Source organism: Pseudomonas sp. ICMP 8385, from assembly GCF_002699915.1.
GTDB classification, from domain to species: Bacteria; Pseudomonadota; Gammaproteobacteria; order Pseudomonadales; family Pseudomonadaceae; genus Aquipseudomonas; species Aquipseudomonas gessardii.
The window spans coordinates 1-54,018 of the sequence record NZ_LKBY01000101.1; the positions used below are offsets into that span (position 1 = coordinate 1).

Genomic DNA, 54,018 nt, shown 5'->3' on the forward strand with positions numbered 1-54,018 from the left:
CTTCCAGGACGCTGGCGTAGTCACTTGCTTTCATTGCGGGTCCAATTGATCAGGTCTTTGAGCTGCGCCCGGCAGATTCCATACAGTTCGCCATTGCGTACCTGGTTGGTCAGGAGTTGTTCCTGGGTGACGCCTGAGTCGAGGTCGTCAGCGTTTCCGGTTCCGCTGGCAGGCGCAGGAGTTCGGCCGGAGCCGTTCGGGGTTGGCATTGCGGGATTGGGGGTAATACCGTTTGCGGCGTTCCACACGCGGACAAAGCCAGTAGTGAACACAGCAGCAGGCAGCGGCTCAATACCGTTTGCGGCGTTCCACACGCGGACAAAGCCAGTAGTGAACACAGCAGCAGGCAGCGGCTCGGGCTTCGCATCCAGGGCGCGGCGATAGAGTTTGGTAACACGGGCAATATCTCCTGTGAGTCGGTCGGTGTTTTGGCGCAGGGTTTCTTTGGTGTCCGCAAGCTGGCTAGCCAGTTGATTGTTTTTGCCTTGCTCGATGCGTAGCCGCGCCAAATCTGCATCGGCGGCGAGCTGCTTTTCCACGGCGTGTTCTTTACGCAGAACCTCGACAGCGGTTTCCCCTTCGGACTTAGCCAGGCTGTAGCCTTCGTNATCTGCATCGGCGGCGAGCTGCTTTTCCACGGCGTGTTCTTTACGCAGAACCTCGACAGCGGTTTCCCCTTCGGACTTAGCCAGGCTGTAGCCTTCGTCGTAGCCGTCCTGGCGATTCAAGTGAAAGCCGTACACCACGACACCGATCACAGCCACGTACCAGAGCAGTGGCTTGACCAGAAGCCTTCGTCGTAGCCGTCCTGGCGATTCAAGTGAAAGCCGTACACCACGACACCGATCACAGCCACGTACCAGAGCAGTGGCTTGACCAGATCAAACAGGCTTTTCATTGGCAGACCCCTTGGCCCCAGCCATCAGCGACATACAGGGCCTCCCAGCGCAGCAGGATCAGGCGCGGGTATTGGCGGTTTTCCTTGAATGCAGCGGCCGAGCGGCCGTTGTTGAACCGCTCGACGGAGTTGAACCAGGTCAGCGGATCGGCCCCTTTAGCCGATGCCAACTTGCGATCTTTGATGACCCAGCCCAAACCGCCGTTGTAGGCAGAAAGGATCAGCGCCCCTTGTTCGCAGGGGCCACGCGCCTGGATGCGGTTCGCCAGCCAACGGTCATAGCTGACCAGCGCTTGCATAGACCAAACCGGGTTATACGGTTCGACCTTGCCAAGGGCCTTGGGGAACAGCCCGGCAAGCCAGGTGGCGGTCGAGGGCATCACCTGGCCCAAGCCTTGCGCACCGACGGGCGACCTGGCGTCGAACTTCCAGCGGCTTTCCTGGTGGATCTGTGCGGCGAAGGTCGCGACCGGAGCATCCAGGCCCCATTCGGCCTGAGCGATGCGGGTCAGGTCACGGCGGTATCGCTCGGCCCGGTCTGGGATTTCGGCCTTGACCGGTGGGCTGGCGGCCAGGCCTACCAACAGGCCAATACCGGCCGCAGCTATATATAGAAGGGAACGAGAGCGCCGCATGTCAGAGCCCCAATGTCAGGCCGAGGACGCAGCCCAGCACGACCAGGGCACGGCGAATACCAGCCATGGAGCGGTCGCAAGCGGGGACTGCGTCTGGTCGTGCGTAGGGGAACAGCGCCCGGTCGAGCCAGTAGCCCAACACACAACCCAGTGTGACAAGGCCACATTTATAGAGGACAACTGGCAATTTGGTTGGGGCGATAATTGCCAGGCAGAGAAGTAAGGCGAGAGTGATCAACGCCCAGAAGGTCATGCGAGGCGTGCGGGGTTGCCGCTTCGGTGCGGTGGTTGTCATTGGGATACTCGCGGTGAGTTCATGGTGGCGCGCAGTGCGGCCAGTTGTTGAGCGGCCACAGAGGCATTGCCGCGCACGTAGGTAGGGGCTTGGTATTCGGCGAAGGTTGGCGTGATGGTTCTTACAGGGGGGCGTAACTTTTCCTGTTCGCGGACGTGTTGCTCGGTGCGGGCTTCGGCTTGTGAGATATGCGATTGCACCAACTCCCGCCAGTCGGCCGGAACCTTGGCCCATAGCACCGCACGCGCTGCATCATCACCTGCGGCTTGAATAAGCTGGGCGAACTGGCGCGGCCGTTGGGGCCGGGAGACTTTGGGGGGAGCGGAATGCATAGCGCGAACCTGCCGTTTGAATGAACGGGTGTAGGTTCGCGCACGGGGGGAGAAGTTGTAATTTCAGGGGGGTTTAAGGTTTAGCCCCGCTCGGTGGCGGGGCTTTAATTATTCAGTTGCAAGCTGTAGAGCTTCAGTCGCAGGAACCGGCAAGTATGCTGCGCCCTTACTTGACGTGTCGAAGTTGCAGATTTTCTTGCACGGGGACTTCGTTGTGAATATGCCCCCGTCGCCGATATCGTAGAGGCATGTATGCCCAGATGCGTAATAGTCACGGGGCAATGTTTGTACTGGAGACGTAAGGGTAACGGCAACTTGAACTATTTCTTTCCAGCCTAGCTGCCGCTCGTCAAAGGCTTCGGCAGGTTGCCGGGTAGCCACTAGGCTTGATACTTCAGAAGCCTTTTGGAGGCGCGCTAACGTAGGGCAAGCATCCAGCAGGATCTGAGTTGCTTGCTTCTCAACGGCGCTTTCAGCATAAGCAATATTCAATACACCAAGCCCTACTATCAGTAGTGATGCCGAGTACGCCGTTGTCCTTTTCATCAGTGAACTGTCCCTTCATCAAAGCCGAATAAGTCGGGCTCACTCTTACGGTGGAGCGCCCGTTGACGGGCAATGATGTCATAAATCGTTTGGCTCGACAGGTCGTACTTGCTGACCATATCGGCGGGTTTGATCCCACGGTCTCGCCAGTCCTGATAGATCGCCGCGTCGCGCATGGCTCGCTTTAGGATTGTGCCCCGTGGCAGATACATCACTGTACCGCCCTGGTGTTCACAGATCGAATAGACCACGCGACGGGCCAATTCAGGGGCACTGTCCGGGTTACTAAGCGCCTTGCGCAACTCGACTTCTGCAACTCTAACCATCTCGCCCAGGGTCCCCTCCCAACGTGCAAGGACGGTGGGTGACTCCATATGAGCTAGAACCTTATCAGGGTCGAGTTTATCGCTGTCGTCAGGGAACAGTTCTTCGTTCATCGCTCAGGCCTCCCATGTCGGCGGGCATCGTAGGTCAATGCCGCAACCAGTTTTTGCAGTTGTCCAGGGTCGAGCCATTCCACGCGCTCGACCTTGAACATGCGCAAGGCCATACCATCGGCATACGCCCAGGAGCGTTTCGCCTCGGCGAGAAAGGCCTTAATTTTACCCACCAGCTTCTCCCGGTCTGGCGCAGGTTTCGGCGTTTTGCGGCCATGCTTTTTAGCCGGTGCTGACGCCCAGCCCAACCGGGAGAACTCGGCTAGTACTGCGCCGGTCTGGCGTGGAGTCAGGTCTTTGGCCGAACGCACACCAGCCACACGGACCAGTAAGGCGCGGTAGGTTTCGTCATCCAGTCCCAGATCCTTTTTGGCGATATGGATTTTGCTCAGTTGCAAGTTTCGCGTGCTCATTGTCTTCCTCCTTTGATTAGGGCCTGGAACGCCGCAGGGTCACTGCGAGACAACCTGGCGACTCGGTGAATCGTTATCGTCAGCGCGTGTTCCGTCTCGTCGAATTCCCCAGCTATACGGATTTGCTCCAGCTCGTTTTTGGTGCCTTTGTAGATTTCCATCTTGAATTTGCTGGCGCCCATGGCGAGCCGCTTATCCTTGAGGCGCTTGCGCTGGGCGCGTTTACGCTCGCGAGCCAGGCGGGTTTTGCGCTGTGTGGGTGATTCGTCTGTCATGGGTGGCTGCTCATCAGTACCGGACAACCACGTCCGGCAGACCGCCCCAGCAAGTCGGGACGGTTTCGCTTAGTGCAGGGCAAGCTGTTCCTGACCGTTAACCCCATGGTTTAAGCGCACATCACCCGCTGCAAGAATGCCGTGCAGGGCGTCGGTCATCGCACGCACGCCATTGCCCTTGCTGGCGTTGCGGTCGCGACAGCCGAGCTTTTCCGTTTCTGCGTGATGCTTGAGCATGTACGCCGAAGTCGCCGGGGATGGTTCATCGTTACCGGCAAAAGCCATGACCTGCTTTCGTACCGCCGATACCCAGGCCGCACAGAACACGTCGGCGCGCTTCGTCTTGGTCGCGGTCTTGCAACGCTTCAACTGAGTGTTGATAAAGTCGCGTCGAGACTGCCGAACCTGGCGCAGCAATAGCGTCATGGTGTAGCTGGCCAACTCCGCCAGTTCGCCGATAAAACGCCACTCACCGATACCAGCCATGAACAGGACTTTGCAGGCGTAGGCTTGAGTAACGGCTCCAACCAGGTTGGCTTCCCATTGCGGCGGGGTCATCTTTGAACCACTACGGGCGGCACATTCGTAGACTTCGGATAGCTGGATATCCGATTCTTCTAAGCGATACTTTTCCATCAAGGCACGGGCCTGGCGCATGGCAGCGGCGGCTTCGTGCGGGTTGTCGCTTGCTGCCAGGCGCAGCAGTTTTTTGATCTTGTCTAAGGCTTTGCTGTGATCCATGTCTTCCTCGGCTGCTCATCAGTACCAGGCAACCACGCCTGGCAGACCGTCCCGGATAGCCGGGGCGGTTTCGCTTAGTGAAGGGTTGTCGTGGTGGGTTGCCAGCGGCAGGCAGGAATAGCCCCCAACATCTTTTCGCTGGCGACCAGATCGAAAAGTTTGTGAAAGATCCGCACTGCCTCTGTCTGGCGGTGCGTTCCCATAGGCGTAGTCGGTACACCCGTCATATCGACTGCGACCGAAGGTTTGCCGTTGTCTTCACGGCTGTCTTCTAGAGTGATGGTGATCTTGGCCATGGGACGTCCTATCGCTGAGTGTGAAAAGTGATGTGATAGTCGCGAGCGACCTGGCGCACGTATTTCTCGGTCATATGGTGTTTGCGGGCGATCCATTTGGGCGAGTTGCCCAGGACGGCGTCCGCCATAATCAACGCCGCGTGAGTGTTGTTTTCCGGTATCGGGCCACCGATCTGGGCGGGTGGCATAACCTCCTGTGTTGCGTCGGGCACAGGTGAAAACAGGTGGGCGTAGACCGGTGTCCGCTCCGGGTTGATGGTGAACGTCGCCGGGGCACTGCTCATCTTGTGGCCGACTTGCTCAATCTCGCCGCCGCGCAACAAGAACTCCGCCATTTGGCGCTCAAGATTGGCGCGCTCGATGTCGCGTTGGGGTGAGTGGATTGGCAGTGGATCGCTGCGGGTATCGTGATAGCGCTGCATGGTTAGGCCCCCAACGCTCGAAAACCGGGCTGGTTGCTCATGGCAAGCCGCTGGATGAAGTGCGCCACAGCGGTGATGCCGTCGCGCTGGCTCGCTGCCTCGGGCACACCAGGAACAAACAGAGTTTCGTTATCGACACGGGACAGACGTGCATTCACGCTGACGATGTCGCGGACTATTTTTTCTGCGCCGACAGCAAGTGCAATGGCACCCTCTGGAAGGGAGACGCCAAAGTCGATGTGGCCGGATGCAAAGCAATAGGCGGTGATGGTTTTTTTCATTTCAAACTCCCGCGATATCGAGGCTGATAGCTTCGTACTGGTCAGTATCACCAACACGCTGATACACACGGATGTAGGACTTGGAGCCAACCACCTGACAGGCGTCACCAATGGCCTGCATGGCGCTCTGCCAGCGTTCATCTGTGATTTCCATACGGCGCAACGCCAACACACGGGCCGTGCGAATGTCGCCTTTCTGGTCAGTCCGAAAGGCGTCATTCACCAGCGTGACAATTTCGGGGCGTGCCCCGGTGGTCCAGTCGCGTAGGCATTCATCAATCAATGCCCGCGCTGCCTGGAGGCGTTCGTCGAAGGCGATGCTTTCCTGGACGGCGCGCATGATCTTGTAGCGACCATCAAAACTAATCAGGCTGACATTGCCCTTCTTGCCGCCGATCTGAGCCCCGTACTGCTCGGCGCTCAACTCGACGAAGGCTTCGATATCGCCAAATGCCGCCGCTTTGAACTTCGCCAGGACATCGCTGGCGGCGCGGGCCTTTTCAACCAGTGCGAGAACCAGGGCGTCACGTTCCAGGTCGATAGGCTTGATCAGAATTTCGGGAATCAGCCGCTTTTGAGCGTCAACGCGGTAGCCTTCTGGAATGGTTTGTTGTTGTGTCATTGCAAGGTTCCTCAGTGGAGAGTCGGGCGCGACCAGTCAGCAGGACGGGCGGCGCTAATGGGTTCGCGCCATTCCAGGGTCACGCCCTGAAACTGCACGTTGTAACGAGTGCTGCCGGCCGTGCCGTGGCGTTGGTAGCCGTCGGTATGGCCGAGGTTGATCAGGCGCTGACCTGATTCGGGAGTGATCACCAGGAGATTGTTTGCAGGGTGAAACGCCTGCACGCGGATGCCATGCGCCTGCAAATTGCGGGCGGCGGCGTTAAACACCCGCAGACGGTCTGCCAGGGTCGGGGTCAGAACTTTCAATGGCGTGCGGTTAGTGGAGGCGAGCATGGGCGTTCTCCTGGTTGCAGCAGTCGGGGTTGATTGGGCAGTGTTGGCAGGCGCGCCAGTGCTGCATCGCCTGGGGGTTGTGAGTCGGTGCCGGTTTTTCGCGGTAGCTTTGGCACTGTTCAGAGGTGACGGTCTCGTCCAGGGCGACACATTCAATGCGGCCTAGGGTTTCCATCACGCGCCGCTCTACGCCCGCCGTGCTGGGGGATGCGTAGCGGTTGGATAGAATCAGGCTGACGGCCGTGCGGCTCATGCCAATGCGCTGGCTGGCTTTAGTTTTGTTGCTGGCGGCTACCTCGGCGGCAAGCAAGCGCACGAACAACGGGACTTCGTTGCCCCAGGCGGACAGGTTGACCTGGTTCATTCGGCCACCTCCAGATCAGCTTTGCGCCACACGACCTGATCCAGGTTCGGGTCATACACCTGGTCGAAGTCGCGCTGGTAGATCGGGTGCTTGGGGCCGGTGTACCGGGACGGCACTAGGCAGAAGCGGGTTTTAAAACCTGCTGTTCCGCCCCTGCGGGTCACATAGCCAGCCTTTGCCAGGCCGGACAAATACACATGCGCACCAAACTCGCTGATAGATACGCCGCTTACGCTGGCGGCGACTGAGGCCTCGGCGGCGGAGAACTCCCCAAGAATGCGCAACGCACGCCAGATGTTTTCCACACCACCTGCATGGGCCGTACGCTTTCCATGGTGGTTGATGCGCGGGGCTTCAACGCCTTCATCTTTGAGTAACGTCCATTCGGAATCGCGGCGGTCGATGTTGCGAACCTTGCTGACAATCCCAGCCTTCTCCATATCTCGGAAATAGGCCCGCACGGCTTGATCATCCAGGTTCGATTTACGCGCAACAGCGTAGGTCGTCAGTGCTTTAGGACTGGCGTTGACAGCGCGAATGGCTTCCCAAATATATTGGCGTGGGGACTTGCCGCCCACCATGACCAAATCAGCTCTGGCTCTAGGCATACCTCAAGCCCTCCGCGACGGCGCTTCGCCAGTGAACCAGCCGCGTGAGCCCCAACCGGCAAGGTCGATGCTGTCGATGGCTTGGGCTTGGGTTTCGCTGTACACCCGGTACAGGTTGACCGCGACACGACGAAGGCACCCGCCGACTTTAGTCCGCAGATCCTCTAACAGATCATCGGCAAAGCGCAGATTTGGATAGCTGGCGCGGGCCAAGGCGCGCAGGTCGTCAAGGGTGGCACGTTGTGCAGGCACCCATTCCAGCACACGGTTATGCAGGCGTTCCAACTTAGCCAGGCTGGCGGGTACACGTTCTTCACCAATCAAAACGATGGTCCCTTGGCTGGCGTTGTAGATATCGGTCAAGACGTTGGCAACAGCCTTTTCCAGCAGGTATTGCACGTCATCAATCAGCAGCGGGCGACCACTGCGAGAAAGCTGCTCGGCGATCTGGTCGACCATCTGCGACAAAGTGCGCTCAGGCTGGATACTCATTTCGCGCAAGATGGCGAGCAAGAAAGCCTTTTTGCTCCAGGTATCGCGGCACTCGACGTAATAGGCGCGGTGTTGGTTGGCGGCGAAGGCAGCGCCGACGCTTTTACCCAACCCGCTTGCGCCATACATCACGACCATGCCAGGCAGGCCTGCTGGGCGGTCGTGGGCTCGGCCGATGGCGGCGGACAAGAGGCCGACATTAGTCAGGGGAACAATCTTGGTAACACTCATAATTCGACTCCTAAAGGTCTTGGGTTAAGCGCGGGCCTGGTCGGCGAACGCGAACATTTGCTGAATGGATTTGAAGTCCGGGTGTTGCGGGTAGCGGGCTCCTCGGCCGTCGGCGATTCGCCGCTAGTGATGCGGCCATCGATCAGGAGCCAGAGGCGGTATCGGGCGGTTGGGTCGGCTGGCAATTCAAAGGCCGAGGCCTGCGGTGCAGCCAATTGAGCGAAGCGCTGGGCCTCGGCGAGTTGGTCAGGCGACAGGTCGTACTGGCTCGACTGCGAAGCAATGACGCGCATTTCCACGTCTTGCCCGGTAATGGTTTTGGCTTTTTTGACCAAGCGGGACAACTGGCCGCGCTCGCGCTTCTCGCTGGCTTTTTCCAGCATTGTTTTCGGCATGGCAGGGCTGGCGTTGCCGTCGAGCAGCGCCTCTCCGATCAGATCGCCCTCCAAGGAGTGGACCCAAACACGGCTGGCGTCACGGAAGTCATAGGCCACGCGGACCTGTTCCCCGTGAAAACCGTCCAGGTCTTTAAGGAAGTAGGTGCCGCTATTCCACTGCACCTGGCAACGGTGGACGGTGCGCTCGACCTGCGGCCGGGTCAGGCTTTCGACGATGTTGCTGTCAGCCAACAATGGTTCCCAGCCCTCGGCCTCTGCCGACTTCCAAGACTCCATTGGGCTTTGGTGGCGCTTGCGCATGGTCGCAAGGTCGCGGAACTTCGGCAGGCCGCGATGTGGGCGGCGGTTGTAGTCATCGAGTGCTTCTTGCAGGGCCGCGAAGAACACCGAAAATTCAGGCACAACTGTCGGCGCGATACCTAGGGCAAGCTGTTTACGGGACAGTTTGTGGGTCTTGGTAGCGGCCTCTTTATCCATGTCGGCGCCGATGTAACTTTCAAACGTCTTGGCGAGCCGAACCAGGATGGTTTTATGGGGGCGCTCAATTACGCCGCGAGCCTGAGAGTTGTAGGGCAGCGAGTGGGTAATAGTGCCGCCCAGGCGGTCGTTAACTTCATAAACAACGGCGTTGTCAAAGCCGCTGCCGTTGTCCACGTAAAACACCTTGTACATGCCGCAACGACTTACGCCGTCACGTAAGGTGTCCAGTGTGGCGAGGGTTGACTCGGCCAGGTTGACGGAGAAACCGACGATACGGCGGGTGCCCCAATCAATGACCATGGTGATTTCCGGGCGGAAAATCTGCCCCGTCAATGGATTGATCACTTCGGCGTCAAAGGTGTGGCCGTCAGCCACCCACACATCATTCGGCCAGAGCATGTCGGCCTGACGGCGGTTATAGGCTTTTAAGGCGTTCAGTTCGTGCGGACCCATGCGCCCATGCTCACGCGCCGACGGACTGAGTTTTTTCAGCCAGCGACGTACCGCGTGAATGCTCGGGCAAACACTGGAATTGATGTCCTGGTGCAATTGCTTGAACTGTTCATATGCGGCTTCAACGCTTGGTTTCTGCGGGCGTTGGTAGTGCTTGAGGAATGCTTGCGCCCAGGTCGGGACGCTCATGTCTTTTTGACGACGGGCCGGAGCCAGGCCGATTTCGCCGTGGGCGCGGTAGTCCGCCAGCCAACGCTTGAGGGTGCGCTCAGACAGGGTGCGGTCTTCGGTCTTGCGGTCGTTGGCGCGGATTACTCGCTCATTCAGATACGGACTGAGGTCGCCGGTTTTAGCCAACCCAACCAGAGTAAGGATGGCGCGGTTTTGGCTGACTACCTTGCTCATGCGTTCGATTTCACGCACGAACGCAAGGCGCGCAGTCATTACAGAAGACTGTGCATCGTTCAAGCGTGACGCTTTTTCTGAGTCACGCCCGGTTGTTACTATGTGTGAGTCAACTGTTGGCTCAGGTGTATTACTGACGACAGCCGCTGATATGAGCGCAGCCTGGGTTTCCTTCGGCAAGACAGCGAATGCATATTCAGTGGCCTTGCTGCCAAGACGTCGCTGTCCTTCCCAGCACTCGCGCAAGGCAAGCTTACGGATACCCTGCACCGTACCTGGCATGCTGGGCAGCCCAGCCAGCTCTTGGGGCGAGTACCAACTACGCATGGTCGTCACCGAGCATTTTTTTCAGGTCACGGACTTTTCGCGTTGCATCGTGCGCTACGCGCGATAGCCGTCCGATCTCCGCGTCCAAAGCCTCGCGTCCGTATGCAACACGACCACCGCGTAGGTGTACCTGCCAATTAGTCAGGACATGGCTTGCACAAACTTCTTCCAGCAACGCTGCTCTATATAGAGGAAGGTTGTGATCTGTACGGGCAGGACTCGACCAAGCGTCTAACATGTTCTTACTTACGTCGTCGCCAGAGAGGCGGGACATGCGAGCCGCAATCTCATAGCGGTCTAGATCAGACTCTTTGAGGACTTCGCTCACAAGCTCGCTGACCTGGGCGCCGTAGTTGCCAAGGCCTGGTATAGAGAGCACGGGCTGCGGAACAGAGAAGATGTCTAAGGTTCTGTCGTCTTTTTGGTTACGCATGTTCAGGCACTCCTTGCCGCTTTACAGTGTCCAACCGGCTGTAGTCCGGTATCCTTGCTGTAGGAACTGTTTACTTCTGCACGGCTCGGTCGCTGCCGGTGTGGAGTGCCATCAGCGTTCCAACGCTCCGGCCAAATGTCCGCAGGCTCTAGGCTCAGGACGATGGCAAGTGAGCGTTCAATGCGCGGGTATGGGGTGTTTTTGGCGTTGCGGATTGCGCGGTCGGTTACGTCTAGCTGGCGCGCAAGCTCAGCCATGGACGTGCCACGAACACGAAGTTGATATTTGATCCACTCCCATCTGCTGGCAGGGTCGGTGGGCATGACGATATCGCTCATAGTTTTGAACCATCTTCACGGGTGGTTTTTTTGGGACGTCTAACGTCCTGTTGCGGATAAACATATCTCGAAAACGGGATTCGGTAAACCGTTTTCGAGAGTTTCTATTCCCTTTTTCGGTTTCCGATCCCGAAAAATAGATTTAGAGCATAGGATTCAATGCCTTACGACGAAAAGAAACAAAAGAAACTCGCTGGAAAAGATGTTTCTTTTCCATATTCGGGATTGGAAACTCGAATTGCGGCTGTTGCCGACCTTTACGAGTCTCGAAAACAGGCTGCACTGACAGCCGATGCAGCGCTGTCCTCACTACAGCGCTGGATCGCAGGCGAAGGCATGCCTGCGTTTGACTCCGTAGCGTTGCTGGCCGCCGCTAAGGGCGTCTCTCTGGACTGGATTGCTACGGGTAAGGGGGAGATGTTTGTGGGGGCGGCCAAAAAGGAGCCCGTGGCAGACATTGAGGATGTCTATTCCCACGTACCGCTTTACGATGCCCGCTGTAGTGCGGGCCATGGCTCTTGGACCGAGGGTACTAAGGTGCTCACACACCTGGCCTTTACGACGTATTCACTGCGTAAGAAGGGCCTTGAGCCATCTAAGCTGTCAGCTATCCGTGTGGATGGTGATTCAATGGAAGGGCTGTTAAGCGATGGCGACACCGTCATGATTGATCATGGCCGCAATTCGCTTGAGGGTGAGGCGGTGTATGTGATTCGTCTTGATGACCACCTCTATGCAAAGCGCCTGCAACGGCAGTTTGACGGCTCGGTTAGCATCATCAGTCAGAACAAGGAATACCAGCCAATGGTTGTCCCCAAGGAGCGCTTGGGAGACCTGGAAATAATCGGCCGTGTGGTATGGGCTGGTGGCTGGATCTAAGCAATGTACCTATGTCAAAGAGCCCGCTAAATCTGGGCTCTATGACTAATTTCGACTGTTTACCCACTTGCATTGCTTTGGCACCGTTCTTTCTGGTTTGTAGGAGCATCCTTGCCTGCAACGTCCCGGTTTGCCTGGCTTGTCACGAGTTGTCCTGTTTTATCCAGCTTCTTCCCACCAGATCTTCCCCAGTGCCAAAGCTGCCACTAACCCACACCTGACAGCCGACCTGATCGTCGAAGCGTGCGCGTGTACCTGTGGGAGCTGGCTTGCCTGCGATGGCGCTGTATCAGTCGATAAATGTATTGGCTGATGTACCGCCATCGCAGGCAAGCCAGCTCCCACAGGGAATGCAGCTTCGCGCTCTGGCTTTGCTGTTGCTGTGGCTCTGCTTTTGATCTGGCTTTTGATCTTGATCTCAGGCGCCCCGTTAAACCACGATGGCCGCAGGCAGGTATTGCGCAGTGGGCACCCCGGCATGGATGCCGGGGTAGCCGCGACACGGCCATGGATGGCCGATCGCGGCGGGCCCACGGAGCCATGCCTGACTGCGGGCATGCCGAGCCTAGGCGAGGCACCGAGTGGTGGGGCAAGAGCCCTTTTGGTTACTTTTGGGGCTCTTTTCCAAAAGTGACCCGCCGTAAGAGCGGAACCAATAGCTGCCGTAACCGCAAAAACGGATATGTACACAAACCCAAGAAGCACCAGAGAAAAGAGTCGTGTAGAGACTCATGCCTATCGCAACCTCGCCAAAGCTCAACAGCTCCCACCTTTGATTTTTGTTGCCTGGTTAGAAGTAGTAACCGATATTCACGTTGGTGCGGTAATACCACTCGTTGCTGCCCACCGAACGGGTGTTGGTAAAACCGCTGCCATTCTCCGCGCCGCCGTAGGGGTTGGCGTTGCGCGCCCAGGTAAAGTCGACCCAGGCCATCACCGGCATCGCCAGGAACTGCGCGCCCACGGTGAACATCTGCGAGTCATCCCAGCCACTCTTGTCTTTCATCATCCGACTGTAATCGGTGTACAGCTTGACCTTCTTCAACTGCCCCAGCGTCGGCGTGTAGACGTCGTAGCCGAGGTTGACCGATGCCAGGCTGGCCTTGGACGCGATCAGGTACGCCGGGGTCAGGCCGTTGCCGCCCATCAGCACCGAGTCCTTGCTGACGCCGGTGGGGTTTTCAGGGTCGTACTCGTAGCGGATGGCCTGGCTGGTAACGGTCCACAGCCCCTTGTTGATGATGGCGTGTACGCCAGCGGCCCAATAGTCGCCATCGTCCCTGGTGGTGGCGTTGTACAGCTGGGCGGTGACCAGCGAGGCGCCGATCTCGGTCTTCCAGCCATCGCTGTTGAAGGTGCGCGCCACGCGGGCGTTGAGCTGGTTGCGTTTCTCGTTGTCCTGGCGCGACTGGATCGCGGCAATCGCATTGCCCTTCAGGTCGGCGTAGCGCCCGACCTCAGGCGAATAGCGAATGTCGCTGGGCAACATGCGCGGGAAGAAACCCAACTGCACATCCCAGTCCTGGTCCTTGTAGCTGTACTTGAGGCCGGTGCCGGCACTGGAGGCATAGCCCATGAAAAACGGCAGGTGGTAACTCCAGCCAAATTGCGGATACGGCTCCAGGCCAAAGGGCTTGAACGGTGCGCCCAGTTGCAGGTTGGAATGGGCATTGAGCCGATAGCCGACGAAGCCACGGTCGATGGAGCGCTTGCCGTCGTCCTGGAACCAATAGCCGAGATCGCTATAGAGGCTCTTGTAGGTGGCCTGCACGTCCAGGCGGAACGTGTCGAAGAGGAAGCGGCCATTGTTCTCGGTGGTGTCCCAATGCTCGTCGCGATAGTTGGTGCGCAGCGCGCCGCCGATATCCAGGCTGCTGTCGCCGGCCTCACTGCGCCAGGCAATATGCGGGAAAGGTTTATTGGCGGCGTTGGCCCGCACCGGCTCCGAAGGAACCGGCTCTACGGCAAAACTGCTGAAACTGGTAAGTATCAATCCTGCACACAAGACACGCTTCATAGAGACCTCTATACCGGGTGATCGGCAACACTCGCCCGCTTGCCATTAAAGGCAACTAAGGAGGGAGCGGGTCTTACCGGGTTTAAGTGTTAGCTATTATTGTTTTATCGGCGAAACACCGTTTAACCAGTGGATGCGCAGGAGCTGAGCAGGAAGTGTGCCAGGCGGATTATTTACTGGTATTTAATAAAAAGCCGATTAAAAACAATTGTTTATATGGGAAGCAAAGCACTTTGTATAACCCATGAAACAACCCGCAAGTGCGGTAACAAAGTTGCCCGTGATAGGTGCGAATTTATTGCACGCTGCCAATTAAACGGGCACTTGTGTGTTTTACGAAGATCGCTGTAGGAGCGAGCAAGCTCGCTCCTACATAGGATTGGGGCTAGAGGTCCAGCACCAACCGTTGGCTCTTGCAGCCCGACACACACACCATCATCGAGGTGTTCGCCGCGCGCTCGGCCTTGGTCAGCACCCCGTCGCGGTGGTCGATCTGGCCTTCCACCACCCGGGTTTCACAGGAGCCGCACACCCCCTCGCGGCAGCTGTGATCGATGTCGCAGCCGGCTTCGAGCAGTACATCCAACAGGCTCAGGCCGGGCTCCACCGACAGCGTCTTGCCGGACTTTTTCAGCTCTACGCTATAGCGGCTCTGGGCGTCTGTGCTGGGCGGCAGTTCGGCGGCGGTAAAGCGCTCGATATGCGCATGGGGATACCCCAGGCGCTCACAGGTGCCCTCGAACGCATCCAGCATCGGCGTTGGGCCGCAGCAGTAGAAGTGCGTGTCCGCAGGCTGGCCGGCGAGGTAGGCGGCGAGGTCCGGCGGTACGCCTTTTTCGTCGTTGAAGTGGTACACCACCCGCGCATCCAGGCCGTTCAAGGCCTCCACCAGCGCCGCTTCCTGGCGTGAGCGTGCGCAATAGATCAGCTCGGCGGATTTTCCCTGGGCCAGCAACTGGCGGAACATGCAGTAGATCGGGGTAATGCCGATGCCACCGGCCACCAGCACACTGTGGCTGGCGCTCAGGTCCAGCGCGAAGTTGTTGCGCGGCGCCGAGATCGATAGCGCCATGCCGACCCGCAGTTGGCTGTGCACATATTCCGAGCCGCCGCGGCTGTTGCGGTCGCGCAGGATACCCACGGTGTAGCGCCCCTGGTCGCTGGGGGAGTTGAGCAGCGAGTAACTGCGCACCAGGCCGTTGGCCAGGTGCAGGTCGATGTGCGAGCCGGCCTCGAACGGCGGGAACACGGTATCGCCCATCGGCCGGAACTCCACACTGATGATGCCTTCGGCTTCATAGCGCAGGGTGTGCACGCGGGCGTTGAGCAGGGAGGGCTTAGACATCATTCACCTCTGTGACGGTACGCAGGTCGACATCGAGCCGGGCACTGGCCTCGATCTCGACCCGTAGTTCAGGAAACACCAGCGCGCTGACGGCCACCAGGGTGGAGGTGGGCAACACGGCCTGCCCGGCGAAAAAATCCCGCCGGGCTTGGCCCACCTGGTCCTTGTCGGCGATGTCGGTGAGGTACACCGTCAGCCGGTAGATATTGCCCAGATGCCCACCGGCCGCCGTCACCAGCGCCTGGATCTTGCCCAGCACCACCAGGGTCTGGGCGTAGCAATCCAGGGTCGCCTCGCGGCTGGCGGGGTGTGCGGTCATCCCCGACATCACCACCTCGCGGCCGATCAGCAGCGCATTCGACCAACTGGCCCCGGCGGGCGCCACCACGACCGGGTTCATGGCAGTTGCTTCGCGTCGATCAGTTCAAGCTGGGCCTTGGCCGCGTTCTTCAGGTAACGGCGCATACGCACCACGCCCAGGTCGTGCTGGTAGAGGTTTTCGCGCTGGTTGGCGTCCGGTTCCATAAACTCCAGCAGCACCCGATCCTGCTCCAGCACGGCCCAGTGCCGCGCTTCCAGGCGGTTCTTGTAGAGGAAGCGCCAGGTGTCGCGCTGCCAGCCGGTCAGCGGCCGGCAACGCCAGTGGAACACCGCCGACAGCACGCGGCTGCTTGGGGTGTAGCTGCCGATAATGGTGAAGTTGCCGCCCGGGCCGCCGGTTTTCGGGTAGGGGATTTCCAGGCGCAGCCAATGGCAGCCGTTGTCCATGAATTCGGTCCAGTCGAAGTTCACCCCGCGCTGGCCTTCCTTCTCGAAGAAGAACCCGTTGTCGGTGTCGCGGGTGACGAACCTGGCGGTGGCTTCGCCTTCACTCATCGAGTGCGACATCTTGTGCAGGTAGGTGCCGTGCATCGGGTCCATGACGTTGTCGATCACGTAGCGGTAGTCGCCTTGCCACTCGGTGTAGCAGACGAAGCTGCTCCACTCCGGCGAGGTCAGTTGCTCGGGCAGCACCAGTTCCGGCGGGGTCTCCAGATGCGCGTCGGTGGCATTGAACAAAAAGATCGCACCTGCCGCTTCGCGAGTATGGAACATGCGGGTCGGGCGGCTGCCTTCGAGTTTGCAGCCGGGGCTGCCGGGCACCTTGGTCACGGTGCCGTCACAGCGCACTTCGATGCCGTGATACGGGCATTGCAGGCGATCACCCAACACCGGGCCCTGGGACAGCGGCGCACCGCGATGGGGGCAATGGTCTTCGAGGGCGTGTACGCGGCCATCGTTATCGCGCCACAGGGCGATCTTGTAGCCCAGGCGGCGTACCGATACTGGCTTTTCACCCAGCAGGTCCGAGGGTAATACCGGGAACCACAGGTCTTTGAGGCCATTGGCCAGATGGTTTTCAACAGGGTCGACGGTCACTTGCATAGTCATTGTTCTATTCCTTCTGCCGGGTCATTCGCCCAGCCGGGCCATCAGGGTTTGATAGGCATCTGCCGTCCACTCGCCGCTGGTCAGCGGGCAGGGCGGGCCGGCCAGGTTGAGGTGGGCAAGCAGCGCCGCAAGCTCGGTCACACCGTTGCCGAAGGCCCGTTCAATGGAGTCGCCCAGCAGCTCTTCAAACTGGGTATTGGGCCGTTTGCGCGCCTGATGGGGTTCGAGGAAACGTTCGGTAGTGCTCATGTCATTGGCCTCCGTTGCGTACCCGTTCGCGGATGGTTTCGCGCACCGGGATAAAGTCGTATGTCGGGAAAACTTCAGTGCTGAACACGCCCCACGCCGAGCGCTCAAGCTCCACGTTAAGGGCCGGCAGCAGGCTCGGCGGCAAGCGCAGGGTGACGATCTGGCCCAGGCCCATGGCCACGGTCCAGCTCACCAGTTCCACGCCTTGGGGTGGAAAACGCTCCCACCACTCGTGCTGCTTCATATGGCGCTGAATGTCTTCCAGGTTCTTCGATTGGTCGTGCTTGAGCAGCACCGTCACCAGCAAGGTCTCGTTCATGTTCAGGCCGCACGTTCGGTGGGCACGGCCCAGGCGTCGTAGCCGTAGACCCAATCGGCATTGCCGCCGTCCTTGAGCCACTGGTTGCCGCGCGAGCCGATCTGGATCTGGCTGGTGCGTTCCAGGCGCGCCTGCTGATAGCCCTGCAAGGCAGCCGCGACCTGGGACGGGCTGTCGAGGTCTTGTAGGTAGCGACCGAGCACCACCGCATCCTCGATGGCCTGGCCGGCACCCTGGGCCATGAACGGCATCATCGGGTGGCACGCATCGCCCAGCAGGGTGATCGCGCCCTTGGACCAGAACGGCAGCGGGTCGCGCTCATACAGCGCGGTCTTGAGCACATCGCTGCACGCATCCAGCAGGGCACGGGCGTCGGGGTGGAACGCCTGATAGTGGCTGCGCAGCTCGTCGGCATCGCCAGCGCTGGTCCACGACTCTTCGTGCCAGCTGTCCTGGGCGGTGGTGGCGAAGATAAAAATATCTTTGCCCTGGTTCAGCGGGAACGTAACGATCTGGCTCTGCGGGTTGGGGCCCCACCACTTGGTAAAGGCCTGGATGTTCGGCACATGGGCCACCCGCTCGGCCGGCACCACCGCGCGGTACGCCACCACCCCGGTAAAGCGCGGGTGCTCTTCGCCGAACAGCGCGTTGCGCACCACCGAGTGGATACCGTCGGCGCCGATCAGCACGTCACAACGGTGCTGGCTGCCATCCTTGAAATGCAGGCAGATGCCGTCGTCAGTGTGCTCGACCCGTTCGGCACGCTTGGCAAATTGCACCTGCTCCAGCGGGAACACTTCAGCCAGGGCCGCCAGCAGGTCGGCGCGGTGGATGGTCAATTGCGGGGCGCCGTATTTCTGCTCGGCGGCGTCGGACATTTCCAGGCGTGACGTCTCTTCGCCGCTGTCCCACATCCGGCTGATACGGTGGGTCGGCCGCGCGGCCGGGATGCGCACGGCGGCGCCAATGCCCAGGCCGTCCAGGGCACGGACCGCGTTGGGGGTAAGGTTGATATCGGCACCGACCCGCAAAAAGGCCTTGGACTGCTCAAACACGGTGACCTGGTGCCCGGCGCGGTGCAGGGCGATGGCGGCGGTCAGGCCGCCGATGCCGGCACCGGCGATAGCAATATTTAAGGACGGCATGGGCGACTCCTGCTCAAGGTTTCGGTTTGTCGGTGAGGAACTTGCCTTGCGGCGCCTCGACGTGTTGCTGGCGCCGGGTATTGCCGTCGATGCCGCCGGCAATCGCCCATTCGGCGAACACCGTGGGCCCCGGTTCAAAGGTGCGTGGCTGCCATTCGCCGGTCAGTTGGTCTTCGTCGGCGTAGTACTCCACCAGCGCGCCGGCCGGGTTTTTGAAGTACCAGAAAAACGCCGACGACACCGGGTGGCGCCCCGGGCCGATCTCGGTCGGCCAGCCGCAGCGGGATACATGCATGCCGCCGCCAAACACCTCGTGTACATCGCGTACGGTAAAGGCCACATGGTTCAGGCCGGCCCGTGGCGCCGGCAGTTGCAGCATGAACAGGTCGTGGTGGCCGCCTTCCTCGGCGGTGCGCAAGAACGCGCCGCGATCCGGGTAGCGGTCCGAGGCCTGGAAGCCGAAACGCTCGTGGTAGAAGGCCTCGCAGGCGTTCACGTCCTTGACGAAAAACACCACGTGGCCGACTTCAATCGGCGTGGCGCGTTCGTAGATCGGCGCCGCTTTGTTGATCCGGCCCTTGGTCTGCCAGGTGTTGTGGCCGCTGCATTCAATCTCCAGCTCACGCTTGCGCGTCACTTGCAGGCGGATCGCCAAGCCGTTGGGGTCGGTGCAGCCGATGCGCCCGTTGCCCTCGACAAACCCCGGGTCGTTGGCGATGCGTTCGGCGTACAGCGCAAGGTCGGCCGCGTCGGCCACGCCCCACACCACTTCGCGCACGGTCGAGCCGGCCTCGATGGCGGGCGGCAGGCTAGGTTTGTTCAGGTCGGCGAGCACTACGCGGCAGCCGTTGAGGGTCTCGAAGATCACCTCATCGGGTTGCGCGCTGACCTGGGTCAGGCCCCAGTCGCTGAAAAAACGCACGCAGGTGTCGAGGTCCTCGACGCCATAGGTGACTTCATCAATACCTAAAACGCTCATCACGCTACCTCGTGTGGCACACCGGCCCAGGCCAGTGGCTGTTGGTTCATGCCCCAGTAGAGGCTCTTTTGTTCCATGTATTGCAGGATCCCCAGGCGGCCTTTTTCGCGGCCCAGGCCGCTGTCGCGCCAACCGCCGAACGGCGTGGAAATCGAGAACTGTTTGTAGGTGTTGATCCACACCGTGCCGGCCTGCAAGCGCCGGCCCAGGGCCCAGGCGCGCTTGTAGTCACGGCTCCAGATGCCAGCCGCGAGGGCGTACAGGCTGTCGTTGGCCTGCTCCAGCAATTGCGCTTCGTCGTCGAAGGGCATGGCCACCAGCACCGGGCCGAAGATTTCTTCCTGGCACACCTGTTGTTGGTTGTGCAGGCCTTCGAGGATGGTCGGCGGGTAGAAGTAGCCCTGGTCATACAGACCACCGCTGGGGCGCTGCCCGCCCAGGCGCAGGCGCCCGCCTTCGGCCAGGCCGCGGGCAACGTAGCGCTCCACCGATTCACGATGGCTGGCGCTGATCAGCGGGCCCATCTGGGTGTTTTCGTCGGCCGGGTCGCCCAGGTGCAGGTTCGCGGCGGCGGCCACCAGGCGCTGCATAAAGGGTTCGTACAGGGCGCGCGCCACAAACAGCCGCGAGCCGGCAATACAGGCCTCGCCAGAAGAGCTGAAGATGCCGTAGAGCACGCCCGCCACCGCGTGGTCGAGGTCGGCGTCATCCAGGACGATGGTCGGCGACTTGCCGCCCAGCTCCAAAGACACCGGCATCATCTTGTCGGCGGCGATATGGGCGATGTGCTTGCCAGTGCGGGTGCCGCCGGTGAACGACACGCGCTTGACCAGCGGGTGGCGGGTCAGCGCATCACCGAGCAGCGAGCCCTTGCCCGGCAGCACGCTGATCAGGCCCTTGGGCAGGCCGGCCTCTTCGCACAGACGCGCCAGGCGCAGGGCCAGCAGCGGGGTGATTTCCGCGGGCTTGATCACCACCGCATTGCCCGCGGCCAGGGCTGGCGCGACCTTCTGCGCCTCGCTGGCAATCGGCGAGTTCCACGGGGTGATCGCGGCGACCACGCCCATCGGCTCATACACGCTCATGCTGACGAAATCGCCGCGCGAGGGGGTGATGGTTTCTTCCAGGGTTTCGCAGGCGGCGGCGAAGAACTGGAAGGTGCCGGCCGCACTGGCCACCAGCGCGCGGGTTTCATTGATCGGCTTGCCGTTGTCCTGGCGTTGCAGCTGCGCCAGTTCTTCACTGTGCCGGCGGATCAGCTCGGCGATGCGGTACAGCACACCGGCCCGCTCATGGGGTTTGCGCTGGGCCCAGCCGCTGTGCAGGAAGGCCTGGTGCGCGCCCTGGATGGCGTCTTCCACATCCTGCAAGTCGGCGGCATTGAGCCAGGCCACGGCCTCGCCGGTGGCCGGGTAGCGGCTGGCATAGCGCTCGCCACGGCCCAGGCGCCAGTGGCCGGCGATGCAGATCGGTAAAGTCTGTTCGAGGGTCATCGACGGGCTCCTAAATTGAGATGGCATGGGCGTGGTTGCCCAGCGCACGCACCACGCTGTACACGGTCAGCGCCGAGGTCTTGGGGTTGGCCAACAGCGGCTTGCCGCGCAGGCTCAACTCGAAACGGCCAAAGGCGCCGCAGGCTTCAAAGTGGTGGACGTTTTCGTCGCTGTGGGGGTCGGCGATCAGCGTGACGTGGGTGCGATCCAGGCCCAGCCCGGCCAGGGACAGGGTGGCGGCGACGTTGGCATTTTTCGGGTACAGCCGCGCCGCTTCGCGGGCGCTGCCCTGGAAGATCACCGTGGCTTGGCTGATGGAATCCAGATCGCAGGCCTGCTCGCCGGGGGTGTTCTTCCAGGCCCGGGCCGGCTTGCGCCCGGTGTAGTTGACCGAGTCCAGGCCGCCGACCTTGGCCGCCGACAACGCATCAATACCGCCAATGGCCCCGGGCAGCAGCTCGATGCGGGTCTTGCCGCGCTCGGCGGCTGCTTCCAGGCGCTCGACCAGACCCACTTCAGACAAGGCGCCGACCGAGACAATCAGGCAGGCAATCCCACGCTCCAGGGCCGGCAGCACATGTTCCTCGATAGCGCGGTGACCGGCGCACTCCACCAGCAAATCCGGGCGGGCGTCGGCGGGCAAGGCGGTGAGCACCTGCGGCGGTTGCTTGAAACTGGCCAGGCGCTGGCGCACCAGGGCTTCGGAGCCCTCGGAGGCAATGACGTAATCCACGCATAACTGTGGATCGTTCTCCAGCAACTCCAGCACGCCGACGCCAATGGCGCCGCAGCCGATCATGGTGATATGCAGCATGCGACGATCCTCAGGCGGTGGCCTTCTGGGCTTTGGTTTCGCTGTTGGGCGGGCCGGCGAACTGGGTGGCGAAATTGCCCACGCTGAGCATGTCCACTTCCAGCAGGAACGGGCCGGGCTGGCTCAAGGCGCTGTCGACCACCTTGCCGAAATCCTTGAGGTCGGTGACCAGGCCATGGCGCAGGCCCATGGATTCGGCGAGCTTGGTGTAGTCCGGGGTGTGCAGGTCGACATAGCAATGCCGGCTGCCGTAGACCGCGTCCTGGATATTGCGGATCACCCCGTAGCGCTGGTCGTTCATCAGCAGGATCACCAGGTTGGCGCGCTCCTGGACCAGGGTCGCCAGCTCACCCAGGTTGAGGATGAAACCGCCATCGCCCGCCAGGGCGAACACTTTGCGCTCGGGCGCGGTTTCAGCGGCTGCCACCGCTGCCCCGATGCCCATCGCCAGGCCTTGGCCAATACCGCCGCCCAAGGCGTGAACCCCGGCGCGTGGGTGGTACAGGTTGAGCAGACGGTTGCCCCAGATGCTGTTGGACAGGGTCACATCGCGCACCCAGGAGAAGTTGCGCCCGGTGCTGGCCTGCAATTGTTCGACCATCGCCGAGTACGGGCCCAGGTCCGCCACCAGTTGGTTGCGCGATTGCTCGCGCACGGCCTTGAGTTCGCTGAGGAACTGCGGATCGGTGTGCAGGCGGCCTTCCAGGCGGTCAGCCAGGCCGTCCAGGGCCAGGGCCGTATCGCCGCAGATAAACAGCTCGCTGGCATAGCTGCGGCCTTCGATGGCCGGGTTGGCGTCGATGCGCAGGGTGTTCTGCGGCAGCTTGAGTGCGTACTTGAAGGTCTCGTTGCTGCGCAGGCGCGACCCGGCGATCAGCAGGGCATCGCAGGTTTGCAGGAACTGCTCGACCCGTTTGTTTTGCGAAAAGGCCCCCAGGCAACGCTCGTCGTCTTCATTGACCACGCCACGGCCCTGGGTCGAGGTGATCACCCCCACGCCCATCGCCAGCAGGCGCTTGACCTGCGCCCCGGCATGCCGTGCGCCGCCACCGAGCCAGAGCATCGGGCGCTTGGCACTGGCCAGGCGTTCGGCTACCAAGTCCAGGGCTTCCGGCGGCGGCACGGCCACCGGGATCGGCAGTGGCGACAGGTCGCTGGGCATGGGGATAAAGGTCGACTGGATATCGATCGGGATCTCGACGCTGACCGGGCCGGTGGGCGCGGTGAGGGCGGTCTGCACCGCGAGCTTCAGGGTGCTGATGGCGGTCTCGACGCTGCGCACGCGAAAGGCGGCCTTGGACACGGCCTTGAGCATGTTCAACTGGTCGCGGGCTTCGTGGATATACGCCAGTTCCTGGTCCAGGTACGGCGTCTCGATCTGCCCGGTGATGTGCAGCAGCGGGGTGCCGGCGGTCTGTGCTTCAACCATGGCACCCGCGGCATTGCCGGCGGCGGTGCCGGTGGAGGTCAGGCACACGCCCAGACCGCCGGTGGTGCGGGCATAGGCGTCGGCCATGTTGGCGGCGCCGGCTTCACCCCGGGCCATGACGAAGCGGATATTGCCGCGCACGGCGAAGGCATCGAGGATCGGCATGTTGTGGATCGAGATCACGCCAAACACGGCCTTGACGTCGCATTGTTCGAGGAAGGCGGTGATGGCAGCGCCCACGGTGACAGTGTTTTCATTACGCATGGCGGGACAGGCCTCCGGATACATCGATATGGCTGCCTGTGGTGTAAGCCGACAGAGGCGAGGCCAGAAACAGGATCGCGCGGGCCGCTTCAAGCGGCAGGCCCAGGCGCCCCAGGGGAATATGTTTTTGTTGGGCCAGGCGGGCGGTCCATTGCGCCCAGTCGAGGTCGCGCTCTTCACGCGCTTCAAAGCGGCGGCGCCATTGCCCGGATTCCACCAGGCCAATCAGGATGCCGTTGACGCGGATGCCTTGCGGGGCGAATTCGGTGGCCATCGAGCTCACCAGGTTCTTGACCCCGGCGCGGGCGGCCGAAGTGGCGACCATGTGCGGTTCCGGCTGGCTGGCCAGCAGCGAGTTGACGCAGACGATGGCGGCATCGGCCTGGTGTTGCAGTTGCGGCTTGAAGGCGCGGACCGGGTTGATCACCGAAAAAAACTTCAGGTTCAACTCTGCGGTCCAGGCGCTGTCGGTGGTGTCGGCAAAGGTCGAGACCCGGCCTTGCCCGGCGTTGTTGATCAGCACGCTGGCGGCGCCCAGCGCGGCCTGGCTGGCGCTGGCAAAGGCGTTGACCGCTTCGCCATCGAGCACATCGCACACCTGGGCCAGCAGCCGGCCTTGCGGGAAACGCTGGCGCAGGTCGCTTTCGGCACGGCGCAGGCGCTCTGCATCGCGGCCGCAGAACGCAACGGCGGCGCCGGCTTCCAGCAGTAGCTCGACGCACGTCAGGCCAATGCCCGAGGAGCCTCCGGTGACGATTGCGGTGCGGCCCTGCAATGAATAAAGGCTCATCTCAATCTCTCATCAAGGCAGTGACGCGAGGCTGGCCGCTGTGGGCGCCGCCGTTGTAATTGAGCAGGCGCGACAGCTCGTCTGCGCTGCGCCGAACCTGGTTCAGCAGTTCTTCAAAATTCACATGACCGATCTGTGTGGTGGGGATGGTCACGCCAAGGGCCGCCACGATGCCGCCGCTCTGGTCGCGCACGGGCGCGGCCACTGTGGAAATCGCCGACTCAAAGAATCCTTCGCCGCTGACAAAGCCGCGCTGGCGATCGGCCTGGAGCATGTCGAACAGCTCCATCACGGTTTTTGGCGTGCAGTGGGAGTGCTGTTCCAGGTGCTCTTCGGGGTACAGCTCGCGCAGTTCGGCCAGTGACAGCTCTTCGAGGAGGATGCGCCCCAGCACCGTGGCATGGGCCGGCAAACGGGTGCCGACGTTGACCGCGTTGGAGAACACCGAAGGCGGCGAGACCTTGGCCACGTACACGATGGAACGCCCGTCGCGCACCACCAGGTTGCTGGGGTAGTTAACCCGGTCGCACAAACGGGCCAGCAGCGGCTGGCCGAGTTCGGTCAGCTCCAGCGATGCCAGGTACTCGAAGCCCAGGCGCAGCACCGACATGCCCAGGCGGTATTCGTTGCCGCTGCGGGTGACGAAGCCCATGGTTTCCAGGGTGGTCAGCAGGCGGAAAATGGTCGAGCGCGGCAGCGCCAGGCGCCGTGCCAGCTCCGGCGCTGTCAGGGTGCGGTTGCGCCGGCTGAACTCGCACAGCAGCAGCAAGCCGCGCTCCAGGCCCGGCACGATGTATTTGTCCTGGGCATCCTTCAGCAGATCTGAGTCGTTCATAGGGTTCTACCTGTCAGGGATTGTTTGAGGGCGTAGGCCAGGCGACCGGCAACTACCAGCGGTTGTTCGATGGGGCTGGCATGGCCGGCGTCGGCGATCAGGTTGAAGCTGGCGCCCAGGGCCTTGGCCACGCCCAGGCAGGTGTCGGGCGTGGTGATGGCGTCGGCTTCGCCGCAATGCACATCGCAGGGCATTGCCGGTTGGCCGTGGCGCAGCAGGTCGTCGCCGCACAGCAATTCGATGGCCTGGCGATAACCCAGCGGGTTCAGGCGCGCCATGTTCCAGTGCACCCAGGCCAAGGCTTCGGGCTGGGCCCGGGGCGAGAGCATATGGGCACTGCGTTGTGCGGCCAGGCCGGCGATGCCCAGGCGTTGTAGGTTGTCCAGGCGTTGCTGGCGCACTTGTTGGCGCTGCTGGCTACGCTCGGGTGCGCCATAGCCGCGGGCCGGGCTGATCAGCACCAGGCGGCTCACGCGCTGGGCCTGGGCACTGCGGGCCAAGGCCAGGGCGGTCAGCGCGCCCAGGGAATGGCCGACCAGCATGCACTCATTCACCTGCAGCGCATCGAGCATCTGCACCAGGCGCGCGGCGTATTGCTCGGCCTTGGGTACTTGCGATTCCAGGGGGCTGGAGTCGCCATAGCCGGGCGCGTCCCAGGCGATGACCCGGGCCTGGGCCGCCAGGTGCTGTGCCACTTGCAGCCAGGACGCCGCGCCCGAGCCGATGCCGTGCAGCAACACCACCGCCGGCCCGGTGCCGCATTCGCGCAGGGCCTGCTGGCCACCCGCTGACGCGACCCATTGCTGGGGGAAATCGCGCTGCAGTTGGGCTTGCAGGTCGGCCGTCGGCGCGGCTTGCGTGAGTCCTGGCAACATGGGCTTACCCGCGCTTGATCGAGGCCAGAGGGTGCTCTGGCGGATAGGTCGGGGTGATCGGCTTTTTCGCGCCGAGCATCACGCACATCAGCGCGTCTTCGTCGCCGATGTTGATCTCTTCGCGGTACACCCCCGGCGGCACGGAAATCACGTCGCGGTCGGTGAGGATGGTTTCAAAACGCTCGCCGTCCTTTTCCAGCACCACCTTGAGTTTGCCGCGCAGCACGAAGAACACTTCTTCGACGTCAATGTGCAGGTGCGGCGGGCCTTCATGGCCGGCCGGGATGACCATGGTGGAAAAGGTGAAGTGCTCCGACGGGATGGTGTTCATGTCGGTGCTGATGCCGGTGCCGCCAGTGCCGATGTAGCGCATTTGCGCGCGGCGGAACTTGGGGTCGTAGTCGGCCTGGAACTTCAGGGCATCCCAGTCGTACTTGCGCGTCTCGTAGCGGGCGATGCGCGTGCTCATCCAGCTTTCCAGGCTGGCGCCGGCAGGGCGGTCCCAGCTTTTGGGGGTGTCGTTTTGGGCAGATAGATCAGTCATGACAGTCTCCAGATCAAGGCATGACGAACCCGCCGTTGACCGGCAGGGTTTGTCCAGTGATAAAGCGGGCAAGGTCGGACAGCGCGAACAGCACGGCGCCGCTGACGTCTTCGGGCAATTGCGGGCGTTGCAGGGCCCGTTGGTCGTTGTACAAACGGTGGCGCGCCTCGGGCACGTAGGCGGTGGCTTCCACCAGCACCAGGCCAGGGGCGATGGCGTTGACGGTGATGTTGCTGCTGCCCAGTTCCCGCGCCAGGCTGCGGGTCATGGCGATGATTGCGCCCTTGCTGGCCACGTAGGCCAACAGGTTCGGCGCGCCCCACAGCGGGGTGTCCGAGGCCAGGTTGACGATGGCGCCCTGGCCGCTGGCGCGCAGGGCCGGCAGGCAGGCGGTGGTCATCAGCCAGGTGCCGCGCACGTTGACCTGCATCACCTGGTCCCAGGTGTCGATGCTCAGCTCTTCGCAGCCCTTGCCCCCGGAGTTGGTGATCGAGGCGTTGTTCACCAGGCCATCGAGGCCGCCCAGCAGGCCGATCGTCGCGTCGACACAGGCCTGGATCGACGCGGGTTGCGCCAGGTCGACAGCCACGGCTTGTACGTCCAGGCCCAGCGCCCGCAGTTCACCGGCGGCCTGCTGCACACGTTCGTGCAGCACATCGGCAATCACCACCCGCGCACCGGCCTGGCCGATGGCCTGGGCAAAGGCATAGCCCAGGCCCCGGGCGCCACCGGTGACCAGCACGCGGCGGCTTGCAAGCAAAAGGTCATGGCGGCTCATCATTGGGTGCTCAACATGGCTTTGGGCATGTAGTGCAGGACGCGTTTTTCTGCCCACACCACCGCGCCGTAGGCGATCACCCCAATCAGGGTCAGCGCCACAATGGCGACGAACACCCCGGCGGTGTTGCCCTGGCCCTCGGCGTCTACCAGCAAGAAGCCCAGGCCCTGGTTGCCACCGACCAGCTCACCGACGGTGACGCCGATCACGGCCAGGGTCGAGGCGATGCGCAGGCCGGAAAACAGCGCGGCCATGGCCGACGGGAACTCCACCAGGCGGAAGATCTGCCAGCGGCTGGCGTTCATGGTGCGGACCAGGTTGATCATGTCCGGGTCGACGGTGCGGATCGCCGAGAGCACGTTGATCATCACCGGGAAGAACACGATCAGGATCGCGATCAAAATCTTCGGGTAGATGGTGTAGCCCAGCCACATCACGAACAGCGGCGCGAAGGCGACTTTGGGGGCAATCTGCAAGGCCAGGATGTACGGCGACAACATGGCTTCGGCAGCCGGCGACAGGCCCAGGGACACGCCGATCATCACGCCCAGCAGGGCGCCGAGGGCGAAGCCGACGACGATTTCCAGGGCGGTGATCAGGGTGTGTTGCAGCAGGCCGCCGGTTTGCCACATCACCAGGCCTTCCTGGGCCACGCGGCTGAGTTTGGGCATGACGAACTCGGGCATGCCGAGCAGGCCGGGGCCCCATTGCCACAGCACCAGGAACAGGATCAGCAGCGCGACGCTACCGAGCACGGAGTTGTTGTTTTTCATTGTGTGCGTTCCTCAATGTCCCCGACCGGGCTGTCGACGAATTGGTTGGTAAAGAGCTCCTCAAGCGCGGTCGCCTGGGTGACGATGCCTTCGCTGACATAGAACTGGCGGACCTTGTCCAGGTGCTGTGGGTCGATGCGCCCGAGCACGGCCTGCCTGGCGTAGACGTGTTCGATGTAGAGCTTGAAGATCTTTTCCAGGGACTCTTCCTTGCCGGCATAGGCCGGCACCGCCTTGGCGAAGGTCACGGCGGCGGCGCGCGGGTCCTGGATGATGTCGCGCATGCCTTGCAGGGTGCCCTGCACCACGCCACGCACAATCTGTGGCTGGTTCTTGATCGCGGCGTCCGAGGCGAGAATCGCCTGGGCCATGCTCTCGAAGATCTGGTCCTGGGGGATCAGCTTGATCTGCACCCCGGCTTCCTGGGCATTGATCACCCAGTCCGGCACGCCCGCCATGGCCTGGGCCTTGTTGGCGGAGAACAACTGCCAGACCCCGGCCGGGCCGGCGGCCTGGATGTTCACGTCGTTCTTGCCCAGCCCGGCTTTGCGCAGCGAGGCGAGCAGGGCGTAGTAGGTGGTGTCGGAGTACGACATCACCGTCAGGGTCTTGCCCTTGAGGTCGCTGATGCTGTTGATGTTGTCCTTGGCGTTGGTGGCGATCATCGTCACTCCGCCATCGCCCAGTACCGCCACGGCGCGCACCGGGATGCCATTGGCCCGCACCACAATCGGCGTGTCGCCGATGGCCCCGCCGATCAATGCGTTACCGGCGCCGATCTGCTTGGCCACATCCACGCCACCTTTGGCGGCGATAAAGGTCAGGTCCAGGTCCTGGGCGGTGTAGTAGCCCTTTTCCTTGGCGATGATCCACGGTGCGAACGCAGGCGAGTTGGGCGGCGCCGGCAGCAGGTAGGTGACCTTGGTCGGCTGCGCCTGGGCGGCACAGGCCATGCCGAGGCCCAGGCTGAGGGCGCAAAGACGTTGAAACAGAGACTTGAGCATGGGGACTCCGGAATCGGTTGGGGGCCGCAAGGGCGGTGATCAGTGCAGTTCGGTGTCGGCGCCGACCTGGAGCAACTCCATCAGGCGGCCGACCAGCGGGCCGATTTCCGGCAGCTTGCGGCGCTCCAGGGGGTTGTCGCGAAACGGCAGGTCGATACTGATTTCCTCGATGATCGTGCCGGGGCGGGCGCTCATGACCAGCAAGCGGTCGGACATGGCGATGCCTTCGATCAGGTCGTGGGTGATAAACAGCGCGGTCTTCTTTTCGTCGAACAGCATCCGCGCCATGTCCTGTTGCAGGATCATCTTGGTTTGGGCATCGAGGGCCGAGAACGGCTCGTCGAGGAACAGCACCTGTGGGTCGATGGCCAGGGTGCGGGCCAGGGCGGCGCGCTGGCGCATGCCGCCGGAGAGCTGGAACGGGTAGTGATCGGCGTAGCCATTGAGGTGGCAGCGCTCGAGCAGGTCCAGGGCCACCTTCTGCCGGGTGGCGGCCGCCACGCCCTGGATCTCCAGGCCCAGTTCGACGTTGCGGCGGATGCTGCGCCAGGGCATCAACAAGTCCTTTTGCAGCATGAACGCAACCTGCGGCACCGGCCCGGTGACCGGCTTGCCACCGACGAACACTTCTCCTTCGCTGGGGCGGTACAAGCCCGAGCCCATATTGAGAATGGTGCTTTTGCCGCAACCGGAAGGGCCGATAATCGACACCACTTCACCCCGGCGAATCTTGAAGTTCACCTCGCGAATGGCGAAGGGCGCGTGCGCTTTACCCTTGGCCGGGAAACATTTACCGACATTGCGAAATTCAATTTCAGTCGGCTCCAGCTCTTCCCTGAGAGCTTGGTTATTCCATTGGGGCGTCACGGCGTACATCTCTTTCACAGCCATCAGGAAGGTACTCTGGTCTGTTTTATAGGTGATACGACGTTTAGTGCATGAACAATGCCAGTGACTTATTTCCTACGGGCTTTCAGAAAATATTCTTTGTTATTAGTGGGTTGGGTTTAATTTGATAAAGTTTTAATGTTTCATATATAAAACGTTGGTTCTTATATGGCACGAAATTGCACACGCCCGGGCATGTAATGGGAAGTTGCGAGGAGTCGGTGCTTTTTCAGGTAACGCGGGGGAGTTATGAAAGGGCTTGTTTGTTTTATCTATAAAACGCAGTTGCGCGTTTCTATATAGGTGCTCACTTGTTAAAAAGCAGGCAAAAAAAAGGGCCTGAAGATCGAAATCTTCAAGCCCTCAAAAGGGTGAGAGGTGTCTAGTCCCTCAACCTGGTGAGCGGTGCTACAGGCGTTCAGGCCTTCAAAGGCACCAGACGCGGGGCAATCATGTTTTCCGGGCGCAGGATGTCGTCGAGCATGGCGTCGTCGAGCAAGCCTTCTTCGCGCACCAGTTCCAGTACGCCGCGGCCGCTTTCAAGGGCGATACGCGCGATGCGGGTGGCGTTTTCATAGCCGATGTACGGGTTCAGCGCGGTGACCAGGCCGATGGAGTGCTCCACCAGTTCGCGGCAGCGTGCTTCGTTGGCGGTGATGCCGACGATGCAGTGCTCGCGCAGCATGTCCATGGCGCGTTGCAGCAGGCGGATCGAGTCGAAGATCTTGAAGGCGATCAGCGGCTCCATCACGTTCAGTTGCAGTTGGCCGCCTTCGGCCGCCATGGTCAGGGCCAGGTCGTTACCGATGACCTGGAAGGCCACCTGGTTCACGGCTTCCGGGATGACCGGGTTGACCTTGCCGGGCATGATCGAGCTGCCTGGCTGACGCGCTGGCAGGTTGATCTCGTTGATCCCGGTACGTGGGCCGCTGGACAGCAGGCGCAGGTCGTTGCAGATCTTTGACAGCTTCACCGCCGTCCGCTTGAGCATGCCGGAGAACAGCACGAACGCGCCCATGTCGGAGGTGGCTTCGATCAGGTCGGCCGCCGGTACCAGCGGCTGGCCGCTGATGGTGGCCAGGCGTTGCACGGCCAGGGCCTGGTAACGCGGGTCGGCGTTGATGCCGGTACCGATGGCGGTGCCGCCCAGGTTGACTTCGGTCAGCAGCTCCGGGGCCAGGGTTTTCAGGCGTGCCAGGTCTTCACCCAGGGTGGTGGCGAAGGCGCGGAATTCCTGGCCGAGGGTCATCGGCACGGCGTCTTGCAGTTGGGTGCGGCCCATTTTCAGGACGTGGCCGAACTCGACACCCTTGGCGGCGAACGCCTGGATCAGGCTGTCGAGGCTGGCCAGCAGCGCGTCATGGCCCAACAGCAGACCCAGGCGGATCGCGGTCGGGTAGGCGTCGTTGGTCGACTGCGCCATGTTCACGTCGTTGTTGGGGTGCAGGTATTGGTATTCGCCCTTGTTGTGGCCCATGGCCTCCAACGCGATATTGGCGATGACTTCGTTGGCATTCATGTTGGTTGAAGTGCCAGCGCCGCCTTGAATCATGTCCACCACGAACTCTTCGTGGAAGTCGCCGCGGATCAGGCGGGCACAGGCTTCGCTGATGGCAGCGTGCTTGGCTTCGCTGAGCTGGCCCAACTCGCGGTTGGCATCAGCGGCGGCTTGCTTGACCATTGCCAGACCGACCACCAATTTCGGGTAATGCGAAATCGGAACGCCGGAGAGACGGAAGTTATTCACGGCTCGCAGGGTCTGGATGCCGTAATACGCTTGGGTAGGTACTTCGAGTACGCCAAGCAGGTCTTTTTCGGTACGGAATGATGCAGCGCAGGACATGACGGAAATCATCTCGATATGGACCCGGGCTAGGCCGGAACGCTGTGAATGCTAGGCTTGTGGGAGTTTTTGGGCCAATGCTGTTAAGCGCTGGCCTATGCACAAACGGCATAATGTTGATGTGACCCGGTTAACATGGCGGGCGTGTGTGCCAAAATGGTGCATGCCCTGGAGAATCTGATGAACCTTGAAAGCAAATGGCTGGAAGACTTTAGCGCCCTGGCGGCCACGCGCAGCTTCTCCCAGGCGGCGGAGCGGCGCTTTGTCACCCAGCCGGCCTTCAGCCGACGCATCCGCAGCCTTGAGGCGGCCCTGGGGCTGACGTTGGTCAACCGTTCGCGCACGCCCGTCGAATTGACGGCGGCGGGGCAGTTGTTCCTGGTAACGGCGCGCACGGTGGTCGAGCAACTGGGCGAAGTGCTACGCCATTTGCATCACCTTGAAGGCGGCCAGGGCGAAGTCATGCAAGTCGCGGCGGCGCACTCCCTGGCGCTGGGTTTTTTCCCACGCTGGATCGCGCAATTGCGCAACGAAGGGCTGAACATCGCCACGCGGCTGGTCGCGACCAACGTCGGCGACGCGGTGCATGCCCTGCGTGAAGGCGGCTGCGACCTGATGCTGGCGTTCTATGACCCGGATGCGGCGATGCAGATGGACCCGGATATTTTCCCGTCGCTGCACCTGGGCAATACCGAAATGCTCCCGGTGTGCGCCGCCGATGCCGAAGGCAAGCCGTTATTCGACCTGGAAGGCGAGGGCAGCGTGCCATTGCTGGCCTACAGCGCCGGGGCGTTCCTTGGGCGTTCGGTGAACCTGCTGCTGCGCCAGCGCGCCCTGCGCTTTACCACGGTGTACGAAACCGCCATGGCCGACAGCCTCAAAAGCATGGCCCTGGAAGGGTTGGGGATCGCCTGGGTGCCACAGTTGAGCGTGCGTGCCGAACTGGCCCGGGGTGAGCTGGTGGTGTGTGGCGGGCCGCAGTGGCATGTGCCGTTGGAGATTCGCCTGTATCGCTGTGCGTTGGTGCGCAAGGCGAACGTGCGGTTGTTGTGGCGCAAGCTGGAAGGTGGGGCAGCGCAGAGTAGCTGAACCCAGCACAGAACAAATGTGGGGGCTTGCCTGCGATAGCGGTGTATCAGCCGACACTTCCGGCACCGACCCTGCGCCATCGCAGGCAAGCCAGCTCCCACAGTATTTTGTGGTGTGTTCGCTGACCTGAAAGTCAATAAAACCGCAGGTTTGCCCAGTAAGACAGATGGTCATTCCAGGGGCTGTTTCTCCGCCGTATTACGGTATACTGCGCGGCCTTCGGCCGGTCCAACCGGCCTTAATTCGTATAACAAGCCACGCCGGATTTCCCGCGTGGCTTGTTGTTTTTTGACGCGCCTACGGGCGCCCAGAGAGAAGAGGCACGACGATGAGTGCATTGGTTGGCGTGATCATGGGCTCCAAGTCCGATTGGTCCACCCTTAGCCACACCGCCGATATGCTGGAAAAGCTCGGCATTGCGTTTGAAGTGAAGGTGGTTTCCGCCCACCGCACGCCAGACCTGCTGTTCCAGTATGCCGATGAAGCAGAATCCCGTGGCATCGAGGTGATCATCGCCGGTGCCGGTGGCGCAGCCCACCTGCCGGGCATGTGTGCGGCCAAGACCCACTTGCCGGTGCTCGGCGTGCCGGTGCAGTCGTCGATGCTCTCGGGCGTGGATTCGCTGCTGTCCATCGTGCAGATGCCCGCCGGGATCCCGGTGGCCACCCTGGCGATCGGCAAGGCTGGCGCGATCAACGCGGCATTGCTGGCCGCCAGTATCCTGGGCGCCAAGCATCCACAGTTCCACGCGGCCCTGAAGAAATTCCGCGCCGAACAGACTGACAGCGTCCTGGACAATCCAGACCCACGCATCGCCTGAGGTTGTTGATTGATGAAAATCGGTGTAATCGGTGGCGGCCAACTGGGTCGCATGCTGGCCCTGGCGGGTACGCCGCTGGGGATGAACTTCGCGTTTCTTGATCCGGCGCCGGACGCCTGTGCGGCGGCCCTGGGCGAACACCTGCGGGCGGACTACAGCGACCCGGACCACTTGCGCCAACTGGCCGATGAAGTCGACCTGGTGACCTTCGAGTTTGAAAGCGTGCCGGCCGAAACCGTGGCGTTCCTGTCGCAATTCGTCCCCGTGTACCCGAGCGCCGAAGCCCTGCGCATTGCCCGTGACCGCTGGTTTGAAAAAAGCCTGTTCAAGGACCTGGGCATTCCGACCCCGGCCTTCGCCGACATCCAGTCCCAGGCGGACCTGGACGCCGCCGTTGCCAGCATCGGCCTGCCGGCTGTGCTGAAAACCCGCACCCTGGGTTACGACGGCAAGGGCCAGAAAGTCCTGCGTACCGAAGCCGATGTGGTCGGCACATTCGCCGAACTGGGCAGCGTCGCCTGCCTGCTGGAAGGCTTCGTGCCGTTTACCGGCGAAGTCTCGCTGGTGGCCGTGCGGGCCCGGGATGGCGAAACGCGCTTCTACCCATTGGTGCACAACACCCACGACAGCGGCATCCTCAAGCTGTCCGTGGCCAGCACCGACCACCCGTTGCAGGCCCTGGCCGAAGACTATTCCAGCCGTGTGTTGAAGCAACTGGATTATGTCGGCGTGATGGCCTTTGAATTCTTTGAAGTGGACGGTGGCCTCAAGGCCAACGAAATCGCCCCGCGTGTGCACAACTCCGGGCACTGGACCACCGAAGGCGCCGAGTGCAGCCAGTTCGAGAACCACCTGCGGGCGGTCGCGGGCCTGCCACTGGGCTCCACGGCCAAGGTTGGCGAGAGCGCGATGCTCAACTTCATTGGCGTGGTACCGCCGGTGGAGCAGGTCATTGCGATTGAAGATTGCCACCTGCATCACTATGGCAAGGCCTTCAAGGTCGGGCGCAAGGTCGGCCACGCCAACCTGCGTTGCAAGGACCGCGCGACGCTCGATGCGCAGATCGCCAAGGTCCAGGCACTGATCGCCGCGCAATAAGCCATGGAGCGGCGGGAACCATTGGTTGCCGCCATCCTCTGATTGCAGGATGCCAAAGTCTGACTAGGCTTCAGCTAACTTTCATTCAGAGGGAAATGCCATGGGTATCATTGGAACCATCTTTATCGGTTTGATCGTCGGCCTGCTGGCGCGTTTCCTGAAACCAGGCGACGACAGCATGGGCTGGATCATGACCATCCTGCTGGGTATCGCCGGCTCCCTGGCGGCGACCTATGGCGGTCAGGCGCTGGGTATCTACCAGGCCGGCCAGGGTGCAGGCTTTATCGGCGCGCTGGTCGGTGCCATTGTGTTGCTGGTGATCTACGGTCTGCTGAAAAAGAAGTAATTCAGCGTCAAGCCCTCTGCGCTGCGCAGGCGCAGAGGGCTAGAATGCCGGCACTGTGTTTACTTGCCGAGCCCCTTCATGCGCCGCCTCCTGTTGACTGTCCTTTTGCTGGGTTCAAGCCTGGCCCACGCTGCTGAGCTGCCGGAAACCGACTGGCTGGAACTGATGCCCAAGTCGGATCAGAAAGCCCTGGAACAAATGCCGGATATCGACCACAACTCCCCTGAAGCCCTGGGCACCTTTACCGAAAAGGGTGGCTTGAAGCAGAGCAAGGGCTTGCCGGCCGTGATGTATTCGAGCAAGACCGTGGCGGCCATGAACGGCAAGCACATCCGCCTGGGTGGCTACCCGGTGCCACTGGAAACCGACGCCAAGGGCCGCAGCACCCTGTTTTTCCTGGTGCCTTACCCGGGCGCTTGCATCCATGTCCCGCCACCGCCGCCCAACCAACTGGTGCTGGTGCGTTATCCCAAGGGCTTGAAGCTGGATGATATCTACACGCCGCTGTGGGTCACCGGCACGTTGAAGGTGGAGACGGTCACCAACGAACTGGCGGATGCGGCATATGCGCTGGATGCGGGGGTGGTGCGGGTGGTGCAGGAAGCGGATCTATAGCCAACGCCACAAAACCCCCTTGTGGGAGTGGGCTTGTGTGGGAGCGGGCTTGCCCGCGATGGCGGTGTTTCAGCCGATACATTCGGCGACTGATACACCGCTATCGCGGGCAAGCCCGCTCCCACATTTTGGTTAGGTCTACAGGGGCAGGCTGGCCATGCTCACACCCATGGTATGGCTTGCGCCCGGTGCCAGCACCACCACATCGTCCAGCACATTGGCCGTTTCGATGCACAGCATGCCCTGCCAGCCATCGTCGGCCATGTCATCGAACGCCTTGGCGCGTTCAGTCCAGGGGTTCCAGATCACCGTCGATTTTGATCCTTGGCTGGTGAGCTGGATCCGGCGTTGCCAGTCGTTATCAACGATGTTCAATTGTGCCGGGGTGTCGAGGTAGATGCGGTCCGTCTCGGCAGTAAAGTGCAGGAGGCCGGCTTGCTTTTTGGTCGCCCAGCCGTCGGCGGTATCGATGTAGTCCAGCCCATCCAGGCCTGCGACCTGCACCTTGCGCACGTCGCTGACGGCGAAGTAGCTGTGCAGCGCCTGGCTGATCGTCACCGTGTCGGCGCCACGGTTGTGGCTGCTCAGGCGGATATGCAGTTGCTCATCCAACAGGATGCTCATTTTCATATCGACCTGGTGCGGCCAGCCCGGGAAACCGCCCGCCGGTGCCGGTAGCACCAGCTCAACCCGGTTGTCTTCGGCGCCGGCCAAGGTCCAGATGGCCGTGCGCGCGAAACCATGGGCGCCCGCTGGCTGGTCGCTCTGGCGCATCGCCTTGACGCTTTGCGGGTTGCGCTCGAACACGCCAAACCACGGCCAGCACACCGGCACGCCGGTACGGATGCCTTTGCCGGCCTTGAACACAGCCTTGTCGTTAGGCCAGATCACCGGTTTTGCGCCAGCGGGCTGGTAACTGAACAGGTGCGCCCCCTGTTGGGCCACCAGCACTTGGGCGCCGTTGTGGCGGATGCGCCAGCAGTCCAGCTCATCCATTTTCACGGTTTCAACGTGGGGCGTAGGCATACAAGGCTCTCTTGAATCACTGGCAATGGGGCAATGGACCGCCAAACCGCCGCGAGGTTTAACGCGCCCGCGACGGAACCGACCGGGTGCGCCCGCTGCCATCAATGGCGACGAACACAAACACCGCCTCGGTGACTTTGCGCCATTCGCTGGACAGCGGGTCATCGCTCCACACTTCGACCATCATCTGGATCGAGCTGCGGCCGATTTCCAGGGCCTGGGTGTAGAAGGACAACTGCGCGCCCACTGCCACCGGAACCAGGAAGGCCATGCGATCGATCGCTACGGTGGCCACGCGGCCACCGGCGACCTTGCTGGCCATTGCCGTGCCGGCCAGGTCCATCTGCGCGACCAGCCAGCCGCCGAAAATATCGCCAAAACCGTTGGTCTCACGGGGCAGCGCGGTGATTTGCAGGGCGAGATCGCCTTGCGGGATAGGATCTTCTTGTTCGAGTTCGATCATGCCGGGGGTGCCTCTGACCCGTGACTCTTGGACTATGTAATCGGTGAATAGCCGTCTTGGAAAAACGATTCAGCCCCGAACATACTACGTTCGTCACGTTTTCCGAAAGGCGCCTTGAGGGAAACTCTGCGAAATCGGCTGGCCGGTGCCAACGACGTTTTCGCGCAACTTCCACTGATAAGCAGGTGCAAGCTGGGCAGTATATCGGTCGATAGCCTGCACGACGACCTTCGGTTTCCTATATTTGTACATCTATCTACACCGCGTTACAGGCGCCAAGGAAATGGCCAAAACAGTCATGCAACTTGAGGGGTTTGACCATTGTTTCTTTTGAACCCGGCACCCCAGTATTTGCGGGTGTTTCTGGTCCCCGATAATAATTCAAAGAGGGAAGGGCGGACCTCGCCAGGCAGCCTGCCTGCGGGGCGGCGCCCACCGCTGTACAGGTGTTTAGACTGTGCTTTTGCGGGCAATTTGTTATCTTGCCCGACCTGCCAGGCCAAACCCACGCCGTTGCGGATTCCTGATCTGACCTAATAAGAGAAGCCTTGCCATGACCACAGTGCCTTCAAGCATTGCGCCGCCCGCCCGCCCGCTGAACCGCAACGACTACAAAACCCTGTCGCTGTCCGCCCTGGGTGGCGCGCTGGAGTTCTACGACTTCATCATCTTCGTGTTCTTCGCCACGGTGGTCGGCAAGCTGTTTTTCCCTGCTGATATGCCCGAATGGCTGCGCCTGATGCAGACCTTCGGCATCTTCGCCGCCGGCTACCTGGCGCGGCCACTGGGCGGGATCATCATGGCGCATTTCGGCGACCTGCTGGGGCGCAAGAAGATGTTCACCCTGAGCATCTTCATGATGGCCGTGCCGACCCTGATCATGGGCCTGTTGCCGACCTATGCGCAGATCGGCCTGTGGGCCCCGATCCTGTTGCTGCTGATGCGCGTGATCCAGGGCGCGGCGATTGGTGGCGAAGTGCCGGGGGCGTGGGTTTTTGTTTCAGAGCATGTACCGCCACGCCATATCGGCTACGCCTGCGGCACCCTGACCAGCGGCCTGACCGCCGGGATCCTCCTGGGTTCGCTGGTGGCCACCGCGATCAACACGATCTACACCCCTGAGCAGGTCTCGGATTACGCCTGGCGGATCCCGTTCCTGCTGGGCGGTGTGTTCGGCCTGTTCTCGGTGTACCTGCGCCGTTGGCTGCACGAAACCCCGATCTTTGCCGAAATGCAGCAGCGCAAGACCCTGGCCGCCGAGCTGCCATTGCGTGCGGTCCTGCGGGATCACCGTGGCGCCATCGTGCTGTCGATGCTGCTGACCTGGCTGCTGTCGGCCGGCATCGTCGTGGTGATCCTGATGACCCCGACCGTGTTGCAGACCATCTACCACTTCAGCCCGACCGTCTCGTTGCAGGCCAACAGCCTGGCGATCGTCACCCTGAGCCTGGGCTGCATCCTCTCTGGCGCACTGGCTGACCGCTTCGGTGCCGGGCGCGTGCTGATCGCCGGTTGCGCGTTGCTGCTCGCGACCTCATGGACGCTGTATCACAGCCTGCTGGACCACCCGGGCTGGCTGTTCCCGCTGTACACCCTCACCGGCCTGTTCGTCGGCGTGGTCGGTGTGGTGCCCTACGTGATGGTCAAGGCCTTCCCGCCGGTGGTGCGTTTCAGTGGCCTGTCGTTTTCCTACAACGTCGCCTACGCGGTGTTCGGTGGTCTGACGCCGTTGGTGGTCTCGCTGCTGATGAAGGAAAGCCCGATGGGCCCGGCGTACTACGTGGCGGTGATCTGCACCATGGGGATACTGGTGGGTGCCTACCTGTGGAAACGGGGGCGATAAACGCCTCGGGAGTAAAGGATGCACACGGATGTGCTCATCGGATTTTATGTAGGCGCCAGGTGGCAAGTCTTGCCTGGCATTCTGATACGGGCAAGCGAGCGCCTCCCTCCAGCATCGTGTCCAGTGCCGTTGCTGCATCGCTGACATTGATCACTTGATACTCGACCATAAGGTCGAGTAGCCAAAGTGCACCATGCACTTGCAGCCCGTCCCGTATAGCCTGGCGTCGGAGCTTCCCATCGCCAGTTAACAAGGGTCTTTTGGTCGTCTGTGCCAGCAGGTAGCAGGAGACGTCAGCCAAGGAACTGTTGTTGTGTTCGATTTTGAGTCCCCAGAGCTTTTGCACACCGTGTTCGTCAAATGACTCGACAACCAGTCCTTGAGCGAGCAGTTCATCATGGGGAAAATCCTCAAGCTCCTGCATGACGAAGTCGGTACAGCAGAGTGTGAATGGCAGCCTGAACATATGCTCCAGCAATCCCGCGTTTCTGAAGTCAATCCAGATATTGGTATCGCTGATATAGATCAGGCTCATGCACTCTCCAGTGAGCCCAGAAAGTTGGGGTCCAGAGCCTTTATTGGACGACGCAGTAACTCAACTGCTCGCGACTTGGTGATAAGGCCCTCTGCCAGGCCCCAGAACACTAGCGATTCAAAACGCTGAGGCGGCTTGCAGGGGAGCTGCTCGGGTTCTGCCTTACGCCAGCCATTGCTGCTGAACTGAATGATCAGGGATTTGTAGCCGCTTTCTCCTAGCAGGTTGAGGTCCTTCAAGCGACGGAGCGCCGCTTGCATCGAGAGCCCATACTGGCGTTTGGCAATCAATAGTTCGCGAGGGTGGACGCGTGAGCGTTGATGGCTCCCGAAATCTCCAGTGACACTTTTGGCTGGATAAAGAAAAGCCCCCGCGAAGCGGTGGCAGCAGCTTTCTTTATCGCGTTCGGGCATCTCATCAGGCAGTTGCATGACCCAGTGTCCCAACTCATGAGCAGCAGTGAAGCGAATGCGCTCGCCTGGTCTTTGGGCGTTCAGAGCGATCAGCACATGTTCGCCGCCATGGGTCGCGGCACAGGCACCGTCGAAATCATCCGGGCCATTGAGCATCACCACTTTGATACCGTGCTCTTCAAGTTGCTCAGTCAGATGGGCGATCGGGTCTGCGCCGATGCCCCAATATTTGCGCAGCTCCTCGGCCGCCCATTCGGCCTCCTCTATAGAGGTAACGGACAACATCTGTGGTGGAGTTCTGGCGGTCTGGATATCCAGCGGATCGAAGCACTCCTCCAGGGCAATGTATCGCTCCAGGTGTTCGCGAATCTGCTCCTCAACCTGCACCTGGCGGTATTGGGGCATTTTCGCCAGTTTGCGGAACTCCAGCGGTGCAAGTGGCAGGGCTTCGGGGCGAAAAAAATACTCCGGGCTCACCTCCAATGCCTTGGCCAATTGCAGAAGGCGCTGGGAGTTCGGAGTGCTCAAGCCTTTTTCATACTTGCTCAGGCCTTGCTTGGTGATGTCGCCGAGACTGAGCGCCAGTGCCTCCAGTGACATGCCACGCAACAACCTCGCGCGGCGGATTCGGTCATTGATCATGTGAGGTCTCCTTAAGTTGACAAGACTATGCTTTGCTTGTTTTTTGTCAACCTGGGGCAGACCGCTGGTTACGTCGCGTCTTTGACAGCGACGTGCGGAGGTTAGTGAGTGCGGTTCCTAGAGAAAACCCTAAAGATCTGTCGGAAAATTCCGGGTTACCTTCCGCTCAATACTGGCCTTTCATCTAATTGTCATATTCCAGACATAGAGTGTTCACACGGCCTACCGATACTTGGCCCCGATCCAACTATCCCTATCTGCTAGGAGTAAGGCATGAAACTGAAGCGTTTGATGGCGGCAATGACTTTTGTCGCTGCTGGCGTTGCGACTGCCCACGCGGTGGCCGCTGGTGTTGACCCGGCAATTCCGGCCTATACCAAGACCACTGGTGTATCGGGCAACTTGTCCAGCGTCGGTTCCGATACCCTGGCCAACCTGATGACCTTGTGGGCCGAGAACTACAAGAAAGAATACCCGAACGTAAACATCCAGATTCAAGCCGCCGGTTCCTCCACCGCGCCGCCTGCACTCACCGAAGGCACTGCCAACCTGGGCCCGATGAGCCGCAAGATGAAGGACAACGAACTGCAGGCTTTCGAGCAGAAGTACGGCTACAAGCCGACAGCTATCCCGGTGGCCGTAGACGCCCTGGCGGTGTTCGTGCACAAAGACAACCCGATCAAGCACCTGACCATGGCCCAGGTCGACGCCGTGTTCTCGTCGACTCGCCTGTGCGGCGCCAAGGCTGATGCCAAGACCTGGGGCGACCTGGGGGTGACCGGCGACCTGGCCAACAAGCCAGTGCAACTGTTCGGTCGTAACTCGGTATCCGGCACCTACGGCTACTTCAAGGAAGAGGCCCTGTGCAAAGGTGACTTCAAGCCAAACGTCAACGAACAACCAGGCTCGGCTTCGGTCGTGCAGTCCATCAGCTCTTCGCTGAACGGCATTGGTTACTCGGGCATCGGCTACAAGACCGCCAGCGTGAAAACCGTGGCCCTGGCCAAGAAAGAAGGCGGCGAGTTCGTCGAAGACACCGAAGAGAACGCCCTGAACGGCAAGTACCCGCTGTCGCGCTTCCTCTACGTGTACATCAACAAAGCCCCGAACAAGCCTCTGGCCCCGTTGGAAGCCGAGTTCGTGAAGCTGGTTCTGTCCAAACAGGGCCAGGAAGTTGTCGTCAAGGATGGCTACATCCCACTGCCAGCCAAAGTTGCCGCCAAGGCACTGGCTGACCTGGGTCTGAAAGAAGGCAAATAAGCCTGCACTACCTGGTGTAGAGGCATGCTCTTGTGTGGGAGCGGGCTGGCCCGCGATGCTGGCGACACGGTTTAAATTGAAATCGCGTTGATGCCATCGCGGGCCTGCCCGCTTCCACAACAAGCGGCCTACACCGCTAATTTTTCGGTCCGCTGCCAGCTCTGCTACGCGGCGGATTTTTTGCGTCACTGCATTGTCATCTTTCTGTCATACAGGATCGCTAGGGTGTGCGCATGAATGATCTGGCCAATTCCACCATGACGACGACTTCTCCTCCCAAGCGCATTGACTTCAATACGCCTGAGCTGCAACGCAAGCGCCGCATCCGCGCGCTCAAGGACCGCCTGACCCGTTGGTACGTACTGGTCGGCGGTCTTGCCGTCCTCGGCGCTATCACGCTGATTTTTTTCTTCCTGGCCTATGTGGTCGCGCCGCTGTTCCAGGGTGCCAGCCTGACCAAGGACGACGCCCTGACCCCAGCCTGGATGCAGGATGCCGGCAAGCCGTTGCTGATCTCCCTGGAAGAACAGAACCAGGTCGCCATGCGGGTTTCCGACAAAGGCCAGGCGTTGTTCTTCAGTGTCGACAGCGGCGTGGAACTCAAGCGTGTCGACCTGGCCCTGCCGGCCGGCGCCAGCGTGGTGTCCATCGGTAAAGACCAGCCAGGCAGCCCGCTGGTGATCCTTGGCCTGTCCAATGGCCAGTCCCTGGTGTTCCGCCACTCTTATAAAGTGTCCTACCCGGACGGCAAGAAGACCATTTCGCCCGAGATCGAATACCCTTACGGCGAAGCGCCGATGGTGCTCGATGAAGCCGGTCGGCCGCTGGAGCACGTTGCCCTCAATGCCACCGACACCTCGCTGATTGTTGCCGGTTCCGCCGGCTCGCACCTGAACGTGCTGTCGGTGAGCCGCGAAGAAAACATGATGACCGGCGAAGTGGTCAGCGAGCAGAAACGCATCGACCTGCCACAAATGACCGAGCCTGTTAAAGCGATCTTTGTCGATCCGCGCCAGCAATGGCTGTATGTGATCAACGGTCGCGCCCTGGCCGATGTGTTCAGCCTGCGGGACAACAGCCTCAACGGTCGATACAAATTGTTGGAAGATGGCAGCGCCGAAATCACCGCCAGCACCCAGCTGGTGGGCGGTATTTCGCTGATCGTCGGTGACTCCAAGGGTGGCCTGGCCCAGTGGTTCATGGCCCGCGACCCGGATGGCGAGCAACACCTCAAGCAGATCCGTACCTTCCAGATGGGCACCACGCCGGTGGTGGAAATCACCGCGGAAGAGCGGCGCAAAGGCTTTACTGCCCTGGATGCCGCCGGCCAGTTCGGGGTGTTCCACAGCACCGCGCACCGCACCCTGCTGGTGGACCCGGTGGTCGAGAGCCAGGGCCTCTTCGGCATGTCGCCACGGGCCAACCGTGTGATCGTCGAAGCCGGCGGCAAGCTGCAGCCCTTGACCCTCGACAACCCGCACCCGGAAGTGTCCTGGAGCGCGTTGTGGAGCAAGGTCTGGTACGAAAACTACGACGAGCCTAAATACGTCTGGCAATCGACCGCTGCCAACAGCGACTTTGAACCCAAGATGAGCCTGGCGCCACTGACCTTCGGTACGCTCAAGGCCGCGTTCTACGCCATGCTGCTGGCCGCCCCCCTGGCCATTGCCGCGGCGATCTACACCGCTTACTTCATGGCCCCGAGCCTGCGCCGCAAGGTCAAGCCGGTGATCGAGCTGATGGAAGCGATGCCGACGGTGATCCTCGGCTTCTTCGCCGGCCTGTTCCTGGCGCCGTATGTCGAAGGGCACCTGCCGGGGATTTTCAGCCTGCTGATGCTGTTGCCGATTGGCATCCTCGTCGCCGGCTTTGTCTTCAGCCGCCTGCCTGAGTCGATCCGCCTGCGGGTGCCGGATGGCTGGGAAAGCGCGATCCTGATCCCGGTGATCCTGTTTGTGGGCTGGCTCTCGCTGTACATGAGCCCGTACCTGGAAACCTGGTTCTTCGGTGGCGACATGCGCATGTGGATCTCCCACGACCTGGGCATCACCTATGACCAGCGCAACGCCCTGGTCGTTGGCCTGGCCATGGGTTTTGCGGTGATCCCGAACATCTACTCCATCGCCGAAGACGCCGTGTTCAGCGTGCCCCGTGGCCTGACCCTGGGCTCCCTGGCCCTGGGCGCCACGCCATGGCAGACCATGACCCGCGTGGTGTTGCTGACCGCCAGCCCCGGGATTTTCTCGGCGCTGATGATCGGTATGGGCCGTGCGGTGGGCGAGACCATGATCGTGCTGATGGCCACGGGTAACACCCCGGTCATGGAAATGAACCTGTTTGAAGGCCTGCGCACCCTGGCAGCCAACGTCGCGGTGGAAATGCCCGAGTCGGAAGTGGGCGGCAGTCATTACCGCGTGTTGTTCCTCTCGGCGCTGGTGCTGCTGCTGTTCACCTTCATCATGAACACCCTCGCCGAGCTGATCCGTCAGCGTCTGCGCAAGAAATACTCGTCGCTTTAAGAAAGGTAGAAGTCTGTGAAACAGAACTCCCTGAATGGATGGTTCAAGAGCGGCGCCCCTGGCGTCTGGATCAGCGGTGGCGCGGTGGCCATCGCGGTCATCATGACCATTGGTTTGCTGGCTGTGATTGCCGTGCGTGGCCTGGGTCACTTCTGGCCGGCCGACCTGATCCAGGCCAACTACAACGTGCCGGGCCAGGCCAACCACATCGTCATCGGCGAAGTGGTACAGAAAGAACAAGTGCCACGCGAGCGCCTGAAAAGCGCAGGCCTGCCGGTGCCGGACGAAGGTCCGGAGTTCATGACCCGCGAGCTGATCAAGGTCGGCAACCGTGACTTGAACGGCAATGACTTCACGTGGATCGTCGGCGAATGGCTGACCAACCAGACCACGCCTGCCGAGCTGATGGCCATCGAGCGTCGTGAGTGGGGCAACTTCTACGGCACCCTGGTCAACGTCAAGCAGGACGGCAAGGTCATCGCCGAAGGCGAGGCGGCCTGGCCGGAGCTGCAGGCGCGGGTTGAGCGGGTGAACAGGCTGGCGGCCGATCTCAAGACTCTTGAGAAGCGCGATATTGGCGCGATCAACGCGGGCCTTGAGCGGATCCGCCTGCACGGCCGCAAACTGGAACTCAGCGGCCAGCTCGACGCCGCCGCCCAGGCCGATATGGATGCCGAGCGCGCCGAGCTGAATGCGCGTTACCAGGCCGTCGAGGCGCGCCTGACCGACCTGCATGCCCAGTTCAACCGCGACAGCCTCACGGCCCGCGATGCCAACGGCAAAGAGCTTGAGATCAATATCGGCCATGTGGTGCACGCCTACCAGCCGAACGCCATGGGCACCCTGACCAAGATGGGGTTCTATGTCAGCAAGGTCTGGGAGTTCCTCAGCGACGACCCACGGGAAGCCAACACCGAAGGCGGGATCTTCCCGGCGATCTTCGGCACCGTGATGATGACCCTGATCATGGCGATGATCGTGACCCCGTTCGGCGTGCTGGCGGCGGTCTACCTGCGTGAATACGCCAAGCAGAACACGTTGACCCGTGTCATCCGTATCGCGGTGAACAACCTGGCGGGCGTCCCGGCGATTGTCTACGGCGTGTTCGGCCTGGGCTTCTTTGTGTACGTGCTGGGTGGTTCGGTGGACCGCCTGTTCTTCCCCGAAGCCCTGCCGGCACCGACCTTCGGTACGCCGGGCCTGTTGTGGGCCTCGCTGACCCTGGCGCTACTGGCGGTGCCGGTGGTGATCGTGGCCACCGAAGAAGGCCTGGCGCGCATCCCACGCACCGTGCGTGAAGGTTCCCTGGCCCTGGGTGCGACCAAGGCGGAAACGCTGTGGAAAATCGTCCTGCCCATGGCCAGCCCGGCGATGATGACCGGCATGATCCTGGCCGTGGCCCGCGCCGCCGGTGAAGTGGCGCCGCTGATGCTGGTGGGTGTGGTGAAACTGGCGCCGTCGCTGCCGCTGGACGGCAACTACCCGTACTTGCACCTGGACCAGAAGATCATGCACCTGGGCTTCCATATCTACGACGTCGGCTTCCAGAGCCCCAACGTCGAGGCCGCCCGCCCGCTGGTGTACGCCACTGCGTTCCTGCTGGTGCTGGTGATCGCCACGCTGAACCTGTCGGCGGTATGGATTCGTAACCACCTGCGCGAAAAGTACAAGGCACTGGACAGTTAATTGAAGTGAACGCGGATTAAATGTGGGAGGGGGCTTGCTCCCGATAGCGGTGTGCCAGCCAGCACATGTGTTTCTGATACACCGCTATCGGGAGCAAGCCCCCTCCCACACAACGAATTGGTAGCACAGGGAGCATCCCATGCAACATGAAACCCATTCCCACGGCATCAACATGTCAGCCCTGGGTCGCGACAAGCAGAGCCTGAGCCTGGCTGAAGAAACCGTGGCCATCGAAGTCCCGGGCCTGAGCCTGTACTACGGTGAAAAACAGGCACTGTTCGACGTCAGCATGAACATCCCCAAGCAACGCGTGACCGCCTTTATCGGCCCGTCGGGCTGCGGCAAGTCCACGCTGCTGCGCACCTTCAACCGCATGAACGACCTGGTGGACGGTTGCCGTGTGGAAGGCGCGATCAACCTCTACGGCAGCAACATCTACCGCAAGGGCGAAGACGTGGCCGAGCTGCGTCGCCGGGTGGGCATGGTGTTCCAGAAGCCCAACCCGTTCCCCAAGACCATCTACGAAAACGTGGTCTATGGCCTGCGCATCCAGGGCATCAACAAAAAGCGCATCCTCGACGAAGCGGTCGAGTGGGCCCTTAAAGGCGCGGCGCTGTGGGACGAGGTCAAGGACCGCCTGCACGAGTCGGCCCTCGGCCTGTCCGGCGGCCAGCAGCAGCGTCTGGTGATTGCCCGGACCATCGCCGTGGAGCCGGAAGTGCTGCTGCTCGACGAACCCTGCTCGGCACTCGACCCGATCTCGACACTGAAAGTCGAAGAACTGATCTACGAACTCAAGTCCAAGTTCACCATCGTCATCGTGACCCACAACATGCAACAGGCGGCGCGGGTTTCCGACTACACCGCGTTCATGTACATGGGCAAACTGGTGGAGTTCGGCGATACCGACACCCTGTTCACCAATCCGGCGAAGAAGCAGACCGAAGACTACATCACCGGTCGCTACGGCTAGGAAGCTGTGGTTCTGATTGCACTGACGCTGCGGTTCTCCGCACCTTACCGGACGCTCCAAGGACGCCAACATGATTAGCAAAGAAGGCCTTACCCACCACATCTCCGCGCAGTTCAACGCCGAGCTTGAGGAAGTGCGCAGCCACCTCCTGGCCATGGGCGGGCTGGTGGAGAAGCAAGTCAACGATGCGGTGACCGCGCTGATCGAGGCCGACTCGGGCCTGGCCCAGCAAGTGCGCGAGATCGATGACCAGATCAACCAGATGGAACGCAATATCGACGAGGAATGCTTGCGCATTCTCGCCCGTCGCCAGCCGGCGGCGTCCGACCTGCGTTTGATCATCAGCATTTCCAAGTCGGTGATCGATTTGGAGCGTATCGGCGACGAAGCCACCAAGATCGCCCGTCGCGCCATCCAGTTGTGCGAAGAAGGCGAAGCGCCGCGTGGTTATGTCGAAGTGCGCCACATCGGCGACCAGGTGCGCAACATGGTGCGCGACGCGCTGGATGCCTTTGCGCGCTTCGACGCCGACCTGGCGTTGTCGGTGGCCCAGTACGACAAGATCATCGACCGCGAGTACAAGACCGCCCTGCGTGAGCTGGCGACCTACATGATGGAAGACCCGCGCTCTATCTCGCGGGTCTTGAGCATCATCTGGGTGCTGCGCTCCCTGGAGCGGATCGGCGACCACGCGCGCAATATCTCGGAATTGGTGATTTACCTGGTGCGCGGCACCGACGTACGGCACATGGGCCTCAAGCGCATGAAGGCCGAAGTTGAAGGCACGGCCAATCAAATCCCTAATGTTCCGGCAGAATCTGACGATAAGTAAGATTGCCCGAGAAATAAACGCCCGACCTCTGGTCGGGCGTTTGCGTTTGTGGCGTAGAGTTTTGCGCTGCGGGCTGCCATAAAGTCCCGGCGTGACTGACGAGTTTTTGGCAAGATGCCATCAGTTAAGCATTTTGCTTGCCGGGGTTTTGAGAGGATGAAGGGTCGATGAGTAAAGTCAGTGTATTGGTGGTGGATGACGCCTCGTTTATTCGCGACCTGGTGAAGAAGTGCCTGCGTAACTACTTCCCCGGCATCAGGATTGAAGATGCGGTAAACGGCAAAAAGGCCCAGGCCATCCTGATGCGCGAAACCTTCGACATGGTGCTGTGCGACTGGGAAATGCCGGAAATGTCCGGCCTGGAATTGTTGACCTGGTGCCGTGAGCAACCGCAACTCAAAACCATGCCGTTTGTCATGGTCACCAGCCGCGGCGACAAGGAAAACGTAGTCCAGGCCATCCAGGCCGGCGTTTCCGGCTACGTCAGCAAGCCTTTCACCAACGAACAGTTGCTGAACAAGGTCAAGCAGGCCCTGAACAAGATCGGTCGCCTCGACGCCTTGCTGGCCAGCGCGCCGACCAAGATGAACTCGGCCTTTGGCAACGACTCCCTCAGCGCCCTGACCGGCGGCAAGCCCGAAGCGGTCAAGCCGGCCCCGGTGGCCGCGCCGAGCAAAGGCTTGCTCAGCACCCCGCCCGTGCAGGCCGCGGCAGCCCCCTCGGCCACCAGCGGTCGTGGCCAGGGCCAGTTGCGCCTGTCCAGTGGCACCCAGCAATGTGTGATCAAGGCCCTGAGCATCAAGGAAGCGTTGCTGGTGGTGCGCCGTGGCGACGTCCTGCCCCAGGTGCTGGAAAGCGCGGTGCTGGACCTTGAGCAAGGCGAGAACGCCGAGACCGCCCGCCTCAATGGCTATTTGCATGCCATTGTCGCCTATGAACCACGCCCCGACAGCGACTGGCTGCAACTGACCTTCCGCTTTGTCGACCAGGATGCGCAGAAGCTCGACTACATCTCCCGCCTGATCGCCCGGGGTACGGCGCAGAAGCATTTTGTGCCGGGTGCGTGACCTTCCCAAAAACGCCGTGGATCGACCAGTTGTCTGATTCTCGGCGTGCGCCTTGATTTATATCGGTTCCGATATAATTTTTCGGTAGCGCTTCGGTGCTATCGAGTGTCCGCCATGCCTTGCAACACACAACTACCGCCGTTGGCTGAATCGTCGATTACGCTTTTTCTTTCCAGGAAGGGAGAAGTGAATGCCAAGGCACAAGGATGTGGTGTTTGTGGGAAGCTCGCTCAAGGATCTCAAGTCGTTTCCGCGCGCGCCAGATTGCAGGAGTTAGGCTAAGTGACAGCCCAAACGCTAAACACCGAACGTTTCAGCAGTGTCTGGGATGCCCTGGAAGACACCCCCCAGCAGGCCGCGAACATGCGTTTGCGCTCAAAACTGTTGCTGGAGCTGTGCAAGACTATTCGCGGTTGGGAGCTGTCCCAGAAGGACGCGGCCCAGCGCCTGCACATAAGCCAGCCACGACTCAACGATGTACTCAGTGGCAAGATCGACAAGTTCTCCCTGGATGCCTTGGTCAATTTGTCCGCTGCCGCCGATATGGACGTAGATATTTGCTGCTCGGCGCAACTCGCCTGACTCACACAACATTGTCATGAACCCTTGCTAGCCTGCCGTTCAGTCATACCCTGCAGGTTTCTCCCATGCTTGTGCGTTTTTTGCTGTTTTGTGGCCTGTGTACGGTCGCTTCATCGACCCTGGCCATGACCCTCTATCGTTCCACCGATGCCCGTGGCGTGGTGTTTTTCAGTGACCAGAAGACCCCCGGCGCCCAGGCGTTTGTGTTCCAGGAGCGCCGGGTCGCGCCGCAGAAGCGCCAGGGGCTTGATCCCCAGCCTGCCCGTCATCTGCGGCCTGCACCGTTCCAGCGCTATCCCTTGCCCTGGCGCGGCGGTCCGTTCCGCCTGACCCAGGGCCCTGGCGGCACGTTCAGTCATTCTGACGTCAAGAGCCGCTACGCCATGGACATTGCCATGCCCGAGGGCACGCCGATCATCGCGGCACGGGGCGGGGTGGTGGTGAAGACCGAGAACAGCCAATCGGGACGTGGCAGTGACCCGTCGGGCAACTTTGTGCGGGTGCTGCACGATGACGGCACCCAGGGCGTGTATCTGCACCTCAAGCAGGGTTCGGTCAGCGTCAGGGACGGGCAGCGGGTGGGCGTGGGCAGCCCGCTGGCGCTGTCGGGCAATACCGGCAACAGCAGCGGGCCACACCTGCATTTTGTGGTGCAGCGCGATACGGGGGCGGGGTGGGTATCGATTCCGTATGAGTTCACGCAGCCGGTACAGGCCTTGCCCAACTTTGCGTCGGGCCTGTAGGCGCCGGCAAGCCGACGCCTACAAAGGGCTTAGTCGAGCATCAGCACCTTGGCCAGCACGATTTTCGGGCCTTTCATCTTCTTGATGATGATCCGCAGGCCTTCGACTTCCAGGACTTCTTCCTCTTCCGGCACCCGGTTCAGGGTGTCGTAGATCAAGCCGGCGAGGGTTTCGGCCTCGATGTGGTCCAGGTCGATGCCCAGCAGGCGCTCGATCTTGAACAGCGGCGTGTCGCCACGCACCAGCAGCTTGCCCGGCTGGTAGGCGAGGATGCCGCGTTCGGCCTTGCGGTGTTCGTCCTGGATATCGCCCACCAGCACTTCCAGCACGTCTTCCATGGTCAGGTAGCCGATGATATTGCCGTCGGCTTCCTCCACCAGGGCAAAGTGCGCGCCGCCCTTGCGGAACTGCTCCAGCAATTGCGACAGCGGCATGTGCCGCGACACGCGCTCCAGCGGGCGGGTCAGCTCGGCCAGGTTGAACGACTCGGGGATATGGTCCAGGGCCGCCAGTTCCAGCAGCAAATCCTTGATATGCAGCAGGCCGACAAACTCACCGCGCACGGCGTCGTACACCGGGTAGCGGCTAAATTTGTGGCGGCGGAACAGCGCGAGGATTTCCTTGAGCGGGGCGTTGAAATCCAGGGTCACCAGGTCTTCCCGGGAGTTGGCCCAGTCCACCACTTCCAGCTCGCCCATTTCCACGGCCGAGGCCAGCACGCGCATGCCTTGGTCGCTGGGGTCCTGGCCACGGCTGGAGTGCAGGATCAGCTTGAGTTCTTCGCGGCTGTAATGGTGCTCGTGGTGCGGGCCGGGCTCGCCCTGGCCGGCGATGCGCAGGATCGCGTTGGCGCTGGCGTTGAGCAGGTAGATCGCCGGGTACATGGCCCAGTAGAACAGGTACAGCGGCACCGCCGTCCACAGCGACAGCAACTCGGGCTTGCGAATGGCCCAGGACTTGGGCGCCAGCTCGCCGACCACGATGTGCAGGTAGGAAATCACGAAGAAGGCGGCAAAGAACGACACGCCCTTGATCACTTCGGCCGATTCGACGCCCATGGCGCCCAGCAGCGGCTCCAGGATGTGCGCGAAGGCCGGCTCACCGACCCAGCCCAGGCCCAGGGAGGCGAGGGTGATACCCAGCTGGCACGCCGACAGGTAGGCGTCGAGCTGGCTGTGGACGGTGCGCAGGATCTGCCCGCGCCAGCCATTGGTGTGGGCGATCGCCTCGACCCGGGTGGCGCGCAGTTTGACCATGGCAAATTCCGCCGCAACGAAGAAACCGTTGAGCAGTACCAGGATCAGTGCAAAAAGAATCATGCCGAAATCGGCGAAGAGTGTCGCGAGGGTGATACCAGGGGAAGGGTCCATGATGGGGTTTTGCGGGTTCCGTGTGTTCAAAAAGGGGTGATGGCAGTGCCTCAAGGGCGGGCACAAGTCAGGCAATGTAGCGGCTGACGGGGCGCTTGCCTAGTGGCGGCTGCCGGGTGGATCCGTGAATGCCTGCTGCATTGGGCTTATGTGGGAGCTGGCTTGCCTGCGATGCAGGCGCCTAGGTCTTACAGATGCACCGAGGTGATGCTATCGCAGGCAAGCCAGCTCCCACAGGAGGTGGGGGGGTATTTTCAGATTAATCCTTCACCGCGATGGCTTGCGAACGGCTGACCTGGGTCGGCGCAAAGTGGCAGGTAAAGGTACTGCCGTGGCCCAGTACGCTGCTGATTTCCAGGCGGGCCCGGTGGCGCAACAGCACATGCTTGACGATCGCCAGGCCCAGCCCGGTGCCGCCGGTGTTGGAGTTGCGGCTGGAGTCGACGCGGTAGAAACGCTCGGTAAGGCGCGGCAAGTGCTTGCTGTCGATACCAATCCCCGAATCCTGCACGCTCAGGTGCGCGCCTTGCTGGTCGGCCCACCAGCGGATGCGGATCGTGCCTTTGTCCTGGGTGTACTTCACGGCGTTGAACACCAGGTTGGAAAAGGCGCTGCGCAACTCGCCCTCGCTGCCCTTGAGCAGCACCGTCGGGTCGGCTTCCAGGGTGATGTGCTGGCCGCGCTCGCCGGACAGGGCCTGGGCATCGTTCTTGATGGTCTGCAGCAGGCTCTGTACGGCCACGGGGTGGTTGTCCGAGGGGTAGTCGGTGGCTTCCAGCTTGGCCAGCAGCAGCAGGTCGTTGAGCAGGGTCTGCATGCGTGAGCCTTGTTGCTGCATCTGCTGCAAGGCACGGCTCCAGCGCGGGTTGACCTCTTCGACGTTGTCCAGCAGCGTTTCCAGGTAGCCGCAGATCACCGTCAAGGGCGTGCGCAACTCGTGGGAGACGTTGGCGACGAAATCCTTGCGCATCTGTTCCAGCTGATGGATGCGGGTCACGTCGCGCACCAGCATCAAGTGTTCGTTGTTGCCATAGCGCGTGAGGTACAGCTGGATGCGCACCCGGTCATTGGTGGGCGACGGGATTTCCAGGGCTTCCTCGTAGTTGTCCTGCTCGAAGTATTCCTTGAAGCGCGGATGGCGTACCAGGTTGGTCACCGGCTGGCCGCTGTCCTGGGGCGTCTTGAGGCCCAGCAGGGTCTCGGCGGCGCGGTTCCACCATTCCAGGTTGCCGTCGCTGTCGAGCATGATCACCGCGTCCTTGAGCGCGGCGGTCGACTCCTGGACCCGGTCGATCACCGCCTGCAGGCGGCCACGCACCCGCTGGTCGCGGCGTTGCAGGTGATAGATGCTGTCGAACACCTCGCCCCACAGGCCATAGCCGTCGGGTGGCGCTTCATCGGGTTTATGCTGGCGCAGCCAGTCGTGCAGGCGCAGCAATTGCTTGAGGGTCCAGCCCAGGTAGAGGCCCAGGCCAATGGCCAGGCTCCAGCCGTAATAGCCGCTGATCAGGCCCACCAACAGGCAGCCGGTGACCAGCAGGAGCATGTGGCGGATCAGGGTGCCATGCCAGTTTTGGTTCACTTGAACATGCGTCCTTGTCGGCTGTTAAGTCTGGGTAGGGTTGGCTCAACCCTTGGTTGAAAACCGATACCCGGTGCCGCGCACGGTTTGTACCAGGTTCTCATAGGCATCGCCCAAGGCTTTGCGCAGGCGGCGGATATGCACGTCCACGGTGCGCTCCTCGACATACACGTTGCCGCCCCACACCTGGTCCAGCAATTGCCCGCGGGTATAGGCGCGTTCCTGGTGGGTCATGAAAAACTGCAACAGGCGGTATTCGGTGGGGCCCATCTCGGCCGGCGTGCCGTCGATGGTCACGCGGTGGCTGATGGGGTCCAGCACCAGGCCGCCGACTTCAATCGGGGCCTCGCCATCGGTCGGGCCGGCGCGGCGCAATACGGCCTTCAGGCGTGCAACCAGTTCCCGTGGGGAAAATGGCTTGGTGATGTAGTCATCGGCACCGACTTCCAGGCCCTGGATCTTGTTGTCCTCTTCGCCCTTGGCGGTGAGCATGATGATCGGGATATCCCCGGTCAGCTCATCGCGCTTGAGGCGCCGGGCCAATTCGATGCCGGAGGTGCCGGGCAGCATCCAGTCCAGCAGGATCAGGTCCGGCTTGCGGTCGACGATAATGGCGTGGGCCTGCTGGGAGTTCTCTGCCTCCAGGCAGTCATAGCCGGCCATTTCCAACGCAACGGCGATCATTTCGCGAATGGGCGCTTCGTCGTCAACGATCAGAATGCTCCTGCCAACCATGCTAAGTCCTCTTGTCATTTAACTGTCT

61 protein-coding genes and 2 other RNA genes are annotated in these 54,018 nt (G+C 61.4%); 15 read left to right on the top strand and 48 right to left on the bottom strand.

Going from position 1 to position 54,018, the window contains the following annotated elements; genetic code table 11:
- Positions 1-754: 754 nt before the first annotated feature.
- The 21 genes from AO268_RS32740 to AO268_RS15305 all read right to left on the bottom strand — a co-directional run bounded on the left by AO268_RS32740 (position 755) and on the right by AO268_RS15305 (position 11,057).
- The gene (locus AO268_RS32740) at positions 755-898 is read right to left on the bottom strand and encodes a hypothetical protein (protein ID WP_176561373.1); all 144 of its coding nucleotides are present in this window, start codon (positions 896-898) and stop codon (positions 755-757) included.
- Positions 895-1,533, bottom strand: a complete 639-nt coding sequence (locus AO268_RS15205) for a transglycosylase SLT domain-containing protein (RefSeq protein ID WP_176561374.1) — start codon at positions 1,531-1,533, stop codon at positions 895-897. The genes AO268_RS32740 and AO268_RS15205 overlap by 4 nt, the downstream gene beginning before the upstream one ends.
- Position 1,534: 1 nt before the next feature.
- Entirely contained in the window at positions 1,535-1,828 is a 294-nt protein-coding gene (locus tag AO268_RS15210; RefSeq protein ID WP_306474138.1) for a putative holin, read from the bottom strand.
- Positions 1,825-2,160, bottom strand: coding sequence for a hypothetical protein (locus AO268_RS15215; protein WP_099169155.1), 336 nt, complete (start codon positions 2,158-2,160; stop codon positions 1,825-1,827). The genes AO268_RS15210 and AO268_RS15215 overlap by 4 nt, the downstream gene beginning before the upstream one ends.
- A 545-nt stretch (positions 2,161-2,705) precedes the next feature.
- Entirely contained in the window at positions 2,706-3,143 is a 438-nt protein-coding gene (locus AO268_RS15225; protein WP_099169157.1) for a Mor transcription activator family protein, read from the bottom strand.
- Entirely contained in the window at positions 3,140-3,556 is a 417-nt protein-coding gene (locus tag AO268_RS15230; protein ID WP_099169158.1) for a gp16 family protein, read from the bottom strand. Before AO268_RS15230 ends, AO268_RS15225 begins: the two co-directional genes overlap by 4 nt.
- The gene (locus tag AO268_RS15235; RefSeq protein ID WP_099169159.1) at positions 3,553-3,831 is read right to left on the bottom strand and encodes a hypothetical protein; all 279 of its coding nucleotides are present in this window, start codon (positions 3,829-3,831) and stop codon (positions 3,553-3,555) included. Before AO268_RS15235 ends, AO268_RS15230 begins: the two co-directional genes overlap by 4 nt.
- Positions 3,832-3,902, bottom strand: an RNA gene (locus AO268_RS15240) — hammerhead ribozyme type II.
- A complete protein-coding gene (locus AO268_RS15245) occupies positions 3,901-4,572 on the bottom strand; it encodes a DUF2786 domain-containing protein (protein WP_092235935.1) in 672 nt (223 codons plus the stop codon). The genes AO268_RS15240 and AO268_RS15245 overlap by 2 nt, the downstream gene beginning before the upstream one ends.
- 5 nt (positions 4,573-4,577) lie before the next feature.
- An RNA gene (locus AO268_RS15250) (hammerhead ribozyme type II) lies at positions 4,578-4,648 on the bottom strand.
- Complete coding sequence (locus AO268_RS15255; RefSeq protein WP_099169160.1) at positions 4,647-4,868, bottom strand: hypothetical protein; 222 nt, start codon at positions 4,866-4,868, stop codon at positions 4,647-4,649. Before AO268_RS15255 ends, AO268_RS15250 begins: the two co-directional genes overlap by 2 nt.
- Positions 4,869-4,876: 8 nt before the next feature.
- A complete protein-coding gene (locus AO268_RS15260) occupies positions 4,877-5,290 on the bottom strand; it encodes a hypothetical protein (RefSeq protein WP_099169161.1) in 414 nt (137 codons plus the stop codon).
- Between the two features lie 2 nt (positions 5,291-5,292).
- Positions 5,293-5,571, bottom strand: coding sequence for a host nuclease inhibitor protein (locus AO268_RS15265; protein ID WP_099169162.1), 279 nt, complete (start codon positions 5,569-5,571; stop codon positions 5,293-5,295).
- Position 5,572: 1 nt separating this feature from the next.
- Positions 5,573-6,193 carry a DUF3164 family protein gene (locus AO268_RS15270; RefSeq protein ID WP_099169163.1) on the bottom strand — a complete coding sequence of 207 codons (621 nt, stop codon included), beginning with the start codon at positions 6,191-6,193 and terminating at the stop codon, positions 5,573-5,575.
- An 11-nt stretch (positions 6,194-6,204) separates the two neighbouring features.
- Positions 6,205-6,528 (bottom strand): hypothetical protein, encoded by a 324-nt coding sequence (locus AO268_RS15275; RefSeq protein WP_092235950.1) that lies wholly within the window; start codon positions 6,526-6,528, stop codon positions 6,205-6,207.
- Positions 6,512-6,892 carry a hypothetical protein gene (locus AO268_RS15280; RefSeq protein WP_099169164.1) on the bottom strand — a complete coding sequence of 127 codons (381 nt, stop codon included), beginning with the start codon at positions 6,890-6,892 and terminating at the stop codon, positions 6,512-6,514. The genes AO268_RS15275 and AO268_RS15280 overlap by 17 nt, the downstream gene beginning before the upstream one ends.
- The gene (locus AO268_RS15285) at positions 6,889-7,500 is read right to left on the bottom strand and encodes a MarR family transcriptional regulator (protein ID WP_257154392.1); all 612 of its coding nucleotides are present in this window, start codon (positions 7,498-7,500) and stop codon (positions 6,889-6,891) included. Before AO268_RS15285 ends, AO268_RS15280 begins: the two co-directional genes overlap by 4 nt.
- 3 nt (positions 7,501-7,503) lie before the next feature.
- The gene (locus tag AO268_RS15290; RefSeq protein WP_099169166.1) at positions 7,504-8,223 is read right to left on the bottom strand and encodes an AAA family ATPase; all 720 of its coding nucleotides are present in this window, start codon (positions 8,221-8,223) and stop codon (positions 7,504-7,506) included.
- The gene (locus AO268_RS15295; RefSeq protein WP_373562132.1) at positions 8,220-10,286 is read right to left on the bottom strand and encodes a Mu transposase C-terminal domain-containing protein; all 2,067 of its coding nucleotides are present in this window, start codon (positions 10,284-10,286) and stop codon (positions 8,220-8,222) included. Before AO268_RS15295 ends, AO268_RS15290 begins: the two co-directional genes overlap by 4 nt.
- Entirely contained in the window at positions 10,279-10,719 is a 441-nt protein-coding gene (locus AO268_RS15300; RefSeq protein WP_092235964.1) for a hypothetical protein, read from the bottom strand. The genes AO268_RS15295 and AO268_RS15300 overlap by 8 nt, the downstream gene beginning before the upstream one ends.
- A 2-nt stretch (positions 10,720-10,721) precedes the next feature.
- On the bottom strand, positions 10,722-11,057 hold the full coding sequence (locus AO268_RS15305; protein ID WP_099169167.1) for a helix-turn-helix domain-containing protein: 336 nt from the start codon (positions 11,055-11,057) through the stop codon (positions 10,722-10,724).
- A 159-nt stretch (positions 11,058-11,216) separates the two neighbouring features.
- Here AO268_RS15305 and AO268_RS15310 point away from each other — a divergent pair, with 159 nt between their 5' ends.
- Positions 11,217-11,936 (top strand): LexA family transcriptional regulator, encoded by a 720-nt coding sequence (locus tag AO268_RS15310; protein ID WP_099169168.1) that lies wholly within the window; start codon positions 11,217-11,219, stop codon positions 11,934-11,936.
- 790 nt (positions 11,937-12,726) lie between these two features.
- On the opposite strand, the gene AO268_RS15315 is transcribed toward AO268_RS15310, so the two are convergent.
- The 20 genes from AO268_RS15315 to aspA all read right to left on the bottom strand — a co-directional run bounded on the left by AO268_RS15315 (position 12,727) and on the right by aspA (position 31,751).
- Positions 12,727-13,953 (bottom strand): hypothetical protein, encoded by a 1,227-nt coding sequence (locus tag AO268_RS15315; RefSeq protein WP_099169169.1) that lies wholly within the window; start codon positions 13,951-13,953, stop codon positions 12,727-12,729.
- Between the two features lie 385 nt (positions 13,954-14,338).
- Entirely contained in the window at positions 14,339-15,298 is a 960-nt protein-coding gene (locus tag AO268_RS15320) for a PDR/VanB family oxidoreductase (RefSeq protein WP_099169170.1), read from the bottom strand.
- Positions 15,291-15,698 (bottom strand): Rid family hydrolase, encoded by a 408-nt coding sequence (locus AO268_RS15325; RefSeq protein WP_099169171.1) that lies wholly within the window; start codon positions 15,696-15,698, stop codon positions 15,291-15,293. Before AO268_RS15325 ends, AO268_RS15320 begins: the two co-directional genes overlap by 8 nt.
- A complete protein-coding gene (locus AO268_RS15330) occupies positions 15,695-16,729 on the bottom strand; it encodes an aromatic ring-hydroxylating oxygenase subunit alpha (RefSeq protein WP_099169172.1) in 1,035 nt (344 codons plus the stop codon). The genes AO268_RS15325 and AO268_RS15330 overlap by 4 nt, the downstream gene beginning before the upstream one ends.
- 21 nt (positions 16,730-16,750) lie before the next feature.
- Entirely contained in the window at positions 16,751-16,978 is a 228-nt protein-coding gene (locus tag AO268_RS15335; RefSeq protein ID WP_029289990.1) for a recombinase-like helix-turn-helix domain-containing protein, read from the bottom strand.
- 1 nt (position 16,979) lies between these two features.
- The gene (locus AO268_RS15340; RefSeq protein ID WP_099169173.1) at positions 16,980-17,297 is read right to left on the bottom strand and encodes a hypothetical protein; all 318 of its coding nucleotides are present in this window, start codon (positions 17,295-17,297) and stop codon (positions 16,980-16,982) included.
- Between the two features lie 2 nt (positions 17,298-17,299).
- Positions 17,300-18,442 carry an FAD-dependent monooxygenase gene (locus tag AO268_RS15345; protein ID WP_099169174.1) on the bottom strand — a complete coding sequence of 381 codons (1,143 nt, stop codon included), beginning with the start codon at positions 18,440-18,442 and terminating at the stop codon, positions 17,300-17,302.
- A gap of 13 nt (positions 18,443-18,455) precedes the next feature.
- Positions 18,456-19,421 (bottom strand): VOC family protein, encoded by a 966-nt coding sequence (locus tag AO268_RS15350; RefSeq protein WP_099169175.1) that lies wholly within the window; start codon positions 19,419-19,421, stop codon positions 18,456-18,458.
- Positions 19,421-20,914, bottom strand: coding sequence for an aldehyde dehydrogenase (locus tag AO268_RS15355; RefSeq protein WP_099169176.1), 1,494 nt, complete (start codon positions 20,912-20,914; stop codon positions 19,421-19,423). The genes AO268_RS15350 and AO268_RS15355 overlap by 1 nt, the downstream gene beginning before the upstream one ends.
- A gap of 10 nt (positions 20,915-20,924) precedes the next feature.
- A complete protein-coding gene (locus tag AO268_RS15360; RefSeq protein ID WP_076963109.1) occupies positions 20,925-21,728 on the bottom strand; it encodes an aspartate dehydrogenase in 804 nt (267 codons plus the stop codon).
- 10 nt (positions 21,729-21,738) lie between these two features.
- Entirely contained in the window at positions 21,739-23,421 is a 1,683-nt protein-coding gene (locus AO268_RS15365) for a thiamine pyrophosphate-binding protein (RefSeq protein WP_099169177.1), read from the bottom strand.
- Entirely contained in the window at positions 23,414-24,211 is a 798-nt protein-coding gene (locus AO268_RS15370) for an SDR family oxidoreductase (RefSeq protein WP_099169178.1), read from the bottom strand. The genes AO268_RS15365 and AO268_RS15370 overlap by 8 nt, the downstream gene beginning before the upstream one ends.
- 1 nt (position 24,212) lies before the next feature.
- Positions 24,213-25,046 carry an IclR family transcriptional regulator gene (locus tag AO268_RS15375; protein WP_076963112.1) on the bottom strand — a complete coding sequence of 278 codons (834 nt, stop codon included), beginning with the start codon at positions 25,044-25,046 and terminating at the stop codon, positions 24,213-24,215.
- A complete protein-coding gene (locus AO268_RS15380) occupies positions 25,043-25,921 on the bottom strand; it encodes an alpha/beta fold hydrolase (protein WP_099169179.1) in 879 nt (292 codons plus the stop codon). The genes AO268_RS15375 and AO268_RS15380 overlap by 4 nt, the downstream gene beginning before the upstream one ends.
- A gap of 4 nt (positions 25,922-25,925) precedes the next feature.
- On the bottom strand, positions 25,926-26,465 hold the full coding sequence (locus tag AO268_RS15385) for a cupin domain-containing protein (protein WP_029289969.1): 540 nt from the start codon (positions 26,463-26,465) through the stop codon (positions 25,926-25,928).
- 13 nt (positions 26,466-26,478) lie between these two features.
- The gene (locus AO268_RS15390; RefSeq protein ID WP_099169200.1) at positions 26,479-27,243 is read right to left on the bottom strand and encodes an SDR family oxidoreductase; all 765 of its coding nucleotides are present in this window, start codon (positions 27,241-27,243) and stop codon (positions 26,479-26,481) included.
- On the bottom strand, positions 27,243-28,016 hold the full coding sequence (locus AO268_RS15395) for an ABC transporter permease (RefSeq protein WP_076963115.1): 774 nt from the start codon (positions 28,014-28,016) through the stop codon (positions 27,243-27,245). The genes AO268_RS15390 and AO268_RS15395 overlap by 1 nt, the downstream gene beginning before the upstream one ends.
- Entirely contained in the window at positions 28,013-29,020 is a 1,008-nt protein-coding gene (locus AO268_RS15400; RefSeq protein ID WP_099169180.1) for an ABC transporter substrate-binding protein, read from the bottom strand. Before AO268_RS15400 ends, AO268_RS15395 begins: the two co-directional genes overlap by 4 nt.
- 39 nt (positions 29,021-29,059) lie before the next feature.
- On the bottom strand, positions 29,060-29,896 hold the full coding sequence (locus tag AO268_RS15405) for an ABC transporter ATP-binding protein (RefSeq protein WP_076963117.1): 837 nt from the start codon (positions 29,894-29,896) through the stop codon (positions 29,060-29,062).
- A gap of 430 nt (positions 29,897-30,326) precedes the next feature.
- On the bottom strand, positions 30,327-31,751 hold the full coding sequence (gene aspA / locus AO268_RS15410) for an aspartate ammonia-lyase (RefSeq protein ID WP_099169181.1): 1,425 nt from the start codon (positions 31,749-31,751) through the stop codon (positions 30,327-30,329).
- Between the two features lie 180 nt (positions 31,752-31,931).
- Here aspA and AO268_RS15415 point away from each other — a divergent pair, with 180 nt between their 5' ends.
- The 5 genes from AO268_RS15415 to AO268_RS15435 all read left to right on the top strand — a co-directional run bounded on the left by AO268_RS15415 (position 31,932) and on the right by AO268_RS15435 (position 35,719).
- Entirely contained in the window at positions 31,932-32,840 is a 909-nt protein-coding gene (locus AO268_RS15415) for a LysR substrate-binding domain-containing protein (protein WP_076965092.1), read from the top strand.
- Between the two features lie 328 nt (positions 32,841-33,168).
- A complete protein-coding gene (gene purE, locus AO268_RS15420) occupies positions 33,169-33,660 on the top strand; it encodes a 5-(carboxyamino)imidazole ribonucleotide mutase (protein ID WP_029289954.1) in 492 nt (163 codons plus the stop codon).
- A 12-nt stretch (positions 33,661-33,672) separates the two neighbouring features.
- A complete protein-coding gene (locus AO268_RS15425) occupies positions 33,673-34,758 on the top strand; it encodes a 5-(carboxyamino)imidazole ribonucleotide synthase (protein ID WP_099169182.1) in 1,086 nt (361 codons plus the stop codon).
- Positions 34,759-34,858: 100 nt separating this feature from the next.
- Complete coding sequence (locus AO268_RS15430) at positions 34,859-35,104, top strand: GlsB/YeaQ/YmgE family stress response membrane protein (protein WP_029289950.1); 246 nt, start codon at positions 34,859-34,861, stop codon at positions 35,102-35,104.
- 78 nt (positions 35,105-35,182) lie between these two features.
- Positions 35,183-35,719, top strand: coding sequence for a DUF3299 domain-containing protein (locus AO268_RS15435; RefSeq protein ID WP_099169183.1), 537 nt, complete (start codon positions 35,183-35,185; stop codon positions 35,717-35,719).
- Between the two features lie 138 nt (positions 35,720-35,857).
- On the opposite strand, the gene AO268_RS15440 is transcribed toward AO268_RS15435, so the two are convergent.
- Together AO268_RS15440 and AO268_RS15445 are read right to left on the bottom strand one after the other, a co-directional pair.
- Positions 35,858-36,745 (bottom strand): D-hexose-6-phosphate mutarotase, encoded by an 888-nt coding sequence (locus AO268_RS15440; RefSeq protein WP_099169184.1) that lies wholly within the window; start codon positions 36,743-36,745, stop codon positions 35,858-35,860.
- Between the two features lie 58 nt (positions 36,746-36,803).
- Positions 36,804-37,208 carry an acyl-CoA thioesterase gene (locus tag AO268_RS15445; RefSeq protein ID WP_003176975.1) on the bottom strand — a complete coding sequence of 135 codons (405 nt, stop codon included), beginning with the start codon at positions 37,206-37,208 and terminating at the stop codon, positions 36,804-36,806.
- Positions 37,209-37,770: 562 nt separating this feature from the next.
- Between AO268_RS15445 and AO268_RS15450 the strand changes: the two genes are divergently transcribed.
- Positions 37,771-39,051 carry an MFS transporter gene (locus AO268_RS15450; protein ID WP_169866545.1) on the top strand — a complete coding sequence of 427 codons (1,281 nt, stop codon included), beginning with the start codon at positions 37,771-37,773 and terminating at the stop codon, positions 39,049-39,051.
- A gap of 34 nt (positions 39,052-39,085) precedes the next feature.
- On the opposite strand, the gene AO268_RS15455 is transcribed toward AO268_RS15450, so the two are convergent.
- Positions 39,086-39,586, bottom strand: a complete 501-nt coding sequence (locus tag AO268_RS15455; RefSeq protein ID WP_076965086.1) for a nucleotide-binding protein — start codon at positions 39,584-39,586, stop codon at positions 39,086-39,088.
- Entirely contained in the window at positions 39,583-40,641 is a 1,059-nt protein-coding gene (locus tag AO268_RS15460; protein WP_076965085.1) for a helix-turn-helix domain-containing protein, read from the bottom strand. Before AO268_RS15460 ends, AO268_RS15455 begins: the two co-directional genes overlap by 4 nt.
- Before the next feature lie 273 nt (positions 40,642-40,914).
- Here AO268_RS15460 and AO268_RS15465 point away from each other — a divergent pair, with 273 nt between their 5' ends.
- The 8 genes from AO268_RS15465 to AO268_RS15500 all read left to right on the top strand — a co-directional run bounded on the left by AO268_RS15465 (position 40,915) and on the right by AO268_RS15500 (position 50,303).
- Positions 40,915-41,901: a phosphate ABC transporter substrate-binding protein PstS gene (locus tag AO268_RS15465; RefSeq protein WP_038444526.1), complete on the top strand. Its 987-nt coding sequence runs from the start codon at positions 40,915-40,917 to the stop codon at positions 41,899-41,901.
- 233 nt (positions 41,902-42,134) lie between these two features.
- Positions 42,135-44,420 (top strand): ABC transporter permease subunit, encoded by a 2,286-nt coding sequence (locus tag AO268_RS15470; protein ID WP_076965084.1) that lies wholly within the window; start codon positions 42,135-42,137, stop codon positions 44,418-44,420.
- A gap of 15 nt (positions 44,421-44,435) precedes the next feature.
- Positions 44,436-46,106, top strand: coding sequence for a phosphate ABC transporter permease PstA (gene pstA, locus AO268_RS15475; RefSeq protein WP_099169185.1), 1,671 nt, complete (start codon positions 44,436-44,438; stop codon positions 46,104-46,106).
- Positions 46,107-46,245: 139 nt separating this feature from the next.
- Positions 46,246-47,079 carry a phosphate ABC transporter ATP-binding protein PstB gene (gene pstB / locus AO268_RS15480; protein ID WP_029289934.1) on the top strand — a complete coding sequence of 278 codons (834 nt, stop codon included), beginning with the start codon at positions 46,246-46,248 and terminating at the stop codon, positions 47,077-47,079.
- Between the two features lie 70 nt (positions 47,080-47,149).
- Positions 47,150-47,911, top strand: a complete 762-nt coding sequence (phoU, locus tag AO268_RS15485; protein ID WP_099169186.1) for a phosphate signaling complex protein PhoU — start codon at positions 47,150-47,152, stop codon at positions 47,909-47,911.
- Between the two features lie 167 nt (positions 47,912-48,078).
- Entirely contained in the window at positions 48,079-48,978 is a 900-nt protein-coding gene (locus AO268_RS15490; RefSeq protein WP_076965081.1) for a response regulator, read from the top strand.
- A gap of 282 nt (positions 48,979-49,260) precedes the next feature.
- The gene (locus AO268_RS15495) at positions 49,261-49,560 is read left to right on the top strand and encodes a helix-turn-helix domain-containing protein (RefSeq protein ID WP_076965080.1); all 300 of its coding nucleotides are present in this window, start codon (positions 49,261-49,263) and stop codon (positions 49,558-49,560) included.
- A 65-nt stretch (positions 49,561-49,625) separates the two neighbouring features.
- Positions 49,626-50,303 carry a M23 family metallopeptidase gene (locus tag AO268_RS15500; RefSeq protein ID WP_076965079.1) on the top strand — a complete coding sequence of 226 codons (678 nt, stop codon included), beginning with the start codon at positions 49,626-49,628 and terminating at the stop codon, positions 50,301-50,303.
- 29 nt (positions 50,304-50,332) lie between these two features.
- Here the strand turns inward: AO268_RS15500 and AO268_RS15505 are convergent, their stop codons facing one another.
- The 3 genes from AO268_RS15505 to phoB all read right to left on the bottom strand — a co-directional run bounded on the left by AO268_RS15505 (position 50,333) and on the right by phoB (position 53,990).
- Positions 50,333-51,673 (bottom strand): hemolysin family protein, encoded by a 1,341-nt coding sequence (locus AO268_RS15505; protein ID WP_076965078.1) that lies wholly within the window; start codon positions 51,671-51,673, stop codon positions 50,333-50,335.
- Positions 51,674-51,932: 259 nt separating this feature from the next.
- Complete coding sequence (gene phoR, locus AO268_RS15515; RefSeq protein ID WP_257154400.1) at positions 51,933-53,219, bottom strand: phosphate regulon sensor histidine kinase PhoR; 1,287 nt, start codon at positions 53,217-53,219, stop codon at positions 51,933-51,935.
- A gap of 81 nt (positions 53,220-53,300) precedes the next feature.
- Positions 53,301-53,990, bottom strand: a complete 690-nt coding sequence (phoB, locus tag AO268_RS15520; RefSeq protein ID WP_076965076.1) for a phosphate regulon transcriptional regulator PhoB — start codon at positions 53,988-53,990, stop codon at positions 53,301-53,303.
- Positions 53,991-54,018: the final 28 nt, after the last annotated feature.

What these genes read in the sequence shown, in the direction of transcription:
- AO268_RS32740 (WP_176561373.1), bottom strand. Translation starts at nt 898, where the DNA reads ATGAAAAGCCTGTTTGATCTGGTCAAGCCACTGCTCTGGTACGTGGCT.
- AO268_RS15205 (WP_176561374.1), bottom strand. Translation starts at nt 1,533, where the DNA reads ATGCGGCGCTCTCGTTCCCTTCTATATATAGCTGCGGCCGGTATTGGC.
- AO268_RS15210 (WP_306474138.1), bottom strand. Translation starts at nt 1,828, where the DNA reads ATGACAACCACCGCACCGAAGCGGCAACCCCGCACGCCTCGCATGACC.
- AO268_RS15215 (WP_099169155.1), bottom strand. Translation starts at nt 2,160, where the DNA reads ATGCATTCCGCTCCCCCCAAAGTCTCCCGGCCCCAACGGCCGCGCCAG.
- AO268_RS15225 (WP_099169157.1), bottom strand. Translation starts at nt 3,143, where the DNA reads ATGAACGAAGAACTGTTCCCTGACGACAGCGATAAACTCGACCCTGAT.
- AO268_RS15230 (WP_099169158.1), bottom strand. Translation starts at nt 3,556, where the DNA reads ATGAGCACGCGAAACTTGCAACTGAGCAAAATCCATATCGCCAAAAAG.
- AO268_RS15235 (WP_099169159.1), bottom strand. Translation starts at nt 3,831, where the DNA reads ATGACAGACGAATCACCCACACAGCGCAAAACCCGCCTGGCTCGCGAG.
- AO268_RS15245 (WP_092235935.1), bottom strand. Translation starts at nt 4,572, where the DNA reads ATGGATCACAGCAAAGCCTTAGACAAGATCAAAAAACTGCTGCGCCTG.
- AO268_RS15255 (WP_099169160.1), bottom strand. Translation starts at nt 4,868, where the DNA reads ATGGCCAAGATCACCATCACTCTAGAAGACAGCCGTGAAGACAACGGC.
- AO268_RS15260 (WP_099169161.1), bottom strand. Translation starts at nt 5,290, where the DNA reads ATGCAGCGCTATCACGATACCCGCAGCGATCCACTGCCAATCCACTCA.
- AO268_RS15265 (WP_099169162.1), bottom strand. Translation starts at nt 5,571, where the DNA reads ATGAAAAAAACCATCACCGCCTATTGCTTTGCATCCGGCCACATCGAC.
- AO268_RS15270 (WP_099169163.1), bottom strand. Translation starts at nt 6,193, where the DNA reads ATGACACAACAACAAACCATTCCAGAAGGCTACCGCGTTGACGCTCAA.
- AO268_RS15275 (WP_092235950.1), bottom strand. Translation starts at nt 6,528, where the DNA reads ATGCTCGCCTCCACTAACCGCACGCCATTGAAAGTTCTGACCCCGACC.
- AO268_RS15280 (WP_099169164.1), bottom strand. Translation starts at nt 6,892, where the DNA reads ATGAACCAGGTCAACCTGTCCGCCTGGGGCAACGAAGTCCCGTTGTTC.
- AO268_RS15285 (WP_257154392.1), bottom strand. Translation starts at nt 7,500, where the DNA reads ATGCCTAGAGCCAGAGCTGATTTGGTCATGGTGGGCGGCAAGTCCCCA.
- AO268_RS15290 (WP_099169166.1), bottom strand. Translation starts at nt 8,223, where the DNA reads ATGAGTGTTACCAAGATTGTTCCCCTGACTAATGTCGGCCTCTTGTCC.
- AO268_RS15295 (WP_373562132.1), bottom strand. Translation starts at nt 10,286, where the DNA reads ATGCGTAGTTGGTACTCGCCCCAAGAGCTGGCTGGGCTGCCCAGCATG.
- AO268_RS15300 (WP_092235964.1), bottom strand. Translation starts at nt 10,719, where the DNA reads ATGCGTAACCAAAAAGACGACAGAACCTTAGACATCTTCTCTGTTCCG.
- AO268_RS15305 (WP_099169167.1), bottom strand. Translation starts at nt 11,057, where the DNA reads ATGAGCGATATCGTCATGCCCACCGACCCTGCCAGCAGATGGGAGTGG.
- AO268_RS15310 (WP_099169168.1), top strand. Translation starts at nt 11,217, where the DNA reads ATGCCTTACGACGAAAAGAAACAAAAGAAACTCGCTGGAAAAGATGTT.
- AO268_RS15315 (WP_099169169.1), bottom strand. Translation starts at nt 13,953, where the DNA reads ATGAAGCGTGTCTTGTGTGCAGGATTGATACTTACCAGTTTCAGCAGT.
- AO268_RS15320 (WP_099169170.1), bottom strand. Translation starts at nt 15,298, where the DNA reads ATGTCTAAGCCCTCCCTGCTCAACGCCCGCGTGCACACCCTGCGCTAT.
- AO268_RS15325 (WP_099169171.1), bottom strand. Translation starts at nt 15,698, where the DNA reads ATGAACCCGGTCGTGGTGGCGCCCGCCGGGGCCAGTTGGTCGAATGCG.
- AO268_RS15330 (WP_099169172.1), bottom strand. Translation starts at nt 16,729, where the DNA reads ATGACTATGCAAGTGACCGTCGACCCTGTTGAAAACCATCTGGCCAAT.
- AO268_RS15335 (WP_029289990.1), bottom strand. Translation starts at nt 16,978, where the DNA reads ATGAGCACTACCGAACGTTTCCTCGAACCCCATCAGGCGCGCAAACGG.
- AO268_RS15340 (WP_099169173.1), bottom strand. Translation starts at nt 17,297, where the DNA reads ATGAACGAGACCTTGCTGGTGACGGTGCTGCTCAAGCACGACCAATCG.
- AO268_RS15345 (WP_099169174.1), bottom strand. Translation starts at nt 18,442, where the DNA reads ATGCCGTCCTTAAATATTGCTATCGCCGGTGCCGGCATCGGCGGCCTG.
- AO268_RS15350 (WP_099169175.1), bottom strand. Translation starts at nt 19,421, where the DNA reads ATGAGCGTTTTAGGTATTGATGAAGTCACCTATGGCGTCGAGGACCTC.
- AO268_RS15355 (WP_099169176.1), bottom strand. Translation starts at nt 20,914, where the DNA reads ATGACCCTCGAACAGACTTTACCGATCTGCATCGCCGGCCACTGGCGC.
- AO268_RS15360 (WP_076963109.1), bottom strand. Translation starts at nt 21,728, where the DNA reads ATGCTGCATATCACCATGATCGGCTGCGGCGCCATTGGCGTCGGCGTG.
- AO268_RS15365 (WP_099169177.1), bottom strand. Translation starts at nt 23,421, where the DNA reads ATGCGTAATGAAAACACTGTCACCGTGGGCGCTGCCATCACCGCCTTC.
- AO268_RS15370 (WP_099169178.1), bottom strand. Translation starts at nt 24,211, where the DNA reads ATGAGCCTTTATTCATTGCAGGGCCGCACCGCAATCGTCACCGGAGGC.
- AO268_RS15375 (WP_076963112.1), bottom strand. Translation starts at nt 25,046, where the DNA reads ATGAACGACTCAGATCTGCTGAAGGATGCCCAGGACAAATACATCGTG.
- AO268_RS15380 (WP_099169179.1), bottom strand. Translation starts at nt 25,921, where the DNA reads ATGTTGCCAGGACTCACGCAAGCCGCGCCGACGGCCGACCTGCAAGCC.
- AO268_RS15385 (WP_029289969.1), bottom strand. Translation starts at nt 26,465, where the DNA reads ATGACTGATCTATCTGCCCAAAACGACACCCCCAAAAGCTGGGACCGC.
- AO268_RS15390 (WP_099169200.1), bottom strand. Translation starts at nt 27,243, where the DNA reads ATGAGCCGCCATGACCTTTTGCTTGCAAGCCGCCGCGTGCTGGTCACC.
- AO268_RS15395 (WP_076963115.1), bottom strand. Translation starts at nt 28,016, where the DNA reads ATGAAAAACAACAACTCCGTGCTCGGTAGCGTCGCGCTGCTGATCCTG.
- AO268_RS15400 (WP_099169180.1), bottom strand. Translation starts at nt 29,020, where the DNA reads ATGCTCAAGTCTCTGTTTCAACGTCTTTGCGCCCTCAGCCTGGGCCTC.
- AO268_RS15405 (WP_076963117.1), bottom strand. Translation starts at nt 29,896, where the DNA reads ATGTACGCCGTGACGCCCCAATGGAATAACCAAGCTCTCAGGGAAGAG.
- aspA (WP_099169181.1), bottom strand. Translation starts at nt 31,751, where the DNA reads ATGTCCTGCGCTGCATCATTCCGTACCGAAAAAGACCTGCTTGGCGTA.
- AO268_RS15415 (WP_076965092.1), top strand. Translation starts at nt 31,932, where the DNA reads ATGAACCTTGAAAGCAAATGGCTGGAAGACTTTAGCGCCCTGGCGGCC.
- purE (WP_029289954.1), top strand. Translation starts at nt 33,169, where the DNA reads ATGAGTGCATTGGTTGGCGTGATCATGGGCTCCAAGTCCGATTGGTCC.
- AO268_RS15425 (WP_099169182.1), top strand. Translation starts at nt 33,673, where the DNA reads ATGAAAATCGGTGTAATCGGTGGCGGCCAACTGGGTCGCATGCTGGCC.
- AO268_RS15430 (WP_029289950.1), top strand. Translation starts at nt 34,859, where the DNA reads ATGGGTATCATTGGAACCATCTTTATCGGTTTGATCGTCGGCCTGCTG.
- AO268_RS15435 (WP_099169183.1), top strand. Translation starts at nt 35,183, where the DNA reads ATGCGCCGCCTCCTGTTGACTGTCCTTTTGCTGGGTTCAAGCCTGGCC.
- AO268_RS15440 (WP_099169184.1), bottom strand. Translation starts at nt 36,745, where the DNA reads ATGCCTACGCCCCACGTTGAAACCGTGAAAATGGATGAGCTGGACTGC.
- AO268_RS15445 (WP_003176975.1), bottom strand. Translation starts at nt 37,208, where the DNA reads ATGATCGAACTCGAACAAGAAGATCCTATCCCGCAAGGCGATCTCGCC.
- AO268_RS15455 (WP_076965086.1), bottom strand. Translation starts at nt 39,586, where the DNA reads ATGAGCCTGATCTATATCAGCGATACCAATATCTGGATTGACTTCAGA.
- AO268_RS15460 (WP_076965085.1), bottom strand. Translation starts at nt 40,641, where the DNA reads ATGATCAATGACCGAATCCGCCGCGCGAGGTTGTTGCGTGGCATGTCA.
- AO268_RS15465 (WP_038444526.1), top strand. Translation starts at nt 40,915, where the DNA reads ATGAAACTGAAGCGTTTGATGGCGGCAATGACTTTTGTCGCTGCTGGC.
- AO268_RS15470 (WP_076965084.1), top strand. Translation starts at nt 42,135, where the DNA reads ATGAATGATCTGGCCAATTCCACCATGACGACGACTTCTCCTCCCAAG.
- pstB (WP_029289934.1), top strand. Translation starts at nt 46,246, where the DNA reads ATGCAACATGAAACCCATTCCCACGGCATCAACATGTCAGCCCTGGGT.
- phoU (WP_099169186.1), top strand. Translation starts at nt 47,150, where the DNA reads ATGATTAGCAAAGAAGGCCTTACCCACCACATCTCCGCGCAGTTCAAC.
- AO268_RS15490 (WP_076965081.1), top strand. Translation starts at nt 48,079, where the DNA reads ATGAGTAAAGTCAGTGTATTGGTGGTGGATGACGCCTCGTTTATTCGC.
- AO268_RS15500 (WP_076965079.1), top strand. Translation starts at nt 49,626, where the DNA reads ATGCTTGTGCGTTTTTTGCTGTTTTGTGGCCTGTGTACGGTCGCTTCA.
- AO268_RS15505 (WP_076965078.1), bottom strand. Translation starts at nt 51,673, where the DNA reads ATGGACCCTTCCCCTGGTATCACCCTCGCGACACTCTTCGCCGATTTC.
- phoR (WP_257154400.1), bottom strand. Translation starts at nt 53,219, where the DNA reads ATGCTCCTGCTGGTCACCGGCTGCCTGTTGGTGGGCCTGATCAGCGGC.
- phoB (WP_076965076.1), bottom strand. Translation starts at nt 53,990, where the DNA reads ATGGTTGGCAGGAGCATTCTGATCGTTGACGACGAAGCGCCCATTCGC.